Annotated in this window: 55 protein-coding genes and 1 pseudogene (1 of these 56 running past the window's edge); 30 read left to right on the top strand and 26 right to left on the bottom strand. The window is 43.9% G+C overall.

The features are described 5' to 3' along the window. The 5 genes from C3420_RS08090 to C3420_RS08060 all read left to right on the top strand — a co-directional run. On the top strand, positions 1-445 hold the final stretch of the coding sequence (locus C3420_RS08090) for a DMT family transporter (RefSeq protein WP_103800294.1). It extends 467 nt beyond the left edge of the window; only the last 445 of its 912 coding nucleotides appear in the window; the start codon falls outside the window, past its left edge; its stop codon occupies positions 443-445. A gap of 530 nt (positions 446-975) precedes the next feature. Next, positions 976-1914 carry a cation diffusion facilitator family transporter gene (locus C3420_RS08075; RefSeq protein ID WP_103800292.1) on the top strand — a complete coding sequence of 313 codons (939 nt, stop codon included), beginning with the start codon at positions 976-978 and terminating at the stop codon, positions 1912-1914. Between the two features lie 503 nt (positions 1915-2417). Beyond that, positions 2418-4616 (top strand): catalase/peroxidase HPI, encoded by a 2199-nt coding sequence (gene katG, locus C3420_RS08070; protein WP_004813351.1) that lies wholly within the window; start codon positions 2418-2420, stop codon positions 4614-4616. Positions 4617-4811: 195 nt separating this feature from the next. Next, complete coding sequence (locus tag C3420_RS08065; protein WP_103800291.1) at positions 4812-6473, top strand: acyl-CoA dehydrogenase family protein; 1662 nt, start codon at positions 4812-4814, stop codon at positions 6471-6473. A 146-nt stretch (positions 6474-6619) separates the two neighbouring features. Next, on the top strand, positions 6620-6802 hold the full coding sequence (locus tag C3420_RS08060; RefSeq protein ID WP_103800290.1) for a hypothetical protein: 183 nt from the start codon (positions 6620-6622) through the stop codon (positions 6800-6802). Positions 6803-6812: 10 nt separating this feature from the next. Here C3420_RS08060 and ptsP read toward each other — a convergent pair whose 3' ends face one another. Together ptsP and C3420_RS08050 are read right to left on the bottom strand one after the other, a co-directional pair. Further along, a complete protein-coding gene (gene ptsP / locus C3420_RS08055) occupies positions 6813-9110 on the bottom strand; it encodes a phosphoenolpyruvate--protein phosphotransferase (protein WP_103800289.1) in 2298 nt (765 codons plus the stop codon). A gap of 87 nt (positions 9111-9197) precedes the next feature. Further along, positions 9198-9680, bottom strand: a complete 483-nt coding sequence (locus tag C3420_RS08050; protein ID WP_004813339.1) for an RNA pyrophosphohydrolase — start codon at positions 9678-9680, stop codon at positions 9198-9200. Between the two features lie 180 nt (positions 9681-9860). Here C3420_RS08050 and C3420_RS08045 point away from each other — a divergent pair, with 180 nt between their 5' ends. Continuing rightward, complete coding sequence (locus C3420_RS08045; RefSeq protein WP_103800288.1) at positions 9861-10511, top strand: HAD family hydrolase; 651 nt, start codon at positions 9861-9863, stop codon at positions 10509-10511. Between the two features lie 160 nt (positions 10512-10671). After that, positions 10672-10920, top strand: a complete 249-nt coding sequence (locus C3420_RS08040) for a DUF2789 family protein (RefSeq protein ID WP_004813337.1) — start codon at positions 10672-10674, stop codon at positions 10918-10920. Positions 10921-10980: 60 nt separating this feature from the next. Here the strand turns inward: C3420_RS08040 and ovoA are convergent, their stop codons facing one another. From ovoA to C3420_RS08025, 3 genes are all read right to left on the bottom strand, one after another. After that, the gene (gene ovoA / locus C3420_RS08035) at positions 10981-13176 is read right to left on the bottom strand and encodes a 5-histidylcysteine sulfoxide synthase (protein WP_103800287.1); all 2196 of its coding nucleotides are present in this window, start codon (positions 13174-13176) and stop codon (positions 10981-10983) included. A gap of 161 nt (positions 13177-13337) precedes the next feature. After that, positions 13338-14207: a LysR family transcriptional regulator gene (locus tag C3420_RS08030; RefSeq protein ID WP_103800286.1), complete on the bottom strand. Its 870-nt coding sequence runs from the start codon at positions 14205-14207 to the stop codon at positions 13338-13340. A 242-nt stretch (positions 14208-14449) separates the two neighbouring features. Then, a complete protein-coding gene (locus C3420_RS08025) occupies positions 14450-14689 on the bottom strand; it encodes a DUF2061 domain-containing protein (protein ID WP_004890352.1) in 240 nt (79 codons plus the stop codon). A 266-nt stretch (positions 14690-14955) separates the two neighbouring features. Here C3420_RS08025 and leuC point away from each other — a divergent pair, with 266 nt between their 5' ends. From leuC to leuB, 4 genes are all read left to right on the top strand, one after another. Continuing rightward, the gene (gene leuC, locus C3420_RS08020) at positions 14956-16389 is read left to right on the top strand and encodes a 3-isopropylmalate dehydratase large subunit (protein ID WP_103800285.1); all 1434 of its coding nucleotides are present in this window, start codon (positions 14956-14958) and stop codon (positions 16387-16389) included. A 21-nt stretch (positions 16390-16410) separates the two neighbouring features. Further along, positions 16411-17061: a 3-isopropylmalate dehydratase small subunit gene (leuD, locus tag C3420_RS08015; RefSeq protein ID WP_004813330.1), complete on the top strand. Its 651-nt coding sequence runs from the start codon at positions 16411-16413 to the stop codon at positions 17059-17061. Positions 17062-17147: 86 nt separating this feature from the next. Further along, positions 17148-17711: a hypothetical protein gene (locus C3420_RS08010; RefSeq protein ID WP_004813328.1), complete on the top strand. Its 564-nt coding sequence runs from the start codon at positions 17148-17150 to the stop codon at positions 17709-17711. A 40-nt stretch (positions 17712-17751) separates the two neighbouring features. Next, positions 17752-18831, top strand: coding sequence for a 3-isopropylmalate dehydrogenase (leuB, locus tag C3420_RS08005; RefSeq protein WP_103800284.1), 1080 nt, complete (start codon positions 17752-17754; stop codon positions 18829-18831). A gap of 64 nt (positions 18832-18895) precedes the next feature. On the opposite strand, the gene C3420_RS08000 is transcribed toward leuB, so the two are convergent. The 3 genes from C3420_RS08000 to infA form a co-directional block, all read right to left on the bottom strand. Beyond that, complete coding sequence (locus C3420_RS08000; RefSeq protein WP_004890341.1) at positions 18896-19306, bottom strand: hypothetical protein; 411 nt, start codon at positions 19304-19306, stop codon at positions 18896-18898. A 152-nt stretch (positions 19307-19458) separates the two neighbouring features. Further along, positions 19459-19839 carry a hypothetical protein gene (locus C3420_RS07995; protein WP_103800283.1) on the bottom strand — a complete coding sequence of 127 codons (381 nt, stop codon included), beginning with the start codon at positions 19837-19839 and terminating at the stop codon, positions 19459-19461. Between the two features lie 148 nt (positions 19840-19987). Beyond that, positions 19988-20209, bottom strand: a complete 222-nt coding sequence (gene infA, locus C3420_RS07990; RefSeq protein WP_001284370.1) for a translation initiation factor IF-1 — start codon at positions 20207-20209, stop codon at positions 19988-19990. Between the two features lie 231 nt (positions 20210-20440). Here infA and C3420_RS07985 point away from each other — a divergent pair, with 231 nt between their 5' ends. Further along, a complete protein-coding gene (locus tag C3420_RS07985) occupies positions 20441-21448 on the top strand; it encodes an AraC family transcriptional regulator (RefSeq protein ID WP_071320561.1) in 1008 nt (335 codons plus the stop codon). A gap of 87 nt (positions 21449-21535) precedes the next feature. Here C3420_RS07985 and truA read toward each other — a convergent pair whose 3' ends face one another. The 5 genes from truA to asd all read right to left on the bottom strand — a co-directional run bounded on the left by truA (position 21536) and on the right by asd (position 27689). Continuing rightward, the gene (gene truA / locus C3420_RS07980) at positions 21536-22333 is read right to left on the bottom strand and encodes a tRNA pseudouridine(38-40) synthase TruA (RefSeq protein WP_103800282.1); all 798 of its coding nucleotides are present in this window, start codon (positions 22331-22333) and stop codon (positions 21536-21538) included. A gap of 18 nt (positions 22334-22351) precedes the next feature. Next, the gene (locus C3420_RS07975) at positions 22352-23320 is read right to left on the bottom strand and encodes an asparaginase domain-containing protein (protein WP_171294456.1); all 969 of its coding nucleotides are present in this window, start codon (positions 23318-23320) and stop codon (positions 22352-22354) included. A gap of 45 nt (positions 23321-23365) precedes the next feature. Next, on the bottom strand, positions 23366-24775 hold the full coding sequence (locus C3420_RS07970; RefSeq protein ID WP_103800280.1) for a hypothetical protein: 1410 nt from the start codon (positions 24773-24775) through the stop codon (positions 23366-23368). Between the two features lie 73 nt (positions 24776-24848). Beyond that, positions 24849-26429: a hypothetical protein gene (locus C3420_RS07965; protein ID WP_103800279.1), complete on the bottom strand. Its 1581-nt coding sequence runs from the start codon at positions 26427-26429 to the stop codon at positions 24849-24851. Between the two features lie 141 nt (positions 26430-26570). Next, positions 26571-27689: an aspartate-semialdehyde dehydrogenase gene (gene asd, locus C3420_RS07960; protein ID WP_103800278.1), complete on the bottom strand. Its 1119-nt coding sequence runs from the start codon at positions 27687-27689 to the stop codon at positions 26571-26573. A 189-nt stretch (positions 27690-27878) separates the two neighbouring features. On the opposite strand from asd, the gene C3420_RS07955 reads away from it, so the two are divergent. Next, positions 27879-29006 (top strand): endonuclease/exonuclease/phosphatase family protein, encoded by a 1128-nt coding sequence (locus C3420_RS07955; RefSeq protein ID WP_103800277.1) that lies wholly within the window; start codon positions 27879-27881, stop codon positions 29004-29006. Positions 29007-29773: 767 nt separating this feature from the next. On the opposite strand, the gene C3420_RS07945 is transcribed toward C3420_RS07955, so the two are convergent. Together C3420_RS07945 and C3420_RS07940 are read right to left on the bottom strand one after the other, a co-directional pair. Next, the gene (locus C3420_RS07945; RefSeq protein WP_004813297.1) at positions 29774-30709 is read right to left on the bottom strand and encodes a hypothetical protein; all 936 of its coding nucleotides are present in this window, start codon (positions 30707-30709) and stop codon (positions 29774-29776) included. Positions 30710-30831: 122 nt separating this feature from the next. Beyond that, positions 30832-32742 (bottom strand): ATP-binding cassette domain-containing protein, encoded by a 1911-nt coding sequence (locus C3420_RS07940; RefSeq protein ID WP_005220838.1) that lies wholly within the window; start codon positions 32740-32742, stop codon positions 30832-30834. 35 nt (positions 32743-32777) lie between these two features. Between C3420_RS07940 and C3420_RS07935 the strand changes: the two genes are divergently transcribed. The 11 genes from C3420_RS07935 to C3420_RS07885 all read left to right on the top strand — a co-directional run bounded on the left by C3420_RS07935 (position 32778) and on the right by C3420_RS07885 (position 44230). After that, positions 32778-33023: a SlyX family protein gene (locus C3420_RS07935; RefSeq protein ID WP_004813295.1), complete on the top strand. Its 246-nt coding sequence runs from the start codon at positions 32778-32780 to the stop codon at positions 33021-33023. Between the two features lie 178 nt (positions 33024-33201). Next, entirely contained in the window at positions 33202-34200 is a 999-nt protein-coding gene (locus C3420_RS07930; protein WP_103800276.1) for a hypothetical protein, read from the top strand. 70 nt (positions 34201-34270) lie between these two features. Then, positions 34271-34720, top strand: a complete 450-nt coding sequence (locus tag C3420_RS07925; protein ID WP_004813293.1) for an ammonium transporter — start codon at positions 34271-34273, stop codon at positions 34718-34720. A gap of 32 nt (positions 34721-34752) precedes the next feature. Continuing rightward, positions 34753-37395 (top strand): type I DNA topoisomerase, encoded by a 2643-nt coding sequence (gene topA, locus C3420_RS07920; protein WP_103800275.1) that lies wholly within the window; start codon positions 34753-34755, stop codon positions 37393-37395. Between the two features lie 92 nt (positions 37396-37487). Further along, positions 37488-38291: an NYN domain-containing protein gene (locus tag C3420_RS07915; protein WP_103800274.1), complete on the top strand. Its 804-nt coding sequence runs from the start codon at positions 37488-37490 to the stop codon at positions 38289-38291. Between the two features lie 3 nt (positions 38292-38294). Further along, positions 38295-39053 carry a hypothetical protein gene (locus C3420_RS07910; protein ID WP_103800273.1) on the top strand — a complete coding sequence of 253 codons (759 nt, stop codon included), beginning with the start codon at positions 38295-38297 and terminating at the stop codon, positions 39051-39053. Positions 39054-39175: 122 nt separating this feature from the next. Beyond that, positions 39176-40318 (top strand): glycerate kinase, encoded by a 1143-nt coding sequence (locus C3420_RS07905; protein WP_103800272.1) that lies wholly within the window; start codon positions 39176-39178, stop codon positions 40316-40318. A gap of 290 nt (positions 40319-40608) precedes the next feature. Then, on the top strand, positions 40609-42597 hold the full coding sequence (locus C3420_RS07900; protein WP_103800271.1) for an ATP-dependent helicase: 1989 nt from the start codon (positions 40609-40611) through the stop codon (positions 42595-42597). 83 nt (positions 42598-42680) lie between these two features. Next, a complete protein-coding gene (locus C3420_RS07895; protein WP_103800270.1) occupies positions 42681-42932 on the top strand; it encodes an RNA recognition motif domain-containing protein in 252 nt (83 codons plus the stop codon). 412 nt (positions 42933-43344) lie between these two features. Next, positions 43345-43848 (top strand): DUF6586 family protein, encoded by a 504-nt coding sequence (locus C3420_RS07890; RefSeq protein WP_004813280.1) that lies wholly within the window; start codon positions 43345-43347, stop codon positions 43846-43848. Between the two features lie 103 nt (positions 43849-43951). Then, a complete protein-coding gene (locus C3420_RS07885; RefSeq protein ID WP_103800898.1) occupies positions 43952-44230 on the top strand; it encodes a hypothetical protein in 279 nt (92 codons plus the stop codon). 56 nt (positions 44231-44286) lie between these two features. Here C3420_RS07885 and C3420_RS07880 read toward each other — a convergent pair whose 3' ends face one another. The 5 genes from C3420_RS07880 to C3420_RS07860 form a co-directional block, all read right to left on the bottom strand. Then, positions 44287-44889: a DUF1294 domain-containing protein gene (locus C3420_RS07880; RefSeq protein ID WP_004890290.1), complete on the bottom strand. Its 603-nt coding sequence runs from the start codon at positions 44887-44889 to the stop codon at positions 44287-44289. A gap of 155 nt (positions 44890-45044) precedes the next feature. Beyond that, positions 45045-46760, bottom strand: a complete 1716-nt coding sequence (locus tag C3420_RS07875; protein ID WP_004890287.1) for a cation:proton antiporter — start codon at positions 46758-46760, stop codon at positions 45045-45047. 153 nt (positions 46761-46913) lie between these two features. Next, the gene (rpmG, locus tag C3420_RS07870; RefSeq protein ID WP_001205031.1) at positions 46914-47069 is read right to left on the bottom strand and encodes a 50S ribosomal protein L33; all 156 of its coding nucleotides are present in this window, start codon (positions 47067-47069) and stop codon (positions 46914-46916) included. A 16-nt stretch (positions 47070-47085) separates the two neighbouring features. Next, positions 47086-47322: a 50S ribosomal protein L28 gene (gene rpmB, locus C3420_RS07865; protein WP_004813275.1), complete on the bottom strand. Its 237-nt coding sequence runs from the start codon at positions 47320-47322 to the stop codon at positions 47086-47088. A 165-nt stretch (positions 47323-47487) separates the two neighbouring features. Then, positions 47488-48936, bottom strand: coding sequence for a coniferyl aldehyde dehydrogenase (locus C3420_RS07860; protein WP_004813274.1), 1449 nt, complete (start codon positions 48934-48936; stop codon positions 47488-47490). A 136-nt stretch (positions 48937-49072) separates the two neighbouring features. Between C3420_RS07860 and C3420_RS07855 the strand changes: the two genes are divergently transcribed. The 5 genes from C3420_RS07855 to C3420_RS07835 all read left to right on the top strand — a co-directional run bounded on the left by C3420_RS07855 (position 49073) and on the right by C3420_RS07835 (position 52751). Continuing rightward, on the top strand, positions 49073-49792 hold the full coding sequence (locus tag C3420_RS07855) for a TetR/AcrR family transcriptional regulator (RefSeq protein WP_103800897.1): 720 nt from the start codon (positions 49073-49075) through the stop codon (positions 49790-49792). A 60-nt stretch (positions 49793-49852) separates the two neighbouring features. Next, positions 49853-50719 carry a formyltetrahydrofolate deformylase gene (gene purU / locus C3420_RS07850; protein WP_004813265.1) on the top strand — a complete coding sequence of 289 codons (867 nt, stop codon included), beginning with the start codon at positions 49853-49855 and terminating at the stop codon, positions 50717-50719. Between the two features lie 208 nt (positions 50720-50927). After that, a complete protein-coding gene (locus C3420_RS07845) occupies positions 50928-51701 on the top strand; it encodes an energy transducer TonB (protein ID WP_103800896.1) in 774 nt (257 codons plus the stop codon). 25 nt (positions 51702-51726) lie between these two features. Next, positions 51727-52347 carry a MotA/TolQ/ExbB proton channel family protein gene (locus C3420_RS07840; protein WP_004813259.1) on the top strand — a complete coding sequence of 207 codons (621 nt, stop codon included), beginning with the start codon at positions 51727-51729 and terminating at the stop codon, positions 52345-52347. Beyond that, positions 52347-52751 carry an ExbD/TolR family protein gene (locus C3420_RS07835; RefSeq protein ID WP_103800895.1) on the top strand — a complete coding sequence of 135 codons (405 nt, stop codon included), beginning with the start codon at positions 52347-52349 and terminating at the stop codon, positions 52749-52751. Before C3420_RS07840 ends, C3420_RS07835 begins: the two co-directional genes overlap by 1 nt. Before the next feature lie 59 nt (positions 52752-52810). Here C3420_RS07835 and msrA read toward each other — a convergent pair whose 3' ends face one another. From msrA to C3420_RS07805, 6 genes are all read right to left on the bottom strand, one after another. Next, entirely contained in the window at positions 52811-53329 is a 519-nt protein-coding gene (gene msrA / locus C3420_RS07830; RefSeq protein WP_103800894.1) for a peptide-methionine (S)-S-oxide reductase MsrA, read from the bottom strand. Between the two features lie 93 nt (positions 53330-53422). Then, the gene (locus C3420_RS07825; protein ID WP_103800893.1) at positions 53423-53884 is read right to left on the bottom strand and encodes an META domain-containing protein; all 462 of its coding nucleotides are present in this window, start codon (positions 53882-53884) and stop codon (positions 53423-53425) included. A gap of 100 nt (positions 53885-53984) precedes the next feature. Continuing rightward, entirely contained in the window at positions 53985-55031 is a 1047-nt protein-coding gene (locus C3420_RS07820) for a DUF4105 domain-containing protein (RefSeq protein ID WP_103800892.1), read from the bottom strand. A 28-nt stretch (positions 55032-55059) separates the two neighbouring features. Further along, positions 55060-55572 carry a trimethoprim-resistant dihydrofolate reductase DfrA44 gene (gene dfrA44, locus C3420_RS07815; RefSeq protein WP_103800891.1) on the bottom strand — a complete coding sequence of 171 codons (513 nt, stop codon included), beginning with the start codon at positions 55570-55572 and terminating at the stop codon, positions 55060-55062. Between the two features lie 96 nt (positions 55573-55668). Further along, complete coding sequence (gene thyA, locus C3420_RS07810) at positions 55669-56511, bottom strand: thymidylate synthase (protein ID WP_005220875.1); 843 nt, start codon at positions 56509-56511, stop codon at positions 55669-55671. A 172-nt stretch (positions 56512-56683) separates the two neighbouring features. Beyond that, entirely contained in the window at positions 56684-57175 is a 492-nt protein-coding gene (locus C3420_RS07805) for a lipocalin family protein (protein ID WP_103800890.1), read from the bottom strand. Positions 57176-57562: 387 nt separating this feature from the next. Between C3420_RS07805 and C3420_RS07800 the strand changes: the two are divergent. Continuing rightward, a pseudogene (locus C3420_RS07800) lies at positions 57563-57671 on the top strand (IS5/IS1182 family transposase); the annotation flags it as partial.

Genomic DNA, 57671 nt, shown 5'->3' with positions numbered 1-57671 from the left:
CGTGGTACTGATGGTGATTAGTATGATCTCTTATATCAGCTCCATTTTTTGGGTCAAACAAATTAATGCACCACTGAAACCAATGTCACAAGCCACGGGTTCTCTGATTGTTTCAGCGCTAGGTTCCTTGGCATTGATTCCCTTTATTTGGCAACATTTTCCGACTCAAATACCAAGTACCAATGCCATCATTGGGTTTGTCTTTACTATGATTTTGTCGTCCATTGTGGCAATGCTGTGCTACTTCTGGCTCATTCGTCGTTTGGCAGCGTCGACAGTGTCTTTAAGCAATGTGATGACACCTGTGATTGCGTTGGTCTTGGGAGCAACTTTAAATAATGAACACATTAGCCCAAATGCCTTTATTGGCATTGTGATCGTGATGTTTGGAATTGTGATGTATTTCTGGAAGGAATGGCGCGAGCAGTATTTTTCTAAATCCTAAACTGTATTATTCAAATTAAAAAAATATTTAGAAAGGAAGCCAGGGCTTCCTTTCTGGTTTTTGATGCAGAACCGGGTAGGGATGTCTTTTCTATCCCTTTCAGAACGGCAGATGAGCTCAAATCCAGGCTTTAAGTCAAAGATAGTCGCATCAGATACAATAAACAGTATTTCCCGCATTGTTCAGTAATGTGCATCAAACCCAAAATTTGCTGCTGATGTTCCACATGGAACAGTTGCACCTGCTGCACATCCTCATAGTCAATAATCTAATGAAAGATACTCAGGACCTATACATCATTCAGCAAATGAGGCGAATACATACTGATTATGTTCACAATTCCAGTCAAAAGTGTGCTGATATGCTGATTAGTACAGGTGATAAACATTGTAAGGATGAAGATTCTTGGAAAAAATGAGAACAACAAAACGATAAACAATTTATGCCGGCAGTTTATTAAGATGCAAATAGATAAAATGAAAAATCAAATAGATCCATCTGTTTGACAATAAAAACCAGGACAAATTTGCATGTCATCTGAATCTAATAAAATTGTGGTATATGCTGCGCTGTTTGGCAATCTGGCAATCGCACTGGTTAAATTTGTCGCGGCCTATATTACCAACAGTTCTGCCATGTTGAGTGAAGCTATTCATTCGGTTGTGGATACCCTGAATGAAATTCTGCTGCTGCACGGCATGAAAAAATCTCAAAAACGCCCCGATGCATTGCATCCCTTTGGCTATGGTCGTGAGCTATATTTCTGGGCCTTTATTGTCGCTTTAATGGTCTTTGCTTTGGGTGCCATTGTATCAATCTATCAGGGTATCCAGCACATCATCCATCCTGAAGAAATGCGGGACCCGATGATCAACTATATTGTGCTCGGTATTGCGATTTTATGTGAAGGAACTTCTTGGTTCGTGGCTTTAAAAGCCTTTCGCAAACACAAAGGCAAAATGGGATATTTTGAAGCTTTTAGACGCAGTAAAGACCCAACAACTTTTACCGTGTTATTTGAGGACACGGCTGCATTGATCGGACTTTTTATTGCGCTGGTGGGTATTTTCCTCGCACATCAGCTAAATATCCCTGAGCTGGATGGGGTGGCCTCAATTCTGATTGGTGTGGTACTGGCTGTATCGGCCTGGCTGTTGGCGCGTGAAACAAAAGGGCTGTTACTTGGTGAAACTGCCGATCCAAAACTGCGGAAAAATGTGCTGCTGATTGCGCAGGAGGATATCGCAGTATTTAGTGCCAACGGGGTACTAACCGAACAGATCGGTGCACATCAGGTGATTGCCTCTTTAAGCCTGGAGTTTATGGATAATCTGAATTCGGATGAAATTGAAGCCTGCGTCAACCGGATCGAAGCGCAGATCAAACAGATCCATCCGGAAATTATTACCCTGTTTGTGAAACCACAAACTCAGGCCGTCTGGCTGGAACGTACCCAAGGACGTGTATAAGAAGCTATTTTTTAATTGATGTGGATAGAAAATATCTTCAAATAACAGCCTTTTAAACTGCATATTCAGATCACTGTTTTAAATAGGCGTAGCGGCATCTATTTTTATGCCACTGATATCAGTAAAGACACCAGCAAACAGAAATATAAACTCAGTTTTGAGCTAAAAATCTCAGGATTCAAATCAATCTTTGTAATGATTGCTAGACTCATGTTGTCGCTAGAGCGCCTTCCTTACATCTATCCTCTATAACTTTAGTAGAATAACAAAAGCAATCTTGAGGATGGTTTAATTTTCATCAATTCACCAGTTCTCTGCAATTTCTCCTAGAAAATTGCAAAAATAAATAATGAATGACTTTACAAGCTTTTAGATAGAAGAAACCGATTTTTTGTATTCGTAAAACTTACTTTAACTTGTCACGGAAAACAGTTATGTTGAAGTAAATAAGATGTTTAAACAGTTCAGATCAAACAGACTTTATAAAGTTTTGGAGCTACAAAATGACACAAGATTTGCAAGCATCAGGCTGCCCATTTCATCAAAAACACGAAGGTACAGCGGCAAGCAATGCCAGCTCACACAATACGGACTGGTGGCCAAATGCGCTTAACCTCGACATTCTTTCTCAACACGATAGAAAAACCAATCCTTTTGATCCCGACTTTGATTATAAAGCAGCATTTAATTCCCTTGACCTTGAAGCAGTAAAACAAGATCTGCGTGAACTGATCACGACCAGCCAGGCATGGTGGCCAGCAGATTATGGCAGCTATATTGGTATGTTTGTTCGTACTGCCTGGCACTTGGCAGGTTCTTACCGTAAGCAGGATGGACGTGGTGGTGCCAATACGGGGAACCAGCGTTTTGCACCGTTGAACAGCTGGCCCGATAATGTCAATACCGATAAAGGCCGTCGTCTGTTATGGCCGATCAAGAAAAAATACGGTAACAAGCTCTCTTGGGGTGACCTGATTATCCTCGCAGGGACAGTGGCCTATGAAGTTGCAGGTTTGAAAACTTTCGGTTTTGCTGGTGGTCGTGAAGATATCTGGCATCCTGAAAAAGATGTGTACTGGGGTGATGAACGCCAATGGCTGGCACCGACCGAAAGCCGTTATGAAAATAACCAAGATCGTTCAACGCTAGAAAATCCTCTTGCTGCGGTGCAAATGGGTCTGATCTATGTCAATCCTGAAGGAGTGGATGGTGTACAGGATCCTTTACGTACGGCACAGGATATGCGAGTCACTTTCGACCGTATGGGCATGAATGACGAAGAAACAGTTGCCTTGACCGCAGGTGGTCATACCGTAGGTAAGTCACACGGTAATGGTAAAGCAGATTTGCTTGGACCAGATGTTGAAAGCGCAGATATCGAATTTCAGGGCTTGGGCTGGCATAACCCGGAAGGGACTGGTAACGCGGCGAATACCATGGTCAGTGGTCTGGAAGGTGCCTGGACCACCAACCCAACCAAATGGGACAATGAATTCTTCTATCTGTTGCTCAACTATGATTGGGAAAAAACTGTCAGCCCGGCAGGCGGGAAACAGTGGGAGCCGATTAACATCAAGGAAGAAGACAAACCATTTGATGCGCATGATACCAGTGTACGCCGTAATCCGATGATGACTGACGCTGACATGGCACTGAAAATTGATCCGGAATACCGTAAAATTTCAGAGCGTTTCTATCGTGATCCGGCCTACTTCTCTGAAGTGTTTGCACGCGCATGGTTTAAACTGACCCACCGTGATATGGGGCCAAAATCCCGTTATCTTGGCCCAGACGTACCGGCTGAAGATCTGATCTGGCAGGACCCAATTCCAAAAGTGGACTACACCTTGTCTGAGGCTGAAATTGAAGAACTCAAAGCAAAATTACTAATCAGTGGTTTAACCCCAACCGAACTGATCAATACGGCTTGGGATAGCGCACGTACTTACCGTGGTTCGGACTATCGTGGTGGTGCCAATGGAGCACGTATCCGTCTAGAGCCACAACGTCAATGGGAAGGGAATGAACCGGAACGTTTGAATAAAGTATTGAACAAACTTGAAGAGATTCAGGCAGGTCTTGAGAAGAAAGTCAGTATTGCCGATCTGATTGTATTGGGCGGTAGCGCAGCAATTGAACAGGCAGCCAAAGCAGCAGGTGTAAATATCAAGGTGCCATTTACACCGGGCCGTGGCGATGCATCTCAGGAACAGACAGATGCCTATTCATTTGAAGACCTGTTACCGAAATACGATGGTTTCCGTAACTGGCTAAAAGATGAATATGTGGTTCAGGCTGAAGAGCTGCTAGTCGATCGTGCACAACTGTTAGGGCTGACTGCACCTGAGATGACTGCGCTGGTTGGGGGTATGCGTGTACTCGGAACCAACTATGGTGGTGCGCCAGAAGGTGTCCTCACCAACAATGTTGGTGTCTTAAGCAATGACTTCTTTGTGAACCTGACGGATATGAACTATCAATGGAAAGCAACTGGCCGTAACCAGTATGACATTGTTGAACGTGCGACAGGTGTGAAGAAATGGACTGCAACACGTGTAGACCTGGTCTTTGGTTCGAATTCGATTCTTCGTGCTTATGCAGAAGTATATGCTCAGGATGACAATAAAGAAAAATTCGTGCGTGACTTTGTCAAGGCATGGGTCAAAGTCATGAATGCAGACCGTTTTGATGTGAAACGATAATTTTTCGATCTTGAAATAGGAAACCGGTCGTAGGGCCGGTTTTTTATTACCTGAATTTTTATTGGTCAATCAGCTCATAGAACGACCAGTCATGAAAAATAGATGGTCTTACTGAAAACTTAATAGGTATTCGCCACTTTTTCTCTATACTGGACTGAAAACCACACAACAAAAATGAAGATTAAGGAAGAGAAGATGAACACATGGACAACCCATCAGATCAGCAATCAGTTTGATGAAAAACAGGACTATAACCTGTTTGCAACTGACGCCACTTTGCAGGAAATTTTGCAGAGCTATGGTAGTCAGGATCAGACAATTTTAAATGAAATGGGGCAGGTGGTGGGTTCATCAGAATATTATCAATATGCCGATCTGGCAAACCGGCATACGCCTATTCTGCATGCTTTTGATGCCCGGGGTCGCCGTCGTGATTATATTGAATTTCATCCTGCATGGCATCAATGGATGCGCATTAATCGTCAGTTTGATAGTCATGCACATCCTTTTAATCAGGCTGAATCAAAATCTAAATGGGTCGACTGGGCAGCACGGTTTTACCTGAGTGGACAGGTAGAATGTGGCAGTCTGTGCCCGACTTCGATGACCCTCGGCAGTATTCCCTTGATCCAGCGTGAACCGGAACTTTGGGCCAAAATCGGCGATAAATTATTATCTACTGAATACGATGAACGTGATCTGCCGATTGCCCAAAAAAAATCAATCTGGCTGGGTATGGGGATGACTGAAAAGCAGGGCGGTTCCGACGTTCGGGCGAATGAAACCTTTGCCGTGCCCATTGGTGAATCAGGTCGAGGGCAGGCTTATCTGCTGACCGGCCATAAATGGTTTTTTTCGGCACCGATGTGTGATGCTCATCTGGTGGTGGCGAAAACTGAACAGGATGGTCTGGCCTGTTTCTTTGTTCCACGTTGGCGTGAAGATGGAACCAAGAATAATATTCATGTACAGCGACTCAAAGACAAAGTTGGGAATCGTAGCAATTCCAGCTCGGAAGTCGAGTTTCAGGAAGCTTGGGGCATCATGATCGGTGAAGCAGGACGGGGTATCCCCACCATTATTGAAATGGCGAACTACACCCGTCTGACCTGCTCGGTTGGCAGTACTGCGATGTTACGTCAGGCGCTGGTGCAATGTCTGGCCTATACCCGACAGCGTAAGGCTTTTGGCAAGCATCTGGCAGCACAGCCCTTAATGCAGGCGGTGCTGGTTGATCTGGCACTGGAAACAGAAGCAGCGATGCAGTTGAGTTTCTATCTGGCTTCCTGTTATGAAAATGATGATGCCTTGTCACTGGCCTGGAAGCGAATTATGACCCCGGCTTCCAAGTTCTGGATCTGCAAACGTGCCGTAGAACTGACCGGTGAAACCATGGAAGTCTTTGGTGGTAATGGCTATGTCGATCATGGCATCATGGCACGAATTTTCAAAGAAGCGCCAGTGAATACCATTTGGGAAGGCTCAGGCAATGTCATGTGTCTGGATGTACTGCGTGCCATTGGTCGTGAACCGGAATCGATTGAAATACTGTTTCAGGATTTGGCTGCTACTGCAATGCAGGATGAAATACTGAAACAGGAACTTCAGACGCTGTTTAAACTGTTTCAGCAGCCTGCAGATGAACTGCAATTTATGGGGCGTAGTCTGGTCAGCCGCTTGACTATTTTAGCCCAAGCCGTATTACTGCAACGTCATGCACCTGAATTTATTTTTAATGCATTTATTCAGACCCGATACAGCAAGTTTCATGGACGAGTAGTAGGTATGATGAGTGCCAAACAAGTAGATGTAGAGAGGATTTTGGAACGGGCTTTAGCTCAAGACTCATCTTCATAAAATATTAAAAAGGAGGAGAGAATAGCTTCTTGTTAAAGGTTATTCTCAAATCCTAAAAATATTGAAAACCACTTGAAATATACTGAATAGAGCGCAATATATGCACAGTGTCAATTCAGATGCTATGTCAAAAAACAGGTGAAAAGATGGCAAAGAAAAAGCAGCTACCAGAAGCAGTAATACATAACTTTGTGGCCAAACATATGCATGAGGTCAACAAAAGCCAAGTGTTTACAGACCGCAAAAAAGATGCAAAACGTGGCTATAGCAAGCACAAAAAAGGGAGATACTCAAATGACTATCTCCCTTTTTTATGGCAGTTTTGCTAAATTCAGCAGCTTAAGCTCCCACGATTCGGGTCGCGCCTTTCACCATATCTCCCAGACCATGCGTACGGAAATAATGTTCCATCCAGCTTTTTACGACCAGCGGATTATCCAGTTTTAGCACATGTTCCAATAAGTCCTGAGCATCCGACATAGGGACATGACAAATCGTCTTACGCACCCGCAGAATATTACTTGAACTCATTGACAGGGTATTAAAACCCATGGCCATCAGCAGCACAGCCGAAATCGGATCACCTGCCATTTCCCCGCATATACTGATCGGTTTTTCATTACGATGACAATCCTGTACTAAACGGGTCAGGGCACGTAAAACGGCAGGGTGCAAATGCGAATAAACGTTGGCGACACGCGGGTTATTACGATCCACTGCCAGTAAATATTGGGTCAAGTCATTAGAGCCGACCGAGAAGAAGTCGACAAATTCAGAAAATTCATCAATCTGATACAGGACACTCGGCACTTCTAGCATGATACCAATTTTAGGCTTGGTGATCTTGACCTGTTCTTCTTCCTGGACTGCAACCCAGTCACGCTCCAGCAAATATAGTGCTTCTTCTACTTCGCTGACACTGGTGATCATTGGCAGCAGGATATGTAGATTATTCAGTCCAATACTGGCTTTTAACATCGCACGAATTTGCGAAGAGAAAATTTCTGGATGATCGAGGGTAAAACGAATCCCGCGCCAGCCCAATGCCGAATTTTCTTCTTCAATCGAGAAATATGGCAGGTCTTTATCTGCCCCAATATCGAGGGTACGCATCACCACCGGTTTATTGGCGAAATGAGTAAGTTGCTGGCGGTAAATGGCACGCTGTTCTTCTTCACCCGGGAAGCGGTCGCGCAGCATAAACGGAATTTCAGAACGGTATAAACCGACACCTTTGGCACCGCGCTGTACACCACGCACCACATCAATCATCAAGCCTGTATTCACGAACAAGCGTACAGCCACACCATCTGGGGTAATCGCATCCTTGGTTTCATACTGACGCAGATCTTTGGCGAGCTGTTCTTCTTCTTTCTGAATTTCTTTATAACGGGTACGCAGACGACGTGGCGGATTGATAAATACCCGACCCTGATGCGCATCAACAATCATTTCGACATCATCAAGGGTATTGATAGGTAATTCGGTTACGCCCACTACGGTCGGAATCCCGAGTGCACGCGCGACAATCACCATATGTGAATTCATTGCACCTTCAGTGGTGACAATAGCTGCAATTTTATCAACGGGTAATTCTACCAGCGCTGCGGTCGAAATTTCCTCGCCAATCAGGATGCTTTCATCGGTCAGTTCACGATGGCTTTCATCAGCTTCCTGTAATTTAGCCAGAATCCGGCGGCCTAAATCTTTCAGGTCAGCCACACGTTCACGTAAATAGTCATCTTCCATCTGGGCAAACTGCGCCACATGGTTTTCAATGACAATTCGTACCGCTCCTTGCGCCCAGTGACCTTCACGGATCAGTTCCTTGATTTCAGCTGGCAGGGCATTTTCGTCCAGCATACGCAGGAACACACTGAACAGTGCACGTTCCTCAGCCATGAGAGCATCCTGCATCTTGTCATCGAGAGACTGGATTTCCTCACGTACGGAATTTAGCGCGTTGTCGAGCAGGGCAAGCTCTTCGCTGATGTCATCCGCTTCACGATCCGGAACTGCTCCCAGATCTGCTGGCGGATAGAGGATCACGGCACGACCTAGAGCAATACCACCTGAGCCTGATACACCCTGGAAGGTTTTATAAGCAGGCAGATTGCTGGGCTTGCGGAACACATCAATATTGCCGACTGCATGGGCATGGGCAATTACACCAGAGAGCTGAGCACAGAGCGTCACTAAGAAGGATTCAGCAGCTTCTGAGAAATCCTGAGGTTCTTTATTCTGAACCACAAGAACGCCCATGACCTTACGACGGTACATGACCGGAACGCCAAGGAAAGAGTTATAAATTTCTTCCCCGGTTTCAGGTAGATAAAGGAAGCGTTCATGTTTCGGAGCATTGTCGAGGTTGACGATTTCCTCGCGCTGTCCGACCAGCCCCACCAGACCTTCACCAGTTTGCAGCGACACATGGCCCACCGCTTCAGGTTTTAGACCCTTAGATGCCATCAGTAGATAGCGCTGGTTGCGCTCATCCAGCAGATAAATGGAGCAGACATCGACCTGCATCGCCTGGGCTACCTGATTAACCATAATGTCGAGCGATTCGTGCAAACTGGCTGACGCATTGATCTCTTGAACAATACGTCTCAGGGTATCCAGTTGCATATTCGACATTCGCGCTGCTCCTTCGTAATTTAGGGTCCGGTATCTTCTTTATTTATAACAATAACTGCCTAAAAAATCTGCATATTTATGCAATTCTTAAGGTTTTTCCTTGGGAAGTTGCTGACACAGTTCTACCATGGCCTTGCGGTATACGTCACGTTTAAAATTCACGACCTGACCGAGCGGGTACCAGTAACTGACCCACTGCCATTGATCAAATTCGGGCGGGTCAGACAGATCAAGTTGAATGTTCTGTACTGACGCCGTCAATTTGAGTAAAAACCACTTTTGTTTCTGGCCGATACACACCGGATCTGAATCCGTACGAATGTACCGGTGTGGCAAACGATAACGCAGCCAGCCTTTGGTTTGCGCTATAATTTGGACATGTTCGGGCAGTAAGCCAACTTCTTCTCTCAGCTCACGATAGAGTGCCTGCTCAGGGGTTTCTCCATATTGGATACCTCCTTGTGGAAATTGCCATGCATTGTGTCCAATGCGCTTCGCCCATAAAACCTGTCCAGCATCGTTTGCCAAAATGATCCCGACATTCGGTCGGAAACCTTCAGAGTCGATCATTTGGCACCTAATATTGTGTAATTTATGCCTTTGCCCTCGGGGATTTTTATTTCTGTATCCAGCACGAAAAAAGCAAAGTTTAAAAATGTTAAAATTGCTATGATCTTAACGAATTTCTATCGACTAGCGGAGATAGATTTACAATTTTTTTCTTAAATTTCAGTTTTTACGAGTATTTTCATGAAATTGGCGCTATTTGATCTCGATCACACCTTGTTAAATACAGATTCGGATCATTCTTGGGGAGAGTTCTTGGTCAACGAGGGCCTGGTTGACCCTGTTCATCACCGTGCCATGAATGACAAGTTCTATGAAGATTATAAAAAAGGTCAGCTGGACCCCTATGCCTATAATGAATTTGTCTTTGAATTTTTAACCAAACATGACAATGATTATCTGACTGAACTACATCAACTCTTCATGCAAAAAGTCATTCGTCCGCAAATGCGTCCAGAAGGTTTTAAGGCAATTGAACGTCACCGTGAAGCAGGACATGAATTGGTCGGTATTACTGCAACTTCTGACTTTATTACTGCGCCAATTTTTCGTGAATTTGGCATTACCGAAATTATCGCGACGAATGCTGAAATTGTTGATAGTAAATATACCGGTAAAGTGATCAATACTGCCTGTTACCAGAAAGGCAAACTGATTCGCCTGGAACAGTGGCTGGAAGGCCGTGATGTGACCGAGTCCTGGGCCTATTCGGATTCAATCAATGATCGCTTCTTGCTGGAACATGCTGATCATGCCATTGCAGTCAATCCGGATGATCGTTTAGAAGCACTAGCGAAAGAGCAGGGCTGGGAAATTCAGGACTGGTCGATTTAATCCTCTGAAGCGAGCAAATCTGTGAAGCACAACTCAGGTTGTGCTTTTTTATGTGCACAGATTCAAGGTGAAAAATAAACTATTGTCACACTAGCTCACTGCAGCTCATGCTAAGCTTAACTTGCATAATGAGAATAAGGGAAACTCAGAGGTAGTTGAAATGAATAAAGTACGACCACGCATGACGCACCTATTTGAACAGTTGGGCCTGGATGCCAGTGAGGAAGGAATTGCAACCTTCATTAACGATCATCAGCTGCATAAGGATTTTAATCTGCTGGATGCACCCTACTGGTCTGAGGCACAGCGCCAGTTTCTCGCTGAAAAGATTGCGTCTGATGGTGAATGGGCCATCGTGGTAGACCAACTGAATGAATCCCTGCATGAGGATGCGACCATCGAAATCTGAATGTATCTTAAAACCAAAAGCCAGTCCGATGACTGGCTTTTTTTATTTGATTTCGGCATCTTAACGTATGCGTTTCCATAAAGTGACCTGTGACAGGGTATGCTGATATTTACGCGCTGTTTCACGGATCACAAAAGGAACATCTATAGGTTCAGCCAGCATTTCAAAATGTGGACTCAATAATTCCTGTATTCCATCTAAGGTCGTAAAATTTTCTCCAGCCTGCTTAAAACCGCCTAACCATTCACTACGCGCGGTATGTTCATCCAGCCAGGTATAAGGTGAAGCCAGCATCAGAATACCGCCAATATTCAGTCGCTGATGAATCTCGTGTAAAAAGGCTTTAGGGTGGTGCAACCGATCAATCAGATTGGCTGCCAGAATGAAATCGTATTCCTTAAATTGCGGTTTTAGATTGCAGGCATCCGCCTGATAAAACTCGACCTTGTGAGCAACCTGATCAAGTCCAGTCTCTTGCAGTGAACAGGATTTATATTCGACCAGTTCACCTTCAATCGGAATGGTATAACCTAAAGTTGCACCTTGCGCTAAGGCTATACCTTGCTGAATAAAACGTGCCGAGAAATCTAGACCTGTTACCTGTTCAAAATGCTGCGCCAGTTCAAAGCTGGCGCGTCCTGTGGCACAGCCAAGATCAAGTGCCTTTTTTCTGGCAGTTTCTACAAAATAAGGCTGGGCGAGGATAATGAGAGACCTGGCAAAATTCGGAACGCCCAAATACTCCTGACCATACTGAAATTCTAGATACTGCGAAATCAGTTCATCTGTTTGATAATGTGAGTGATAAGGTGAAACTGGCTCATCTGACCCAGTCACATAGCGAAAACCAGCATGCTGGAAAAAGTGTCGTCTAAAGGCATAACGGGAACTATGCAGAGCTTCATTACCGCCTGAAATCCAGGAGCCGCCTTTAATCAGGTTATGCCGATCATCGAAAGTTGGGGTACTAAAGTCATCATAAATTGGATGGACCTGAAAACCTTCAAAGGGATAGATTGCAGTTTCAGTCCATTGCCAGACATTGCCTTGTACATCATAAAACTCGCCTTGCTGGAACTGGTGTATCGGACAAGGATTAGGTGCATGTTGCAAGGCGATATTGGCTTCTAAAGGCAGCGGTCGTTTAGGATCCAGGCCGACATGGTCATACAGCCGATACCATTCATCTTCGTTCGGCAAACGGATCGATTCACTCATCTGTGCTGATTTCCAGTTACAGAAGGCTTTGGCTTCGTGATAATTCACCTCAACGGGCCAATCCCACGGCATCGGAATTTCTTCCAGCATGATACGCAAATACCAACCATCCTCTTTTTTGATCCAGAAGCTTGGATGTTGCGCTTCAATAAATTCCAGCCAGGCTTTACCTTCTTCACTCCAGTATTCTGACTGCTGATAACCATCAGCTTCGACAAAGTTGAAAAATTCCTGATTGGACACCAGAAATTGTGATGCCTGAAACGCGTTGATTTCCGCTTCATGCAGACCGTATTCATTGTCCCAGCCATAATATGGGTCATTGAAATTTTTATTCAGTCGAACCGTTCCCGCAGGAACAGGAAGAAGCTGGTTTTCTGGTGCAGGGCCAGTCAGGATTCGGGCATGCCATAGTGGATGATTCTGCACATATTGCAGTTGATGTTGTCGAATCAATACCGACGAAGTTTCCAGGTGGATCCGTTCATGCTCAATACCCATCAGAATTGACCACCATGGATTCTGCCAGTTGAGGGGGAGTTCTAGAGGTGCATTTTCTATGATCTTCAGTACCAGGGCTCGTACCCGGTGCCGATACGCTTTTACTTCACTGACTTCCGGCCAGTCATAATTCTGATCATCCAGATCGTCCCAGCTCATCTCATCTACACCAATGGCAAAGATGCTTTCCATATGTGGATTCAGCTGTTCAGGAATCAGTTTGCTGAGCAGCAGTTTATTGACAAAAAAAGTAGCGGTATGACCGAAATAGAAAATCAGCGGATGACGCAGGCTAATCGGTTTGATATAAAATGCTTCTTCATTGCGCAGACAGTCAAACAGGGATTCGTAGGTGTCAAAGGTATTCAGGAAATATTCACGAATCATATAGCGCGCTGTGGAAATGTCTTCAAAGTTTAAATTAGGTGTTGGAAGCAGGCGAATTTTGCCCTGTTGCCAAGGGCTGTCGTCTGCTAAATATGTAGGTGACTTACTATTTGGCTGGTTAGGTTTAAATAAGGTTGAATCGGGCTGCATCCATCAGACTCCATTAAGAATTTTAAGATATTCCACTGGTAAGTCCGCGCAGGGAATGTCTTAAACTTAATGCAAAGCAGGATGCAGTTGTTGCTCATTTAGGTAACAAAATGCTGCGAATTGAATCCAATCGCAGCCTCTTATTTTAAAAATGAAGCAACTTAGAGTTTAGGCTGTTGCATTAACTCAACCAGGGCCTGTGCGGCTTTGGACTGGGTACGTCCCGGATGCCAGACCATGCCGAGCTGGCGGTTCATTTCCAGAGAAATATCCAGTTGTTGCAAGTCATGATTTACAAGAGTTTGTGGTAGTACTGACCAGCCCAGACCAATGGAAACCAGCATGCGGATCGATTCGAGTGGATTATTACTCATGGTGATCTTTGGTTTGACGCCACGCTTTTCAAACTCTGCCATGGTAATTTGCGTGGTATAGGTTTGTGCAGACGGTAACAGGCTCGGGTAATGCACCAGATCGTCCAGTGACAGATGCTTCTGCTGGGCCAATGGATGGAATGGAGCAACTACAAACACCAATGGATCGTTCCAGATAGTCACATAGTTCAGCCGTTCATCGCCATGTGGAGGTAAAGTCAGAAAAGCCAGTTCCAAGTCACCGGCAATCACCTGTTCATGTGCCTGTTCAGAATCAACAAAGTGCACATCTAGGGTCACATCCGGATATTGCAGTACATACTGACGCAAATGTGCTGGAAGGTGATGCAGACCAATATGATGACTGGTACCAATTTTCAGTTTGCCCTGAATCTGGCCTTGTTCATGACTGAGAGTATGATGAATATCGCCCAGTTCATTCAGCCAGTTTTTCACTTTCGGTAACAGCGAATGCGCGGCATGGGTTGCTTGTACACCACGACCAGCTGATTCAAATAGCTTGACTCCAAAATACTCTTCCAGACTATGAATCCGTTTGGTCACGGCGGGTTGAGTAATAAAAAGCTGATCTGCCGCCAGAGAAATTGATCCGGTTTCCATGACTTTTACAAAGGCTTCAAAGGCTGCGAGATTCATCTTAATCACCTATAAAGATTTTTTATGCGTATCTCTATTGTTGTAATATTTTAAGAATAAATCAAAGGAAAAGTTGTATCTATTGCTGTAAAATCCGACATTCATTGATCGCTAATACAATAGATAGCTGGAAATAGCGGCTCGAACCCAAAAAAATATTTTATAAAAATCGGATATGCATCAATAAAAAAAGCCACCGAGGGTAAGCGGTGGCAAAACGAGGAATAAGGACAGAAAAGAATTTAGGCTGTGATTTCCTCATTATTGCTCTGTTCAGATTTTGCCTCCCAGGCTTTTTCGTGGAAGAAGAAAGCAACAGCCTGAACAGTCGGTTCTAATAAACTTAATGCAATTGCCATGGCTAAACTACCAGTCACAAAATAACCGACTAACATGGCTACCGTGATGTGCATGACGTAATAGCTCAAGGTTTTCTTGAACATACGCTGATTATCTACAACAAATTTTTGAACGTGTGCCATGTCGATATTCCTCAAAAAATAAATTCAATGTTTTCTGTATGAATAAATAATAATAATTCTCATTTAATTTGTAAAAACGTATATTTTGCAAAAAATGATCGGAAAATTAGATTAAATAAAAATCAATATTGGTCTGTTTAGAATCCAATTTTAAAGATTCCAAAAAGTTTATTAACTAATAAAAATGATAAATTAGATTTATGTGACCGCAGCGATATAATCAAAATTAGAGATAGAATTTACCCAGTCCAGTGGAGTACATCGACATGGCAGGCGAGACCCAAACAGCAAAAACATTATACGATAAGTTATGGGATGACCATTTAGTAAAACAGCGTGACGATGGTTCAGCTTTACTTTATATCGACCGTCATTTATTGCATGAAGTAACTTCTCCGCAGGCATTCGAAGGCTTACAACTGGCGGGTCGTAAACCATGGCGTTTAAGCGCGAACGTGGCAACGCCAGACCATAACGTACCGACTTCTACCAAAGAACGTTCAGAAGGTATTTCTGGGATTGAAGATGAAACTTCACGTATCCAGGTACAAACCTTAGATGACAACTGTAAAACTTTTAATGTGGTGCAGTTTGACATTAATGATGTTCGCCAAGGTATTGCGCATGTTGTGGGTCCAGAACAGGGCTTGACCTTGCCTGGGATGACGGTTGTGTGCGGTGACTCACACACTGCAACGCATGGTGCCTTCGGCTGTTTGGCACATGGTATCGGAACTTCTGAAGTTGAACATGTATTGGCAACCCAATGCCTGGTTCAAAAGAAAATGAAAAACATGTTGGTGCGCGTTGACGGAAAATTGGGTCAAGGCGTAACTCCAAAAGATGTGGTTTTAGCCATCATTGGCAAAATCGGGACTGCGGGCGGTACAGGCCATGCCATCGAATTTGGCGGTCAAGTATTCCACGACATGTCGATCGAAGGTCGTATGACCGTATGTAATATGGCGATCGAAGGCGGTGCCCGTGTTGGTATGGTCGCAGTCGATGATAAAACCATTGAATATGTGAAAAACCGTCCATATGCACCGAAAGGTGAGCAGTGGGATCAAGCCGTTGCTTACTGGAATACCTTGCATTCTGATGAAGGTGCGCACTTTGATACCGTTGTGGTATTACAAGGTGAAGAGATTGAACCACAAGTATCTTGGGGGACTTCTCCTGAAATGGTGATTCCAGTCTCTCAGGCAGTGCCTACTTTAGAACAGGCAAAAGATGACGTACAACGCAATGACTGGACACGTGCTTATCAATACATGGGTTTAACTGCTGGTCAGGCCTTGTCTGATATCCAGTTAGACCGTGTATTTATCGGCTCTTGTACCAATTCACGTATTGAAGATATTCGTGCTGCGGCTGAAGTGGCGAAAGGTAAAAAGGTTGCACCGAGCATTAAACAGGCGATGGTCGTTCCAGGTTCTGGTTTGGTCAAAGCACAAGCTGAAGCTGAAGGTTTAGATAAAATCCTGATTGAAGCAGGCTTTGAATGGCGTGAGCCGGGTTGTTCAATGTGCTTGGCCATGAACGCTGATAAGTTACAGCCGGGCGAGCACTGTGCATCTACCTCGAACCGTAACTTCGAAGGTCGTCAGGGCAATGGCGGTCGTACCCACTTGGTGAGCCCAGCAATGGCAGCAGCAGCAGCAATTGCCGGTCACTTTGTTGATGTACGTTCATTCTAATCGGCTAGTAGGAGCAAAGACATGAAAGCTTATACCGTTGAACAAGGTATCGTTGCACCATTAGACCGTGCCAATGTAGATACCGACTTAATTATTCCAAAACAGTTTTTAAAATCGATCAAACGTACCGGTTTTGGTGAAAATTTATTTGATGAATTGCGTTACCTGGATGAAGGTTATTTAGGTCAGGATAATTCAAAACGTCCCTTAAACCCTGATTTTGAGTTAAACAAACCCCGTTACCAAGGTGCATCAATTTTAATTTCACGTGCAAACTTTGGTTGTGGTTCAAGTCGCGAGCATGCGCCATGGGCATTGAATGAATACGGTTTCCGTACCGTGATTGCACCAAGCTATGCGGATATTTTCTTCAATAACAGTTTTAAAAACGGCATGTTGCCAGTAATCCTGTCTGAAGAAATTGTTGATCAGTTATTTAGAGAATGCGCTGCGACTGAAGGTTATCAATTAACGATTGATCTTGCAGCGCAAGAAGTGCGTACCCCGGCAGGTGAAAGCTTCAAGTTTGAAGTTGATCCATTCCGCAAGCATTGTCTTTTAAACGGTTTGGATGACATCGGTTTAACTTTGCAGGATGCTGATGCGATTCGAGCTTATGAAGAAAAAACCAAACGATCTCGCCCTTGGGTATTTGCAGAAATTAGTGGCTAAATCTAGTTAAATTGTCATAGCGGGAAAGTCTAACCCTTGCTAATATCGTGAAATCATGGAAATTTCGTTTGGGTTAGACATTCAGCATGGCCAGCTATTGGAAACAGTTATTTGCATTGGGTACGGTTTCGATGTTAATGACAGCATGTCAGACCATCGATACGATACAGTTGAAGAAATTGTCAGATTCGGCTGTAAATAGTTCAGATGCCCTGATTTATTGTTCAGGTACCCACGATTGTAATTTTGAACGTATGGATGATATCAAGATCATCAATGCTGAAAAGCGACATGTGGAGAGTGAAGCGCTCAAGCTCAAGCTTGTGCGTTTACAAGCAAAAAGCCTGAAAGAGCCTAATCCGGTTTACCTGTCGGTACCCGCGGGGCAGCATGAACTGGTGGTACGCTTTTATCCGATTAGTCCGGATAAGGCCGAAGTTCTACATGTATTCCAGAACTTTCAGGCCAAGCATAAGTACACCTTTAAGATGTATCGCCAGCGCTCGACTCGAAACACCAGCTTATTGCAGGCCTCTGCACCTGATCCACTGTGTGTAGATCTGTTGCAGAACACCAAAATAATTCGACGCTTCTGCAAGCCATACAATGTTGAAACTGGCATTGCCGAGTTTGTAGAACAGAAAATTTAACCCAGTCAGTGAAATGCTGACTTTATAAATGGAATATCTCATGTCTAAACAAATTTTGATTTTAGCTGGTGACGGCATCGGTCCTGAAATTGTGAAAGCAGCAGAGCAAGTGCTGACTCGCGTAAATGAAAAATTTAATTTAGATCTAAGCTGGGAACATGGCCTGTTGGGTGGTGCTGCGATTGATGCACATGGTGCACCTTATCCAGATGTGACGTCTGAGCAGGCGAAAAAAGCTGATGCAATTCTGCTTGGCGCTGTGGGTGGTCCTAAATGGGATAAGATTGAACGCTCAATTCGTCCTGAACGTGGTCTGTTAAAATTGCGTAGTGAACTGAACCTGTTCGCGAACCTGCGTCCGGCGATTCTCTATCCGCAACTTGCTGATGCATCTAGCCTGAAACCTGAAATTGTAGCTGGTCTAGATATCCTGATCGTACGTGAATTGACAGGTGGTATCTACTTCGGTCAACCACGTGGTATCCGTGAACTGGAAAATGGTGAAAAACAAGGTTTTAACACTGATGTGTATTCAGAGTCTGAAATCAAGCGTATTGCCAAAGTTGCATTTGAACTTGCCAGTCTGCGTGGCGGTAAAGTATGTTCAGTCGATAAAGCAAACGTGCTTGAAGTGACTGAGCTTTGGAAACAAACCGTTACTGCATTGAAAGAAGAGCAATATCCAGACATCAACCTGTCGCATATGTATGTCGACAATGCTGCAATGCAGTTGGTACGTGCGCCTAAACAGTTTGACGTAATTGTCACTTCTAACCTGTTCGGTGACATTCTGTCTGACGAAGCGGCAATGTTAACGGGTTCAATTGGTATGTTGCCATCTGCTTCTCTAGATGAGAATGGCAAAGGCATGTATGAACCATGTCATGGTTCTGCACCAGACATCGCAGGTCAAAACCTAGCAAATCCATTGGCAACCATTCTGTCTGTTGCAATGATGCTGCGTTACACCTTCCGTGAAGAAGCGGCTGCAAAAGCAATTGAAGATGCAGTAGGTCATGTATTGGATCAAGGTTTACGTACTGCGGATATTATGTCCGAAAGCATGAGCAAAGTCGGTACAGTGGAAATGGGCCAGGCAGTAGTTGCTGCATTGAACTAAATTTCACTCCAGAACTGATCAATAAAAAACGCAGCTCAGGCTGCGTTTTTTTGTGTCTGCTGAATTAACAGGTTCGGCCGGTATATTTCACTGCTTGTGCAATATTGTCCTTGAGTTCAAAAACAATTTTACATTGCAGGTTTACGTCATAGCCACGCGATGGACTATGTGTCACCGGAATGGGTACGGTTCCAGTGCCGGCAACCGGATGCTGAGCGACAGAGAGTGGAAGTGCAACGGGACGCTGCACGATATAGACCAGTTGCCCGGCTGAAAGTACAGGTTCATTTACCTGCTGGTAGCCGAGTTTGCTTAAATCCAGATTGGCATAAATGGTTTGGCTAGACTGTCCAATATACTGCTGTAAATAAGCGTCACGTTCGGCTTGAGACAGGGTAGGCGTATGCGTACATGCAGACAACAGCAGAAGCATGCCTGGTAACACGAGTTTCATTTGGCGAAATGCAGATAACATATTTTCTGACTCCTACAAAAGCCATTGCGGTTATTGTAGCGAGGAGAAAACGAGCTTATTGTTGTAATTTGACACACGGTAGAGAGAAGTATCCTGATAAATTGGACCTCTCATTAAATCTCATACAGGTTTTAAACTTCACTGGACACAGTTTAGCAAGCTTTACCGGTATAACGAATGTCCTGAACAATTTCATCTTTCAAGTCAAACCAGATTTGGCATTTCATCTTAATGTTATAACCTCCATTCGAAGGCATTGGAATTGGTGCACCAGGGGAGATACTTTGACTAATATTAGGTGTACCCATCGGAATATTCACATCCCGGAAAATAGTATAACTGAGAAAGTCTGCTGTTTGAATGGGGTGCTGAGAGATTTTAAATCCCATTGCACGAAGATCAAGTTGGCTGCGAACCTGTGCGGCAGTTTGACCGATATAGGGCTGTAGAGAATGATGCAGATGCTGATTGCTGCCTGTAGCACATGCAACAAGAGACAAGCTGGAAAGCAGAGTCAAATATTTCATATTCATTATTTTTATAAATATTGTTTTAATTAAATTGAATAGTCTTGTAATTCTCAGGCTATGTCAAATTGTTTTATTTATTGGTAAATAATGAATAATTAAAGTCACAAAAAAAGCCACCCTGATCAGTGGCTTTTTTTACTGACGCTAAATCTTAGCGTGCACGATAAGTGATGCGACCCTTAGTTAAGTCGTAAGGAGTCATCTCCACTTTTACACTGTCGCCAGTCAAAATACGGATGTAGTGTTTACGCATTTTACCAGAGATATGAGCAATCACTTCGTGACCGTTTTCTAAACGTACACGGAACATAGTATTAGGAAGCGTCTCGGTGACAACGCCTTCGAACTCGATGAGTTCCTCTTTATTGGCCATAGCCTACCTAAAAGAATAAATTAGAAAGGCGCAAATTATAGTCAATTTTTTCGTATAACACAAGGCATAGCAGGCTTTAGACTGATCATCTGAAAGCAAAATAAGCGAAGCATCAGTACAAATATTTTAACTAAAAAACTGCTTGTTGATGTTGTCAGTTTGGTCAATCACAGTTAATCTAAAAAATATCTTTTTAGGTATAAATGAAGCACATACAAGGAAGGTTTTTGAGTGGGTCAGCTAACAGATGCATCGGTTGTACTGCGATTAGGCTACCAGGCGATACGTCGTGCGGGTTTGCCAACCGAAGAATTGCTTACTAAAGCAGGAGTTGCCTTAAACCAGGTTGAAGCCAATGACCGTACCCCGTTGAGTGCACAGTATGCATTCTGGGTCGCGGCAGAAGAGGTCAGCAAAGACCCTGATATCGGCTTACATTTGGGTGAACACCTGCCACTTTACCGTGGTCAGGTCATTGAGCATTTGTTTATTTCATCAGAAAACTTTGGTGAAGGGCTAAAACGTGCCTTGGCTTACCAGCGCCTCATCAGTGATGCCTTCCATGCGCAACTGGTCGTGGAAGATGACCGCTGTTATTTGACCAATGGTGAGCAGCTTTTTGCCGAAAACATCGTCAATCGCCATTTCACTGAATGTGCCATGTCTGGTGTACTGCGTTTCTTTAAATTTATTACCGAGGGACGTTTTGAACCGATTTATATCGACTTCAATTTTTCTAAAGGTGCAACTGATGATGAATACTTCCGTGTCTATGAATGTCCAGTAAGTCTGGGACAGAAAGAAACACGTCTTTATTTTGATCCAAGTATTCTTGAATATCCGCTTTGGCAGGCAGAACCAGAATTACTCCAGCTGCATGAGCAGTTAGCAATTGAAAAGCTGCAAGAGCTGGCACGTTATGATCTGGTGGGTGAAGTTCGCCGTGCCATTGGCTCAACCTTGGAAAGTGGGGAAACCACGCTAGAAACAGTCGCTGCCCAGCTGAATATTACCCCTCGCCGTTTGCGTACCCAGCTGAGTGAAGCCAATACCAGTTTTCAGCAGATCCTTTCGGATTATCGTTGTCGTCTGGCTAAACGCTTACTGGCAGGAACCAGTGAAAGTGTAGAGCGGATTGTTTATCTGACCGGTTTCTCCGAGCCAAGTACCTTCTATCGTGCTTTTAAGCGTTGGACCAATGAAACGCCAGTGGAATATAGAAAGCGCAAACAGCGTTAAATCCCTCCTAACCTCCCTTTAAAAAGGAAGGAATTTTCTCTCCTTCTAGAAGGGGGTAGGGGAGGTAAATGAATAAAAAGGATTCAATTATTCTGGTATGTTTAACCAATGTGGTCCTAAAGGCACTTTTGGTAAATTAAATTGTTCAGGATAATGCGCCTGAATAAAGTAGAGTCCATCTGGTGGTGCAGTCACACCTGCTGCTTTGCGGTCTTGTGCAGCAAAGATGGCATCAATCTGATCGATGTCATACATGCCCTGACCAATTTCCAGCAAACAGCCCATGATGTTGCGCACCATATGATGCAGGAAGCCATCAGCCTGAATATCCAGGACCAGATAGTGACCATGACGAATTAGGCGACAGTGATGCACATGGCGTACAGGTTGATTGGATTGACAGGCAGAGGCACGGAAACTTTCGAAATTATGTGTGCCTTCAAACTTTGTCGCAGCCTTAATCATCTTGTCGACATCTAAATCGTAATGGATATGGGTGACCTGTTTATGCAATAGCGCAGAACGCACAGGGTGATTGTAGACTACATAACGATAACGACGGGCTTGGGCTTTAAAACGGGCATGGAAATCCATGTCCATTTCCTGAATCCACTGAATTGCAATATCTTTAGGCAGCTGACTATTACAGCCGCGTAACCAGCCATATTCGGAGCGATCAGCAGAGGTATCGAAGTGAGCAACCATATTGGTGGCATGCACGCCGGCATCAGTTCGACCTGCACCATGCAGGATAATAGTTTCATTGGCGACTTTAGACAGAACCTTTTCAATCGTTTCCTGCACGCTTGCTACGCCGGGCTGTTGGGTTTGCCAACCTCTGTAGTGTGCTCCACTAAATTCAATACCGACTGCAAAACGCTGCATATTCACCTCAAGATTCAACTAATCAGACCAATGGTGATGCCATTGCTCCACGCTGTCGTATTGTAAATACATTTTCAGGGCTTTTGCATATAGATCGGCATGGCCATAGGCATCATTGAGTAAAATCCGGCAGTCCTGTACCCATTCTGCAATAGCATAGCGTTGGTCTGTGCTCCCGAAAGGTACCTGTGTAGTCAAAACTACAGCACAGCCAGCATTATAGAAATCATCAAAGAGCTGAATGAGATCAGGATTAACTGCGAGATTTCCTGTGCCAAAGCCCTGCAGAATCAGGAAGTCTGGAGGTGAAGCCAATAATTGCTTAAGGTTATGAAGCTGCTGATCTAGCCCAATTGGCTGCATCATGATACTCAGGCAATTAAATTGCTGTGCCTTAATCAAATCTTGTGCAGTAATGCTATGTGTATATAGTTGCGGTGGAATTTTTACTTCTGCATCTATGCCAGCAAAGGCCTTGAGTTCAGTAGTATGTTGCTTTAACGCTGTTCTGCCATGAACCAGTTCCTGGTTAAATGCCAGATAAACGCCCATCTCGACCTGCTGTACAGAATCTAGAGCAAAGCATAGGTTATCCAAAGCATCACTGAATTCGCGTGGCTGTTTGCCAGCTGCATTTAATAATGGGTACTGGCTACCGGTTAAAACAACATAGGCAGATTGCCCTAAAAGATGCGCCAGCACGGCACAGGCATAGCTCATGGTATCTGTACCATGAATGATAACAAAGCGCTGATAATCCTGAGCCTGCAGTTGCTGAATAAACTGAATCAAGGCTAGCCAGTCAGGAGCAGTACATGCACTGCTGTCCTTAATTACAGGGGCGCAGAAGCACTCTACCAAATGCGTGTCTTCATGCAATAATTCTTTTAGTTTTATAAAAAAAGATTCGGCAGGCATAGGAGCGAGTGGATCACCAACGCATCCAAACGTACCTCCCATATAAATCAATGCAATATTTTTCATCATAAAAAAAGCAGCCATAGTGACTGCTTTAGTGTAGAACGAATTTACTTAAGAAGCGATTCGATTCAGTAATTGATCAACATGGGTGCGTTGTTGTGGACTGTAGTCCGCTTCCTTTTCTGTCAGGATTTCACGTGCGGCATCATAGGCACCCAATTGGATATACTGCTCTGCCAATTCCAGATTTAATACTACCTCATCCGTTTCCGTTAATTCAGGGAATGATTGAACCAGTGGATCATTTTGATGAACGGTTGAAGTAACGGGCGCAGATGGAATATCAAAACTGATTGCAGCACTGGCTGGTTTTTCAGGAACGGCATCCAGTTTAAAGTCCAATTCTGAGACAGTAGGGACTGCTGGACTTATAGGTTCATGTGTAGTTAAACCTGATAAATCAAATTCTGGTACTGCGATTTCTGGCTGAGTTTCTGTGGTTGACGTTGTATCTGCCGAGAAAGAAAAATCAAGAGGTTGAACTGATTCTGCAGTAGGTACTGGTGTCACTTCTGGTTTTTCTAAGCTGCCTAAGTCAAGCTTAAAATCCATAACCGGTGCGGCAGTTTCAGGCTCGGCAGCAGGTGCAATTTCAGTTTCAGCTTTTGTTGAGCTATCTAAGTCAAAGCTAAAGTTTAATGCAGATGGGGCAGTATCTGATGTTGTCTTGGGTGTAGGCTCGGATGCAGGAGCGTCAGAGAAGTTAAACTCTAAACCTGTAGCTCCTGGCAGATCCTGGGCTGCATCACTTGCCGGTTTAGTCAGAGTGGGCTCAAAATTAAATTCCAGCGGCTGGATATCATTCTGTGATGGCGCCGGCTCAAATACAGTTTTTTGAAGCTTATTTTCTTGTTGCAGTTCATCAAAAGCGAGGTCATTAACTACTGGGCTGTGGGTTGGGGATAGCTTTTCAAAGGCAGCAGTGTTGTCTATAGATGCTGTCTCAGTTACTGATGAGCCAGCGCTTAACTGCGCAGAAGGGAAACCCAGTGTATCCTTGGTCGGCATAGCTGAATTTTCAAACTCTGCCTTTTTCGCTTCTGCCTGCGTAAGAATGTCATCCAGGCTGAGTGAACGGACATGCGTGATTAATTGGGAAATGGCAAATTCATCTTTCTGCTGAATATGGATATCAAGGAGCAACAGATACAGTTCATGCTGGCGGTTGTCTTTTTTGAGTGCCTGATTGATTTGCGCTTCAGCGGCAAAGAAATTTCCTTCATTGATCAGGCGCTCAATTTTCTTGCGCAGATCTGCTGAAAGAGCAATAGCTTCCTGAGGGTTCGCTGCAACTTCTTCAACCACCCGGGTTTTTGCTGGAATAGTCCGTGCTGAACTGGTGGTTTTTCTCGCTTTTGCTGTAGTTGCCTTTGGTTTATCTGACCCTTGAGCATCCTGACGTTTTTTGACTACGATCAGAACGATGATCAATAAAATTAATGGAATCACATAAATCAGCATGATAAGTACCCCTTAGAGATAGAGGGCTCCATATATCCACTCATCCCTGTAAATCAATGTATGTAATGATTAGTTAATTGGCTTTTTTATCTGCCTGTTGTGCTTTCAACTGCTGTTGCAGTCGGGCAAGACGGGCATTTAATAATTGAATTCTCTGATCCTTCTGATTAAGCGCCAATTCTAATTCAGTTACGTTTCTCTGTAATTTAACGGTTTTTTCTCGAACTGTCATAACTTTTAATGACAACTCTTTCGATGTTTGACGGTCTAATGTGTTTTGATTTGCAGAAAGTTGCTTAGTTTCTTGTTGGTTCTCAGCAACCAGGCTCATTTCAGCTTGATTTAAACGATATTTGGTACTGCCTTTAGCCTTATTCTGAACTTGTGCAAGCTCAGATGTCTTGACGGTAATTGGCTGTTTTTGTGCGGGCGCAATATTCAAATTCAGTGCCGCACCACGCTTCAGGCGATTCGCATCTCCGCCAATAAAGGCCTGTTCATTATTTTTTTTAATTTGCTGCATGACTTCACCGACACCGCGGTTTTGTTCCTGAGCAATACGTGCAGCAATTTTCCAGAGAGATTCATTGGATTGAACCACATAACTTGCTTTTGCAGTAGATGTCGGGCTCGCTTGAGGGGAGTGTTGCACTGGAGCCGAAGCTGCTTGAGGCGGTTTTTTAGGAGTGACTTGCTTCTGTTTTGCGACTTGTTCTTCGGCATATTTTTTAACTAATGGGTCGCTGGAATTGGATTGTGGCGCAGCAGCAGGATAGGTTGCCACTGGCTTTTGATTTTGTACTTTTTGAGCTGGTATATCTTGATTCTGCTGTGCAACAGGCGCTGCTGAAGCAGCTTGTGCTATCTGAGTTTTTGCTTGAGCTGTGGTAGTGACTGGATTTTTTTGCAGACTATTTGAGGCTAGAGGCTTTTGTTGAATAGCTGGCATTGCCGGTTCAGCGATTGGTGGTGTCAAAGTACTTGTGACTGGACGCGTATTCACAGCTGTAATAGCTTCCTCAACCTTGGCTGGAGCCTGAACAGCGGGAGTCGTTATCGATGTTGTCTGAGGGATAGAGTTTGGTGATAATGGTGGTGGAGCAAGACGCTGTACAGCCAATAGTTTTTCCAGAGCCTTGGTATTCGCTGCTGCAGTCTTGTATTGCGTACTGACAGGTAAATTTAAACCAATTTCATTTTCATTCACCACCACGACTGGGGTTAATGTTCGTTCATTCGCGCTGATTGAAGCTTTTAGCAGATCTGTCTTGGGTTTGAGTGTGGTCTTGATATGTTGTAAGCGTGCTGCATTGCCTTCTTTAACCTTAACTACAAAATTCAGATCATTTTGAGTGATTGGGCGTGAAGAGGTAATAGTAATCACACCTGTTCCATTGCTACTACGACGGGTAAAAAAATTAAGATGCCCGGGAGGTTGATGTGTAGTGCCCAGCGTCATTAAATCTTCTGGCGTAGCTAAACTCACTTCAATCGGTATATTGATATCTGACTGACGGAAATTCATTTCCGCATAGAGTAATTCCCCGGGTGCCGATTGAACCTGAACTGGCTCAACCGTGATTGCAAAAACAGGCTGTGCCATCATCATGGTTAAAGTAGCAATTTTAAATTTTTTATATACAGTCATCTTCATTCTAGGCTCAGCATCGGTCATATTATGGGCAGTATGACTCGATGATTGGGATGTCTATGTTTGTTCAACTATTTTCTTGATAGTGACACAAAAAAGCCGATCAATAAAGATCGGCTTTTAGATTGATTATAACGTGCTTAATTAAGCATTTTTATAATCGATCAGAATGCGTAGCATACGGCGTAAAGGCTCAGCAGCACCCCAAAGTAACTGGTCACCTACAGTGAATGCACCCAGGTATTCTTTACCCATGTTCATTTTACGCAGACGGCCGACTGGAACAGTTAATGTACCGGTTACTGCAACAGGCGTCAGATCAGTCATTGATGCTTCACGTGTATTTGGTACCACTTTTGCCCATTGGCTAGACTGACGGATCATATCTTCGATTTCATTCAAAGGTACGTCACGTTTTAGCTTCAAGGTAATTGCCTGAGAGTGACAGCGCATCGCACCGATACGTACACAGTGACCATCGATTGGAACGATCTGCTGGTTGCCTAGGATCTTGTTGGTTTCAACCTGACCTTTCCATTCTTCTTTCGACTGGCCGCTTTCCAGCTGCTTGTCGATATATGGAATCAGAGAACCAGCTAGCGGTACACCAAAGTTTGCAGACGGGAAGCCTTCACCACGTTGTAATTCAGCAATTTTAGAATCGATGTCCAAAATTGGAGAGCGAGGATCATCAAGTAGGTCTTTAGTATTGTTATACAGGTAACCCATGCCTGTGATCAGCTCACGCATGTTTTGTGCACCTGCACCAGATGCCGCCTGATAGGTCATCGAAGTTGCCCATTCCACCAGGTTATTCTGGAAGAGAGAACCTAAACCCATCAGCATCAGGGAAACCGTACAGTTACCGCCAACGAAAGTTTTAGTACCTTTCACTAGGCCATCTTTGATCACGTTCAGGTTAACCGGGTCAAGTACGATGATTGCTTCATCATCCATACGCAGGGTAGACGCAGCGTCAATCCAGTAACCATTCCAGCCTGCAGCTTTCAGCTGAGGGAAAACCGCAGTGGTATAATCGCCACCTTGGCAGGTAATAATGACATCCATTTGCTTCAGACGATCAATGTCTGTCGCATCCATAAGTGCTGGGGCAGTTTTACCACCAAATGCCGGTGCTTCACCACCTGCATTACTGGTAGAGAAATAGAATGGCTCAAAATGAGCAAAATCATTCTCTTCAACCATACGTTGCATTAGGACGGAACCAACCATCCCGCGCCAACCGACCAGACCTACTTTCATGTCACTTTGCCTCGGTGCGTTAAAAAATTAAAGGGGGTTCGAGTGTACCAAAAAGGGACTCAACTGCAATAGCTACACAATAGAAACATCAATAATATTGAGCGAAATATCTTGTTTATGTTACATACAAAATTGATAACGCAGATTTTCTTCTAGAAAAAATAACAACATAGTAAAAAGAGTCACTTTATGATTTTGTTTATTCAGATATTGTCAGTGCTGGTCATCTGGCTCAGTTTCTGGTCCCTGATTCCTCGTGATGAATGGTGGATCCGTGGCGCCGATTTCCCGCGACTACAAATTCTGATTATTGGCTTCATTGCACTAGGACTTTATATATTCTGGGAGCATTCCTGGACCTTGATAGACCAAATTATTTTTGTAGGACTAGTCGCGGCACAAGCCTACCAGTTGAAGATGGTCTTGCCTTATACCTTTATCTGGAAGAAACAGGTGAAGAAGGTCAAACGGCAGCAACTGGATCCAAGCAAACAAATTTCTTTACTGGTTTCTAACGTGTTAATGACCAATGAAAAATATCATCTATTACTCGAACAGATTCAAAATTTAACTCCAGATCTGGTACTGACGCTGGAAACCAATTCCGAATGGCAGAAACAACTCTCAGTGATTGAAGCGGACTATCCTTACCGTGTACCTGTGCCCTTGGATAACCTGTATGGGATGCATCTCTACAGTAAATTAAAACTCAGCGACACCGAAGTGAAATTTATTTTGAGTAATGAAATTCCTTCGATTCATACCACAGTCACTTTACGTTCTGGCCATCCGGTTCAGTTATATTGCCTACATCCAAAACCGCCAAGTCCGACTGAAGCCAAGGACTCGAAACTGCGTGATGCTGAATTGCTGATTGTTGGCGATCAAATCAAGGATCTCGATGAAAGCTGTATTGTGATGGGGGATCTGAATGATGTCGCCTGGTCACGTACTACACGTTTGTTTCAGCGTATTAGTGGCTTGCTCGACCCGCGTGTCGGGCGCCGTTATGTCAATACCTTTCATGCCAATTATCCGATGTTCCGCTGGTCACTTGACCATGTCTTCCACAGTACCGACTTTGCTTTAGTCCATATGGAGCGTTTGCCACATGTGGGCTCGGATCATTTTCCGGTGTTTGTGGTACTACAAACCGGGCGAGTCTTTGATCATGTACAAGAAGAACTGGAACAGACTGAAGAAGATGAGCAACAGGCTCAGGAAGCTATACAAGAAGGTATTGAAAAAGCTGAGAAAGAAGAAAAAATAGTCACGGATGAAATTGCTCAAACCTACAAAAATGGCTCAAAAGTGTGATGGATTTATCGGAAAAGTGTACGAAATGGCTTACACAAATTGGGGTCTTAAACGATATTTATTCCTCGATGATTCCAATATTCTGCTTATATCAGCACAGGGAGTCGAGAAGGGAATTTCTCATAAGGAAGACGAAGCTGAATGAAGACATCATGGATATGATGATGAAATGGAAATCACAAAAAACCAAGAATTAAAATGTTGAAAGCACAACCTCATTAACCCGGGTTTTTACAGGATGTAGAGCCCGGGTTAAACTATTTTAGAGCTTTAATTTTCTTTTTTATTTAATTGATTATTAAAACAATTTATAGAGTTGAAATAATTTCTGAAAAACGTGCATGCAGTTTATTATTTCTGACAGTGACTCAGCCCAGGAATTTGAAGTACTTAAACCCTATTGTGCCAATCAATAGTCAGCAGCTAAAAAAACCGCAAATGCTTTTAGAAGCCTTGAACCATTCCCATAGTCTTGTGACTGCCGGTATGAATGGTTGACCGGTTGGACTCGGTAATACCATTTCTGATGGCTAACTGGTGATGTATTTTCCCATTTACTGGTTCATTCAGAATTACAAGGGTAGGGCATTGGTCGCCGAATTATGCAGGCCATGCTAGAAGCATTATTCAGGATTTCATCAAAAAATTTTAGCTGCTGACCAGCATGCTACCGGCTTTTATCAAGCTTTAGTCGTGGCGGACAGACTGAAGCCATGTGGATTTGTCAGGGAACAAATCATTAATCCATGATTAAAGAGCTTGAGAACTCAATAAATCGAATCATAACCCTGTGGGCGGGTCTTAAAACGGCGATGAAACCACATATATTGCGTTGGGGCGATCCGTAACTGGCGTTCAATAATCTGGTTCACGCGAGTGGCATCATCCAGTTCATCTGCGCTTGGCAGGTTTTCAACGGGTGGCTCAATCAGGACATGATATTTTGGATTTTTGATATCGCCGTGACGGTAGAAATACAGTGGGATCGCAGCGGCTTTGGTCATTTTTAATAAACGACGGTGTGCGGTCACGGTTGCAGCAGGAACGCCAAAAAATGGTGCCATTACGCCTTGTTTTAAACCGAAATCCTGATCCGGGCTGTACCAGATCGCATGTCCATTTTTCAGATTACGCACCAGACCACGCATATCATCATGGTCAATCTGGTTGGCATAAATTGTGGCGCGGCAGCGATAAATCAGCATATCCAGCAAGGGGTTATTCTGCGGACGATAGACGACATCCGGTTCAAAATATTGGGCACACAGGTAGCCGCCAGCATCCAGCAGGGTAGAGTGCGTACCGAGTAATAATGCACCTTTTCCTTCAGCTTGTGCTTGCTGGATATATTCCAGACCTTCAATAGTTACACGGCCTTTAAACCACTTTGGCGTGTACCAGGCATTTAAGGTTTCAAACACACCGAGCATCTGGTCAATAAAGACCTGACGGGAATTTTCCTGCACTTCTTGCGCAGACCATTCTGGAAAACACACTTCCAGATTGCGCACTGTAGTTTCACGGCGAGATTTGAGATATTTAAAACTTAAGCTACCCAGTAAAGAAGCCAGACGGTACTGAATCGCCCAAGGTAAAATCGCCAGAATCATCAGGAATACAATGCCAATCCATATGCCCCAATACTGGGGAGACAGGAAGGCCCACTGAAATTCACCGGGTTGGTAATCTGGCTTTTTACTCATAATCTGCTATTTAAACCTCAAGATATCTGCAGTGTAGCAGAAGAGCTTTTTGAAACAAAAAAGTGAAAATAAAAAAAGCATCTGTACGAATACAGATGCTTGGCATTGGAGAAATAGAAAACTTAACCTTTGGTCATATTTTCCAGTTCATCCCAGCGTTCCATTTTTTCCAGCAAAATCTCGTCAATTTCACCTAGACGTTCAGATGCCTTGGTCGCTGCTGCTGCATCTTTCACAAACCATGAGCCATCTGCCAGTTTGTCAGAAAGTTCAGCCTGTTCACTTTCCAGTGCTTCGATTTCTGCAGGCAATTGTTCAAGTTCACGTTGATCTTTGTAGCTGAGTTTCACCTTTTTCGGTGCAGGAGCAGCGGCAGCCGCTGCGGCTTCAGCTTTGGCTGCGGCTTTTTTAACGGCAGATTTTTGATCGACCGCTGTCTGGTTTGGTCGCTGTTCTAAATAATCCTGATAACCACCGATGTATTCATCAATATTGCCTTTACCATCAAATACCCAGGTTGAGGTCACGACATTGTCCATAAAGGCACGGTCATGCGAGATCAGCAGTAATGTGCCTTTATAGCCACTTAACATTTCTTCTAATAGTTCAAGGGTCACCATATCCAGATCATTGGTTGGTTCGTCCATCACAATCAGGTTTGATGGTTTAAGCAAAAGCTTTGCCAGCAAAATACGGTTACGTTCACCACCAGACAGCGCTTTTACCGGTGTACGGGCACGTTCAGGCGAGAACAGGAAATCTTGTAAATAGCTATAGATATGACGACGGCTGCCATTGATGTCAACATGGTCAGAACCTTCAGCGACGTTATCTTTTACCGATTTTTCCAGATCCAGTACGTTACGTAACTGGTCAAAATAAGCCACTTCAAGCTGTGTACCAGTTTTCACCGTGCCGCCATGCTCAAGCTGGCCTAAAATCGCTTTAATCAGGGTGGTTTTACCAACACCGTTATCACCGACTAAACCAATACGGTCGCCACGCATTACCAGTGCCGAGAAGTCATTAATGATTGGTGCATTGTCACCAAATTTCACGCTGAGATGTTCAATCTCAAATACGACTTTACCAGAACGGCTCGCATCCTGAGTTGCCATGCTCACTTTACCTTGTTGTGAGCGGCGTGCTTTTGATTCTTCGCGTAATGCTTTAAGCGCACGGACACGACCTTCGTTACGGGTACGACGCGCTTTAATTCCCTGGCGAATCCATACTTCCTCTTCAGCAAGACGCTTGTCAAACAGCGCATTCTGCTTTTCTTCGGCTTCCATCTGCTGTGCTTTAAGCTCGAGATAACGTGAATAGTTACCTTCGTAGCTACGCAATGTACCACGATCCAGTTCAACAATACGGGTTGCAATGCTGTCTACAAATGAACGGTCATGCGAAATAAACAGAAGCGTTAAATTATTTTGATCGAGCAGGAATTTCTCTAACCATTCAATACTTTCCACGTCCAGATGGTTGGTCGGTTCATCAAGTAACAGAACGTCTGGTTGAGTGAGCAGGGCACGAGCCAGCAGTACACGACGCTTACGACCACCGGATAAATCGGCAAGGTCTGCATCCGGATCTAGGCCCATTTTACTCAGGATAGAGTTCACCTTGGTTTCTAAAGCCCAGCCATCCAGCTGATCCATCTTGTGCTGCAATGAACCCATGCGGTCACAAGCTTCCATATCACCCAGTACGCAGGCTTCGCTGGCTTCATGATAAGCACGTAGAACTTCTGATGCTTCACCTGCGCCATCCGCCACGATATCGGCGACTTTGCCTGAATCCATCGGCACGTCTTGGGCCAACATGGAAATTGTGATGCCATTTTGTAAGGAAACTTCACCACTGTCAGGTAACAGGCTTCCTTCAATCAGTTTAAGTAAGGTAGACTTACCTTCACCATTACGGCCAATCAAACACACTCGTTCACCGCGTTCTAAATTAAAGTTAGCGCCGTCGAGCAGTGCAGGTCCGCCAAACGCGAGTTGGACGTCCCTTAGGGTAATATATGCCATAATGGTTTCCTGAAATCCTATGATGAGGACTTAAAATGACTAAACAACAAAATCTAAATGAACAGGCGTCATTTTCCGCACCCATTGAAGATTTGCAAGTCCGAATTGCATTTTTGGACGATTTAGTTGAACAGTTGAATCAGCAGGTGACCAGGCAGAATCTGGAAATCATCAATCTTCAGAAGCAAATGACGCTGTTATATCAACGTGTTGAGTCGGCAGATTTGTCCGAAGGCATTGCAGAATTCGACCCGATTATTGATCGACCACCGCATTATTAATTATGTAATTGGTCATGTAGAAAACCCTCGATTGTGAGGGTTTTCGCTTTAATGGGTTTATGCTTTGTTTCAGCAGGGTAATCCTAGTCAGTAAAACTAGCCATGCTGAAAATAATTTGACCTTTTTCACGCTTGCCCCTCTAATAGCGCTTCCAGGTTTTGTTCAGATTGGTGTTCCATGTCACAGAAAGTTGTTTTACTCGATCTTGAAAATAATTTCCCGACCGCCACTCTATTACGTGAAATCACCAAGCATTATCCAATCTTGTACCTGTTTAGCTGTGCCGGCAAGTTTGAATTTGAACTAGAAGATCTGACCGAACTAGCGGGATGGATCGCCAGTGGGCAAGTGGTCATTCTGGACATTCCTGAAGCTGAACACCGTGAATATGAATATGCCGTCATTGTCGGGCAGCTGATGGCGCTGCTGGAACCGGATACCCATGTAGAACTGATTTCAGCCATGGACAGCAGTGAAATGCTGATGCAAATGCTGATTGCATCTGACATTAGCTGTAGCCTGATTCAGGTACAGGCAGAACCGGAACAGGATAAAAAAATCTCTCCTAAATTCAAGATCCCAAGTCTCGACACCATTCAGCAGAAACCCGCTTTACAACTGGTGAAAAAATATTGTGATGCACTGGCGAAAATGCCAGGCAAGCCAACCACATTGGAAAGCCTGAAAAATTCTGTGGCAAATATTTTGCAAGTACTGCCAGGTAAAGCGCAGCATGTAGTCGGAATGCTGATTAACCTCAAGATTGTAAAACGCTATGAAGATCAGATTGCCTTCCGTAAAAAGGTATTAAAGCAATGGTCACAACTGGATCTGTCTGCTGCACCAACTACATCGCTTGATCTGAGTCAGGCCATTGCTGAATTGACCCCGGAAGAGCCAGAAAAAGTCATTGAAGAACAATCTGCCATTCAGTCTGCACAACAGGGATTGTTCAAAAACTTTGACCGCATTGATCCGGTACAGATGGAAGTGGCACGCAAGCTGCGTGAACTGCAAGGTGACAAGCCTAAAGATATTTATGAATTGCGAGATTTACTGGAACAGTTATTTCCAAAATCCGATGTGCGTTTATTGCTGAAGGAACTGCTGGAGAAAGGCTATATTTACTGGAATGGTCATGAAGTTCTCTACAGCCATGAGATGTTCCTGAATTAATTTTGTCGCGCAAACTTGCGTTTTATATTGAGCTTATGCAACTCTAATAATAGAACATAAAGGTTGAGCTATGGAAAATACAGGAATCTGGGTTGCTGTCGTCATCATTGTATTTGTACTGGGATCTATTTTTGGTCTGCGTGTCAGCCCACGAGAAAGAGCTTTGGGCATGATGCGTGAGAAAGCCCGCAAGATGGGATTACACCCACGTCTGGTTGTGGCTCCTGACTGGACCAAAGTGCCGATGGCCACTGAAAAGCGTGCCAGTATGGTGGCTTATTATAGTGTGCTGATACCAGACGCACGTTTGCCACTGATGCGTGCCCGTGTGGTCGATCAAAAGCTTGAGCTGGTACAAGGCGATGACAAATTTAAAGATTTTCCCATTGCATTAAAAGGCATTTATGCTATTGATATGCAGGCAAACTGTGTTGGACTGTATTGGGATGAAGAAGCTGATCTAAAAGCGGCCCAGCTCGATGACATCAAGGCACTATTACATTCCTTGGCTGAACTTTAATTTTTTAGAATATACAGGATTAACGGTTAATTATGGCGAACGCTCCTCGGTCCACATCAAAAAGCAGCACAGCGAAGTCTTCCGACGCTGGAAATAAGCGTGCCTTAGTGATTGTGGAGTCGCCTGCAAAAGCGAAAACAATCAACAAATACCTCGGTTCGAACTACATTGTGAAATCATCTGTCGGTCACGTGCGTGATTTGCCGACAGGCGGCTCTGCCAAAAGTACAGAGAAAAAACCAGCAACGCGAACCAAGCTGACTGAAGCAGAAAAGGCGGAAAAATCACAGCAGGCGTTGATTAACCGTATGGGCGTAGACCCGGAACACGATTGGAAAGCCAAATACGAAGTCCTGCCTGGCAAAGAACATGTGGTTGCTGAACTGAAAAAACTGGCCTCGCAAGTCGATGAAGTCTATCTGGCAACGGATTTGGACCGTGAAGGGGAAGCGATTGCCTGGCATTTAAAAGAAGTGATCGGCGGTGATGATTCACGTTACCAGCGTGTGGTCTTCAACGAAATTACCAAAAATGCCATTCAGGAAGCATTCAAGCATCCAACCCGTCTGGATACCAACAAAGTCAATGCTCAACAGGCACGCCGTTTCTTGGACCGTGTTGTAGGCTTTATGATCTCGCCACTACTGTGGGAAAAAATTGCCCGTGGTTTGTCGGCAGGTCGTGTGCAATCCGTTGCAGTAAAACTGGTGGTTGAGCGTGAACGTGAAATCCGTGCCTTTATTCCTGAAGAATACTGGCAAGTATTTGCTGATACCAAAGCGAAAAAAGATGACATTCGCCTGGAAGCAGTGAAGCAAAATGGTAAGACCTTAAAGCTGCACAATAAAGCTGAAACTGATGCTTTGTTGAACCTGATCAAAGATGCCGAATACAAGGTAATGAGCCGTGAGGATAAACCAACCAAGGTCAATCCAAGCGCGCCGTATATCACTTCAACGCTACAGCAGGCAGCCAGTACACGTTTAGGCTTCTCGGTGAAGAAAACCATGATGCTGGCCCAGCGTCTGTATGAAGCGGGCTTTATTACCTATATGCGTACTGACTCTACGTTCTTGAGCGATGATGCAGTCAATATGGTACGTGGTCACATCGAATCTGAATTTGGTGAAAAATATTTACCAGCCAAGCCAAACCGTTATGGTAATAAAGCCGGTGCGCAGGAAGCCCACGAAGCAATTCGTCCTTCAACTGTTGGCTTAAAAGGTGATAGCCTAGTCGGTGTGGAACGAGATGCACAGCGTTTGTATGACCTGATCTGGCGTCAGTTTGTTGCCTGTCAGATGACACCTGCTGAATATTTATCTTCTACCATTTTAGTCGATGCCAATGGTGTGGAGCTGAAAGCTAAAGGCCGTACGCTGGTATTTGATGGTTTCACCAAAGTTCGTGGTGCCAACAAGGCAGATGACGATATTTTATTGCCAGCTGTCAAAGTGGGTGAAGTCCTGAAGCTAGAGAAACTTGATCCTTCTCAACATTTCACTAAACCACCTGCACGCTTCACTGAAGCATCCTTGGTAAAAGAGCTTGAAAAACGTGGTATCGGCCGTCCTTCGACCTATGCCGCGATTATCTCGACCATTCAAGACCGTGGTTATGTGAAACTGGATAACCGTCGCCTGTTTGCTGAAAAAATGGGTGAGATCGTTACTGATCGTCTGGATGAAAGTTTCAACAACCTGATGAACTATGCTTTTACAGCAGATCTTGAAGGTCAGCTGGATAAGGTGGCAGATGGTGAACGGAACTGGAAAGATCTTTTAGACAGCTTCTACGGTGACTTTAAGAAGCGTTTGACCAATGCACAGGGTGAAAGCGGTATGCGCCGTAATCAGCCGGTAGAAGTCAATGCCGTACACTGTAAAGAATGTGAACGTCCAATGCAGATCCGTACCGGAACGACAGGTGTATTCTTGGGGTGTTCAGGTTATAATCTGCCGCCTAAAGAGCGTTGTAAAGGCACACTGAACCTGACCCCGGTTGAGTCTTTGGCTGCACTGTCTGACGATGATGCCGCTGAAACTGCTGACCTGATGTCGAAAAAACGTTGTCCGATCTGCTCGACTGCCATGGACAGCTACGTCATTGATGGCGGTCGTAAACTGCATATCTGCGGTAACAACCCGGACTGTGCCGGTTTTGAACTGGAAGAAGGTGAGTTCAAGATCAAGGGCTATGATGGTCCAACCATTCCATGTGACAAATGTGATGGAGAAATGCAATTAAAGACTGGCCGTTTTGGTCCTTATTTTGCCTGCACCAGCTGTGAAAATACCCGTAAGGTTTTGAAAAATGGTCAGCCTGCGCCACCGCGTGTTGATCCAATCAAGATGGAACACTTGCGCTCAACCAAGCATGATGATTTCTTTGTCTTGCGTGATGGTGCCGCAGGTCTGTTCCTGGCAGCGAGCAAATTCCCTAAAGTACGTGAAACCCGTGCACCGAAGGTGGCGGAACTACGTACCGTTGCAGAGCAGCTGGATCCAAAGTATCAGTTTATCTTGCAGGCACCAGATGTAGATCCTGAAGGTAATCCAACTCTAGTGAAATTCAGCCGTAAGAACCAGTCGCAATATATTGGTTCAGAGACACCTGAAGGTAAGCAAACCAAATGGTCTTTGGTTTACCAGGATGGAAAATGGGTTGAAGCCTAAAAGCTAAAAGTAAAAAATGCCGACATCAGTCGGCATTTTTTATGGCAGAATAAATTTTAGAAATTTGATTAATAATAAAATTTGGGGAAGGTGTGGATATTCAAACAAAAAAATTCGCAGTGCTCATTGATGCGGATAATTCATCGATTAATGCAATTGCATCAGTTTTAGAAGAAGTTGCTAAATACGGTATTGCCAGTGTTAAACGTGTTTATGGAGATTGGAGCAGTGAAACCTTAAAAAATTGGCGCGATGTTTTACTTCCACATGCAATTACACCTGTACAGCAATTTGCCTATACCAAAGGTAAAGACGCAACAGACATGATCCTGATTATTGATGCTATGGACTTACTTTATGCAGGAGCATTAGATGGGTTCTGTATTGTATCCAGCGATAGTGATTTCACGCCCTTAGCTTCACGTATTCGTGAAAATGGTCTCACCGTCTATGGTTTTGGCAAAAAAGCTACTCCTGAAGCATTTAAGAAAGCTTGTGACAAGTTTATTTATATTGAAAACTTACTTGTAGATAGTGAAATTAAAAATAATGAGGATAGTGAAGAAACAGACTTAATCGATAAAAAAGTTTCGGATATTAGCAAGACAAGTGGACAAAAAATCATATCTGCCCAAAAGGAAATTCAGTTACCTGAAGGGATGGACCGAGCCACGCTTAATTTAATTTATAAAGCTGTAAAAGATAATGCGGATGAAAATGGTTGGGCCAATTTAAGTATGGTTGGGCAATACATAAGTGCGGTAAAACCTGATTTTGACTCCCGTAATTATGGTCGTGCCAAACTTTCTGGATTAATCAAGACTTTAAATCTTTTTGAAACTAAGATTGAAATGAGCCAGATGTTTCTTAGAAAAATAAAAAAACAGAGTGCTTAAAGCATGTGGAAAAAAATCCGAATCCTGATTCTGCTACTGATTTTATTTGTGGTCGCAGTCAATGCTTATCGTGACCAAAACCAGGACTGGTCCAAGCCTATTTTTGTCTTGTTGCATCCAATTAATGCTGATGGTTCAGCAGCTACCCAACAATATATTCAGCAACTCTCGGCTCAGGATTTAAATGGAGCACAAGAATATCTGGAAAAGGCTGCGCAGCAGTATCGCGGTCAACCAACCTACTTCTATTTTAATCTTGGACGTGAACTGAAAGAATTACCGCCTAAAGTTCCTGAGCAGGCCTCAGTTATAGATACCATTGTCTGGAGCCTGAAATTCCGTTTCTATGCCTGGCAACAGGAGCAAATTTCAGATCCTTCGGCCAATGTGATCTTATATTTAAACTACTATGATCCGGCACAGCATAAAGTGTTAAAGCATTCAACGGCTTTGCAAAAAGGCCGGATTGGATCAGTGAACCTGTTCGCTTCCAGGAAACAGACTGAACAAAACAAGATTGTCCTTGTACATGAGCTATTACATGCCTTTGGAGCCAGCGATAAATATGATCTGGCGACCGGTCAGCCGATGTATCCTGTGGGATATGCATTTCCTAATCAGCAACCTTTGTTTCCGCAAGCCAAAGCAGAACTGATGGCAGGGAATATTCCCATTTCTCAAACAACCAGCAAAATGCCAGAATCTTTAAGTCAGACTCTAATTAATGAGATCACTGCGATTGAATTGGGTTGGAAACACTGATGTGGATAATGCTGAATTTACCCAGAACTTTAGTCGTGCTTGTAAATAAATTTGATACTGGCTTATGAGCTTATAGATAGACTGAAACTGCTAACCATAAAATATTAATAATTGAGAAGAATATGCATACTTTTGTCCTGGCACCCGATTCCTTTAAGGAAAGTATGTCAGCCGAGCAAGCGTGCCAAGCTATGCAACGCGGTGTTTTGCAGGTCTTTCCTGATGCATGCTGTATCGCTGTGCCTATGGCAGATGGTGGTGAGGGAACAGTAGATGCCTTGCTGCGCTCCTTGGATGGTCAATGTATTAGCTGCACTGTGACTGGGCCTTTAGTGACTCAGCAAGTGTCTACTTATTTTGCCATAGTCGATTATGGTCGAACTGCCGTCCTTGAAATGGCCAAAGCCAATGGCATACATTTGCTCGCAGCAGAACAACGTAACCCCATGCTGACCTCAACCTATGGTACAGGAGAGATGATCAAACAAGCATTAGATCGCGGTATTGAAAAAATCATTATTGGACTTGGTGGTAGTGTCACCAATGACGGCGGTGCCGGGATGGCACAGGCATTGGGTGTCCAGTTTTTCAATAGTACAGGTGAAGCGATTCAGGTCTGCGGCGGTAATCTAGATCAGATTAATCAAATAGATATTTCCCAGTTAGATGCTCGTTTGAAAAACACCGAAATTCTAATCGCTTCTGATGTCAATAATCCACTGTGTGGACCGAATGGCGCTTCGGCAATCTTTGGGCCGCAGAAGGGAGCAACTCCGGAAATGGTGCAGCAACTGGATCGTAATCTCAACCATTATGCTAATCTGGTCGAAGCAAGTTTAGGTATTTCTATAAAGAATGTAGCAGGCTTGGGTGCAGCGGGTGGTTTGGGTTTTGGCCTTATGGCATTTGCGGATGCCAAGTTGCAATCCGGTGTGGAATTGATTATTGAGCAAAGCCGATTAGCCGAAAAAATTGCTCAAGCGGATTATGTACTGACTGGTGAAGGCAAGATTGACAGCCAAACGGCCTTAGGCAAAACACCGTTTGGCGTTGCTCAGGTCGCACAGCAGTTCAATAAACCGGTGTTAGCTTTTGCTGGTCTGGTGGGTGAAGGAATTGAGTCTTTATTTGATGCCGGCTTTAGTCAGATTGTGGGAATTAATCCACCAGATTGTAGCTTGGAAGAAGCATTAAAAAATGGGGAAGTGAATCTGGAAAAAGCAGTGTCCAAAACTATTAAAAATATTTTGGAACCGAGGACTTAGTTTTCTCTTGCAAGATAGTCATTGCTGCAAAAGCTTTACATAATGGTAGATAATAATGCGTAAGCAGATCTTACTTTTCCTGGATGAGAGGCACTGCTTCGCAAGGTAACAAAAATCCTTTACTGGATTGAGGGGATATCCCTATACCCCAATCCAGCAGACGGCATCCATGCCGTCGACCCTATAGCAAATCTAGAGATAAAATTGGGTGCTGTTTTAGCGCGGATGAAAAGCCATAATTATAAGAGTGATCTGTTAAACTACACGCATCCACAGAATGATGAGTGATCATGAGTTTAGCCACCCTAATAGATGAACTGAACCCCCAACAAAAACAAGCTGCGACGACTGAAGCAAAGCACAGTTTGGTCTTGGCTGGGGCGGGCTGTGGCAAAACTAAAACCATCGTCGCACGTGCAGCTTATCTGATCGATCAGGGCGTACCCGCCAATCAGATTCAGATTTTGACTTTTACCCGTCGTGCAGCCAGTGAAATTGTCGCGCGTGTGGAATTGGCTTTGGGGGATGAGGCCAAAGGTCTGCGGGCATCGACTTTCCATACCTTCTGTATGTATCTGCTTCGCCGTATTCCCAAAGCATTTGGACTGGAGCAGTTTTCGATTATTGATCGTGATGATCAGTTGATGATGTTCCGCCTGATTCGCGGACGTGATGACAAGAAAAACCCGAATTACCTACCCAAGCCACAAGAGTTGTGTGACCTGTATTCCTTTGCACGAAATACTCGGCAGAAACTGAGTCTGGCACTGGAAAAACAAATGCCGGAATATCTGGCGCTGAAAGACCAGATTGCTGACATCATGAAAGAATACGAAACACGTAAAAAGGCACGTAGTTTCCTGGACTATGACGATATTCTGGCGGTGGTCGCGAGTGCATTGGTACAATCAGAAGGACTGGTGGATTATGTCGCTTCAATTTGCCGTCATATGCTGGTCGATGAGATGCAGGACACCAATCCATTGCAATGGGCTTTGCTAGAACCACTCAAAGATCATATCAGTCTGTTCTGTGTTGGAGATGATGCACAGTCAATTTATGGCTTCCGTGGTGCGGACTTTGAAAATATTCACCATTTCAAACAGCGTGTGCCTGATGCACAGATTTTTAAACTGGAAAAAAATTACCGCTCGACTCAGGAAATTCTAGACCTGTCCAACTGGCTGCTGGATCAATCCGAAATTAAATATGACAAGCGGCTGGATGCACATCGGGGTGAAGGCATTAAGCCAAAAATGCATATCTTCCCGAACGAGTTTGATGAAGCCAGATGGATCGCCATCGATATCAAAGAGCGTCATTACTTACAAGGCAGTAAATGGTCTGATCATATGGTGCTGGTACGTTCCAGTTTTGCGGCACGCCATATTGAAGCGGCCTGTATTGCTGCCAATGTACCGTATCGCTTTATCGGTGGGATGAAGCTGTTAGAAACCGCACATGTTAAAGACTTGTTGAGTTTACTGCGTGTGGTTGCCAATCCGCTGGATGATATTGCCTGGATGCGTTTCCTGACGCTGTGGAATGGCGTAGGTGATGTCGGTGCCAGCAAACTGTCACAGCAACTCTTGGCAGAGCCTGAGATGGACATCATTGCAGACAAGCTGGAAAAATTTGGCAAGATTCCGCTGGAATCCATTCTGATCATGAAGCAGATGGCTGTGTTAAAAACAGAAGTTGAAGCCTGTGTCAGTCTGGCCATTCAAGCCATCGAAAACCAGCTCGCTGAAAACTACAAAAAAGACTGGAATCGCCGTCAGGGTGATTTTGAACTGGTCAAGCAGCTGGCTTCCAAACATGCCCAGCTGAGCGAGTTTCTGGAAGAATATGTGCTCGATCCAGTATCGATTTCTGAAATTGAACGCCAGTCAGATCCTGATGTGGTGACTTTAATCACCATCCATTCTGCCAAGGGTACAGAGCAGAAGGTCTGTTATGTGGCGAATGTGACACCGGGACAGTACCCTCATGCGCGCGCGCAAGGTGATTTTGATGATGTTGAAGAAGAACGTCGCGTGCTGTATGTAGCGTTGACCCGTGCGCAGAATGAGTTGATTTTGACAAAACAGAATCTGAATCACTGGGCACGCGAAACAGTGGATGAGCAGGGCCGTAAAGTTGAAAGTTATTTTATGAATGACCTAACTCGCCATCTGTGTACTACGGAAACCCATTACAAGACCCGTCAACAAACCGTGAAAAGTGCCTTAATCGAGCGCCAGTCGATTAATTTAGATTTTGGCATTGATCTCGATTAAACTAGACAGATGTTGTTGTATGCAAAAAGTAGAGTAGGCGAGTGCTTTTTGATGTTTTTTGCCTATCTTCTTAAGGTTATCAAATGAAAATTTTAGTTCGTAACTTGGAACGTACTGTGACAGAGGCTGAGTTACTGGAATTGTTCAAGCAATATGGCACAGTAGATACTTGTGCACTGGTGCTGGATGCTGAAACTGGTAAGTCTAAAGGCTTTGCCTTTGTAGAAATGCCGCATGGCCGTGAAGCAGTTAAAGCGATCAAAGGTCTGAATACCTTGCGCTTACATGGTACAGGCATTCGTGTGAAACAGGCTGAAGAAAAGCCACAGGCGTAAATAGAAAAAGGAGCAGATAATGCTCCTTTTTTATGGAAATAACTTTTCTGAATGACCAAATAGTTAGAGCTTCTGATTGAATAACTCAATCCAAATTTTATTGTCTATTCAATAAAATAGAGTTCTGTCATAAATCATTTTTTTAATCATTATAAAGCGAAGCAGTGCATCTCATTCCAGAGAGATAAGGGACTTTAAATATCTATTTAAGTATGAATAGAATGATCATTTTTTGATTTATGAAAGAGATTTAATGACTCTTCAAAAATTAAAATAAATTGCATTAGTAATTCAGCCCGGTTGTTCATATTTCCTGAAAAAATCAATAAATAAAATAAATTCCATTGTAAAAATAATGATCTGGTTTTAAGTTATAAAAGCCAAAATTTGTTTTAACACTTAGGAAAAATCCATGACTCGTGTTGCTCGCTATCATGCGGACCGTACCAATCAGAAACTTTATTTCGCCCGCCTTGCCTGTCAGCAGGCAGAGCAAACCGATCATGTCCAGCAGGCTCAGGCACATCGTGAATCAGCAGTTTTTCATTTGCATGGTGCAGTCCTGGCTTTTTTGCAGGAACTGGTGCGTTACTACCGTTTAAATGATCTGAGTCCGACCTTGAAATCGATTGAAGAGCAGATGGCTGCGAAAGGGCAGATCTCTCCAGAAGTCACCGTAATGCAGCAACTTTCTAAAGACGGCTTTATCGCTGAGCTGAAGCGTGCTTATCGTTTGTGTCAGTACACACCCGAGCCGAGTGTGCCGGAGCCTGAAGATGAAACATCTTCTAAACTGATTATTAAAGTCACTCAAACACCTCAAGCCTGGTTACCAGATACAGCAATCCTGCGTGAATGGCATCGAGACCTGACACAATTGATTGATGGTTTTCGCAATGAGATGGTGGAATTTTAATCCGACCAATGGCCCTTGAAATTGAAATTATTAACCATATATCCAATAAACAGCGATGCAAAGTGATTCTGCGCTTTGCCACCATGTTGAACATGGAGGACATATGTCTATAGAACAATTGAAAGAACTATTTGGTAGTCAAGAAGCGATTTTAGAACTCGTTCAACTGGAAAGTGGTGAGTTAGCATTACGCAATGCAGGCTCAGAAAAACAGCCATTGGTCATTATTCAGTTTAATGATGAAGTAAAAGCACTTCTCGGTGATCAGACCCCGGTGGTTGCTCAGCATATGATTCAGGCGGCTTTATTTGGCCTGCTCGAAAAGCAGGCAAATGAGATGCAGGCTGAAATTATGGATGAAAAACCAAAATATTTAAGTTGACTGCTCTCCCATTCTAAATAAAAAAGCGCACTTTAACGTGCGCTTTTTTATTGGATTTATTTCATTATTAAATATATACCAAAAAAAATAATATGGATCACTGTGGTTAACCAAAACTTTTTTCGGAACTCTTGTTTTTGTGATTTATGTCTTAAACTGAGCTGAGCAACTAAAGCACCTATCCAACCACCAAATAAACTCAGATTATGCAGAGTTTGCTCTGGTGTACGACGTTTATTGTTTTGGGCTGATTGTTTATCTTGCCAATAAGCGAAGAACGTGATGAGGTTAATCACTGCATAATAAACTAAGACCCAAACCGAGATTTGTCCTGTCAAAAATAGAACTAATAAGGTAAGAATAAATGGGTAAGCTGCAATTTTAGACAATAAGCTTTTGCCACCTTCTTGTTGTTGATGGCGTTGGTCTCTTAATCGTTGACGTTCATAATCATGTAAAAACTGAATATTGGTTGCTTGTAAGTTTTTCTTAGTCCCTTGTACAACATTATAAATCAGTTCATCACCATCTACAGGGCGTCTGGTCTTATAACTAAAATTTTTAATATGAACAAAAACACGTTCTGAAGTTTCATGGGTAGTCGCGAATCCAAAGCCTTGGTCATCTTTCCATGTGGTTAATTTACCTTTATAACGCATACTATTCCCCCACAAGAATCCTGTTTAAAAGACTTTAAAATCAAATATAAAAGTCTATAAGTTATTTAAATTAGGAGTTTATTATAAAGTCGATCAATTTTTTTGTCATAAAAAAGGCAGATACTCATGATCTGCCCAATTTAAAAAATTAAAATTTAATGTGCCGAACCATGTTGATGAGCCATCTGAATCTGATGCAGGATATGACGACTCATGTTCTTCGCCATTTCTTCTTTAGCATAGTAGACCGCACCCACATTATCGCGGCGGATGACTTCAGCTTCTTCCTTACTTTCGGCACAGACCAGTACCTGAATTTCAGGATTTAAAGTTTTGGCAATATCCACGATTTTATGAATATCCAAAATATCCATAGGGGAAATGACCAATAGACGTGCATGCTGAATATGCGCCTGAATCAAGACGCCTGGTTCAGTCGCCACACCCGATACCGCTGCAATGCCTTTGGCACGCAATTTTTCAACAATCTCCCGGTTTTCTTCAGCAATCACAACTTTAATATTTTGTTCCATCAAGGAAGTCGTGATGCGACGTCCCACTTCACCATGGCCGACAATCACTACCTGATCGCGCAGGTAGTCCTGGGATACTTCATCAGGCAGCATGGCCAGTGGATCGCCACTGCGCTCCAGTAAACGCGCCAGGTTGGAACGTTCGCGAATCCATTTCTGTACTGGTTCAATGGCAGCGAAAATAAAAGAGTTCAGGGTAATTGAAATCAAGGCACCCGCCAAAATCAGGTTTTGTCCTTCCAGTGACAGTAGATTTAGCGATACTCCAAGTGCGGCAAGAATGAACGAGAATTCACCAATTTGTGCCAGTGACGCACCCACTGTCAGCGCTGTGTTGATTGGATAACGGAAGAACAGTACCAGTGCCATCGCAGCAATGGTTTTACCAATCATAATAATGGCAACAACCGCCAGCACATGCAGGGGTTGCTCAATCATAATCCGAGGATCAAACAGCATACCGACAGAAACGAAGAATAGAATCGAGAAAATTTCACGTAGCGGAAGGGTTTCTTCTTCTGCACGATGGCTGAAGTCAGATTCTTTCACGACCATACCCGCAAAGAATGCACCTAGTGCCATAGAGACACCAAAGACTTTGTAGGCACCAAAGGCAATCGATACAGCAGCGGCCACAACAGTTAGCGTAAACAGTTCACGTGAGCCTAGACGCGCGACAACCTGCATGATCATTGGTATTAGACGTTTACCAACAATCAGCATAAAGGCAATAAAGCCTGCGACCTTGAGTAGGGTAATGCCCAAGGTGAGCCAGATATTCCCATCACTGCTACCTTCCAGTGCCTGACCACCGAGTAAAACTGCGGTTGCAGGAAGTAACACCAGTGCCAATACCATGACCAGATCTTCAACCAACAGCCAGCCTACAGCAATCTTACCGTTAATGGATTCAAGCAGACCACGGTCTCCAAGTGCTTTTAGGAGCACGACAGTACTGGCACAGGAGAGACTTAAACCAAAAACAAGCGCAGAACCAAAACTCCAGCCCCAGAGCATAGAGACACCAACGCCAAGCAGGGTAGCCACTGCAATTTGCAGGATCGCACCAGGTAGGGCAATACGCCTTACCTGCATCAGGTCATTTAAGGAAAAGTGCATCCCGACACCAAACATCAGGAACATGACGCCTAATTCGGCAAGCTGATTGGCCAGCTGGATGTCACCAACTACCCCAGGGGTATTGGGGCTAATCAGGATCCCGGCAATCAGATATCCGATCAAGGGAGGTAGACGTAAGCGCGCAGCGATATAGCCGAATGCCAGCGCCAGTCCAAAGCCTACAGCCAGTAATATGATGAGATCTACGTCATGTGGCACTAAACACTCCTTCAAGATGAATTTTAAAATTTCAGTTTTTTATGGGAAATAAGCACAAAAAGTGCCAAAACAAAAAGAAAGTTTATCAAGCTGAATAAAAAAAATGCAAAAAAAAACGACCCTAAAAGGTCGCTTTTTTTCAAAAAACTAAAATTATTTAATTTTAGCTTCTTTGAAGATCACGTGTTGACGGATTTTTGGATCAAATTTTTTGATTTCCATTTTTTCCGGCATAGTACGTTTGTTCTTAGTAGTGGTATAGAAATAACCTGTACCAGCTGAAGAAACTAAGCGAATCTTATCACGCATTGTCCTGACTCCTTACTTAGATCTTTTGACCTTGAGCACGAAGGTCAGCAACAACCTTTTCAATGCCCAATTTATCGATAATACGCATACCTTTAGTAGTAAGACGAAGACGTACGAAACGTTTTTCGCTTTCTAACCAGAAGCGGTGTTGGTGCAGGTTCGGCTCGAACCGGCGCTTAGTTTTGTTGTTGGCGTGTGAGACGTTGTTACCAACGACTGGACGCTTGCCGGTAACTTGGCAAACCTTAGACATGGTGTAACTCCATTGATTTAGCCAACAGCAAATCTGTATGGCCAGTCAAAAATAAACGGATTGAATTCATTCAAGGGGCGTTTTATACCAAAAATGCGCTTAAAAGACAAGCGATTTTGTCTAAAACCGGGCATGAGTTGGTGCAACAGCTCATGCCTTGATCATTTATCGAAGAAGAGTCTTCGAAATCAGTTTATGAATCGGCTTATTAAACGGCGGGAGAATGTATTTCAAGCTATACAGCTTAGGATTGGACATTACAGACCGTTCATGCGACAAACTGAAGAAGCCTTCTGGCCCATGGTATTTACCCATCCCCGAAGCGCCAACGCCGCCAAATGGCAGGTCATCCTGTGCAACATGAGTGAGTACCGTGTTCTGGCCGAAGTGCCCTGAATGGGTACGCTGTGCGACATAATCGGCACGCGCCTGATCAAAGTCGAAATAGTATAATGCAAGTGGACGCGGACGGCTATTAATAAAGTCGATTACATCGTCAATTTGATCATATTCCATGATTGGCAGCAGTGGACCAAAGATTTCATTTTTCATGATATCCATATCTGGCGTCACATTGGTCAGAATGGTCGGTGCTATTTTACGCAGATCTGCCGGTGTTTCATTACGCGGGTTGATTTCAATAATCTGGGCGCCATGTGCACGTGCATCTTCCAAATAGCCTTGCAGACGATTGTACTGCTTGTCATTCACAATCGAAGTGTAGTCCTGATTATGGGTGATATCCGGATACATGGTTTCCACATAGCTACGGAAATGATCGATAAATTCAGCGGTTTTACCACGTGGCAGGAACATGTAGTCAGGGGCCACACAGGTTTGACCAGCATTCCAGAGTTTACCTACTGCAATACGCTCTGCCACATCTTCAATATCAATAGATGGATGAACCAGTACTGGAGATTTGCCCCCCAGTTCCAGAATCACCGGCACCAGATTTTCTGCAGCTGCTGCCATCACGGTTTTACCCACCGCGGTTGAGCCCGTGAAAATCATTTTATCGAAAGCCAAGCGGCAAAAGGCATCAGATACTGCACCGCCACCAGTAATGACTGCGACCAGTTCTTTTGGAAAGGCTTCCGCCAAGGCTGTTTCAAGTACCGCTCCAAAATGAGCAGAGGCACTCGAAATTTTAATCATGGCATGGTTGCCTGCAGCCAGTGCACAGACCAGTGGTCCAATCGAGAGGAGTAAAGGATAGTTCCAAGGCGCAATAATGCCGACCACGCCCAATGGCTGGTACTGCACCCAGGCTTTGGCTGGCTGGTGAATAATACTGACGTGACGCTTGGATGGTTTCATCCAGCCAGTCAGATTCTTGCTGTAATATTTGATGTGTTCTAGGCAGGTCAACAGTTCCCCGATTTTGGTTTCCCCAATCGAACGGTTGCCATAATCCTGATTAATTGCATCGGCAAATTGATCTTGATACTTAACTAAGATACGCTTAAGTCGAGCTAAACGATCGATACGTTCCTTTGCAGTCGGCAGCGGGTAACGTAAGTAGGCATGTTTTTGTTGTGCCAGAATGTCATTAAGGCACTGGCTGTCAAAAAAATGTGGTGTCATTAATGTCGTTTTTGTGTGACTGTTCATGCAGCACTACCACTTTTAAGAAAATCGATTATTTATTTTTAGAGTAAATACTCTAATTAGTCAAGTTACTTTGTGTACTCGACCGTCAGTGCGCTGCTGGTGCGTGCGGGTATATGAACTGAATGGTTATTTTAGGATGTCCCAAACCAAAACGTTGAAAACGAAAGAACGTATTTTGCAGCTCAGTTTGCAGTTATTTAATGAGCGTGGTGAGCGTTCTGTTACGACGAATCATATTGCTGCTGAACTCGGTATGAGCCCGGGTAGCCTGTACTATCATTTCCGTAACAAGAATGAAATCATCAAGGAACTGATGGAGCAGTACCAGAAGGAAACCCTGGAAATGCTGGCATTACCGGATGACCGTCCGCTGGATGCTAATGACAAGATTCATTATTTTCAAGTACTCAGCAGCCAGTTATGGGCCTATCGTTTCCTGCATCGTGATGTGTATCACCTGGTGGAAAATAATGAAGACTTCCGTAAGCTGTATCCGCGCTTTGCGGGTGAAGTCATGCAGCAGGGACAAAAAATCTATAAGGCTTTCGTTACTGCCGGCCTGATGGAAATGACTGATTCGGAAATTGAAGCCTTAATTATCAACCTGTGGATCGTGCTGACCAACTGGACCAACTTCCTGTATATGTCTGGTCATATTACCGACTCGAACCATCTGGAAGAAAAATGGGTATGGCAGGCATTGCGTCAAATGGTGTTCCTGGAAGGTGCCTATCTGCGTGGTGAAAGCCGTCATACCTATGAAAGCCTGTTGAACTCTTTTGGTTCTTCCGAGCTTTTTGCCAGTCTGTCATCTGCTAAAGATCGGGAAACTGAACAAACTATTCAGAATAATTAAGAAACGCGCTAGAATACTCGGCTTATTTTTTAATTTATCTGATTAGTGACGTTTACCAACATGAATATGACGACTGCTAACACCGCACGTTTATTGATTACTTGTGAAGACAAGCCGGGCATCGTGCAGGCTGTTTCAAGCTTCTTGTATCATCAGGGCGCCAATATTACTGCGCTTGATCAATACGCGACAGAAGCTCAGGGCGGACGTTACTTCATGCGTGTTGAGTTTGAACTCGATAACCTGCAAAGCCGTAAAGAAAGCCTGTTACAGACTTTTGCTGTCAATGTTGCGGAACGCTATAACATGCATTGGCGTCTGGCGCTGGTAAGTGATGTGAAAAAAGTCGGCATTCTGGTGTCTAAAGTTGATCACGCTTTACTTGAGCTGTTATGGCGTCATGCACGTGGCGGTCTGCCATGTGAAATCACCAAAGTAGTATCGAATCATGAAACGCTGCGTGAATCGGTTGAAAATTTTGGTATTCCATTTGAAGTAGTGCCAGTGACTAAAGACAACAAACGTGAAGCTTATGCAAAAATTGATGAGCTGATGCAAGGCAATGATTTGTTAGTACTGGCGCGCTATATGCAGATTCTGGATGAAGAATTTGTACAAAAATGGGAAATGAAAGTGATCAACATTCACCATTCATTCCTGCCAGCGTTTGTGGGTGCGAATCCGTACAAGCAGGCTTATGAAAAAGGTGTGAAACTGATTGGTGCGACTGCCCACTATGTAACGGCTGATCTGGACCAAGGTCCAATCATTGAGCAGGACGTAGAGCGTGTAAACCATGACTTTACTGTAGAGCAGCTGCGTGAACTGGGGCAGGACGTAGAGCGTAATGTACTGGCGCGTGCCGTAAGATGGCATCTGGAAGACCGTATTATTGTGGATGGTAACAAGACAGTGGTATTCCAATAAGTCTTGCATCATCATTCAAAAAGGCATACTTTAAGTATGTCTTTTTTTATTTGAGTTGTTTCTCTCATTTGTCGAAAAAAAATGAAGAAAGTTGGGGATTGTTATTGCAAATGAAAACCCTTCTCATTTATTATTGGCGTACTTTAATTGTGCTAACCGATGAGCTTGATTATTTGTTTCATATCATCTCTTCAAGGTAAAAGATTTAATGAGCCAAGTTGCTTCTCCTATGATGCCTACTCCACCCAACCAGATGAAAAAGAAAGTCGCAGCTGTTATGGCAGCTGTACTGGTGGGACATGTTGGCCTATTGTGGGCTGTCAGCCAGATGGAAGCACCTGACCTCAAGCCTGTAGACAAGGAGCCGATGAAGGTTCGCTTTGTAAAACTACAGGAAGCACCAAAACCATTACCTCCGAAGCCAAAGCCTGAGCCGAAGAAAGAGCCGCCGAAGCCGAAAGAGGTCAAGATTGTTGAAAAACCGTTGCCACCACCGCCGAAGAAGGTTGAAAAAATCCAGGAAGTGAAGAAGGCTGAAACACCTAAGGTTGTGGCACCAGTAGTTGAAGCAAAACCAACGCCAAGTCCGGTTGTACCAACGGTTGTGAAAGAAACCAAAGTCGCTCCGACACCTCCACCAGCACCTGTGGCACCGCCTACGCCTGTTGCGCCACCGGCACCACCTGCGCCTCCTTCTCCTAAGAGTGTTTCTTTGGGTGGTGGTGTGACCTGGTTGCGTACGCCAAAAGTATCGATGTCAGCAGGTGAATTGAAAAGTTCCTGTTCCATGGTGGTGGATATCTCAGCAAATGAACAAGGCAAGGTAGTGGCTGCGACAGCACGTAATTCAAGCTGCAGTCCTTCGATTAACCGTAAGGTCGAGTCTGCTGTACGTCGTGCACAATTAACCAAATATGTTGAAAATGGCGTTGCTTATCCAACACGTGTTGAGCAGCCCTTTGACTTCCAGATTACCAGATAACGGCTAACCCATTAGGAGTTCGAATATGAACTTTTCAGTTTATTGGCAACATGCTGATGCAGTCAGTAAAACACTTTATTTTGTGTTACTGGCAATGTCGATTGCGACATGGACGATCTTTGTACTGCGTTTACTCGGTACGCGCCAACTCAAGCAAGTGGCTTATGCACAGTTATCTGATGCCCTAGATAAACTGAAATCAAAAATGGCGCCTTTGGGCTTTGAACAACGCAAAGCCGTAGCTGAACAAGCATTGCTACGCCAGATTGCAGCTGAAAAAGCCAATGCGGAAAAAGGTGTTTCAGTTCTGGGTACCATCGCATCGATTTCACCTTTCATTGGTTTATTCGGTACAGTATGGGGTATCTTCCATGCATTGGTAGCAGTGGGTAAGAGTGGTCAGGCAGGTCTGGCTCAGGTGGCAACACCAGTAGGTGAAGCACTGATCATGACGGGTCTGGGTCTGGCAGTGGCGATTCCAGCTGTATTGGCTTATAACATTGCGGTACGTTTTAACCGTGGTTTATCGCATGAACTGCAAGACCATGCTCATAGCTTATTGATTGATACGATGCTGCAACAGGAATCTGCAAAGAAAGCTGAAAGCAAAGTTGCACAAGACAGTTTAGTGGGAGGTCAAGTTTAATGGCTTTTCAACTGGGTGAAGACAACGATGTAGGCATGAATGAGATGAACCTCATTCCCCTGATCGACATTATGTTGGTATTGATGATCATCTTCCTGGTGACAGCGACCGTTGCAAACCCATCAATTCCATTAACCTTGCCACAAACAACTGCGGAAATTATTGATCTTCCGCCAGAGAACATTACCATCAGCATTAACTCTCAGGGTGAGGTGGCATGGAATGGTGATGTGCTTAGCTTGGAACAGCTGGAAACCCGTTTCAATGAAGCAGGTCAGGCAGAGCGTCAGCCAACGATTGTATTAAAGGCGGATAAAGAATCACGTTACGACACCGTTGCTCAAGTGATGTCACGCGCGAGTGGAGCCGGACTCACCGATATTGCTTTTGCAACCGATAACTGATTTTTCCAAGATCAAAAAAAGCGACCTGAGATGGTCGCTTTTTTTATGATAATATTGCTTTACTTCAACAGTTCTACAAACTTGGCACGTAGCTTGTTGAGCTTTGGAGGAATGGCAAAGTTGCAATAACCCTGACTTGGGTTTTTAGCAAAAAAGTTCTGATGATAATCTTCAGCTGGATAGAAGGTCGGAGCAGGACTGAGTTCAGTGACTACATTTAGCCCTTCAGCCTTCAGTGCATCAATAGTTTCTTGTGACTGCCGTTGCTGTTCTTCGTTCAGATAGTAAATAACAGAACGATACTGTGTACCGACATCATTGCCTTGGCGATTGAGCGTTGTTGGATCATGAGTGGCAAAGAATACATCCAGCAATTGCTTAAAGCTGATCTGACTTTCATCGAAATCAATCAGAATCACTTCTGCATGGTTGGTATCACCATTACAGATCTCTTCATAGGTTGGATGAGTGGTATGTCCACCGGCATAGCCACTAACAACTTTGCTGATACCACGAATTTGCAGGAATACCGCTTCGGTACACCAAAAGCATCCACCACCAAATAGCGCCTGTTGCATAATCTTGTCCTTAATTCCGAGTTTCTGTCTCTATTCTACGCTGTAAATATCAAATAGAAAAAAGCCTGTAAAAACAGGCTTTTTATTTAAGCTTTAGCGTGGTTGTACCGGACTTGTCAGCTGGATGACTGGGTTGCCATAGCTATCGAGCAGCTTCAGTGTTTTACCAAAAACCTGATAGTGGGTCACTTTAGCCAGGGCTTCATTAAATTTCTGATCCAGATTGTCATTGTTCAAACAAGCCATTTTCGTACCCGCCATCTGGCTAAGATTCAAAGTGTCTTTGCCTGCAGTATAGCTGCCCATAATACGGTTACAGCCATCGGCACCGCTAACACGCTGAGTGGCAGCATCAAATTGCAGGCTTGGAATATTACGTGTGGTAGGTGCAGTGGTGATTTCTGTACTGCCAATGTGAGTGACAATCCAGGTGCGGTTCTGAAGTTGCTGTAGATTTTCAACCGCTTGGGAAGAGGTCTGGTCTGGTGTGGTTTGACAGCCTGTTAGTGCCAGCGCTGAAACGAACATTGCAATTGTGGTCACTTTTTTTAACATTGGACTTACTCTTTTTCTTTGATACATCACTGTATATAAACAGAAAAAATAGAATGATACCAATACAATTTGTATCTTCGGGCTCCCGGGATGATAGGTTCTATTCTGCTTTTGGCGCAGGTAATCCTTGCCGCAGTAGGGCAGAATATTGTTCACTACTGACCTGAGCAAATTCTTTGACACGTGGGTTTACATGCGCTCGAGCATACCAGGTGCTTAAGTCCCAATCCTGATTTAGCGCTTGCAGGTCATACATATAATTCGGCAAATAACCCGACGCCAGCAGGCGATAATCTGTTGGTAATGGTTTCTGGGAAACAGCCTGAACCATATCAAACACCAGGGTAGTGCAATTACTGGTTAGAGTGTTATACCACTTCGGCTGTTGAGCCAGATCATCCACCTTGTGGAGATATTCTTTGAAAAGCGCCTTGGCTTGTGCCTGTGGCATATTAACCGGAAAAAAATATACCTGCTCACCGCGGGTGTTGCTACGGGTGTAGATAATATCCCGTTCATCAGCTGCCACCAGACTCAGCTCAAACTTGCGGAAGAAGCCGCCGATAGCAGAGAAATCTTCATTTTTTTCCTTACGGATTTCTATCGAAAAGGTCAGTGGCTTCTGGTCAGCAAAGTCAAAACTCACCAAGGTATGGGCAATATGCGGTCCCATCCAGTAAGAGGTGATGACATTGACCCCGGTGATCTGATTTAAATTGATGCTGCGACTTTCCCAGCGCTCAATATATTTCCCATTTGGCAGCCAGAGAAAATTACGCACATTATGTAAGGTGACTTGATCGCCTTGTTGTTCATAACTGAGAATACGGGCAACTTCAGGATTCCACTCCCGGTCCTGACGAGCGTCCAGACTGAAATACCAGAACAGGCTAAACAGAAAAGCCAGAATATAAAGAAGGGTATCTACACCACGTGAAATCAGATGACGGCTAAAATAAATGCCGAGAACTGCACAGGCTAAAACAATCCAAAGACCAATCAGCACAGAGCTGCCAATCATGCCTAAGGGTTGCTGTACCCAAATCGCAAGGCACAGCCATAGACTTGATGTGATGACAAACAGGGTAAATACTGCATTCAGTAACCAGAATAGCCAGTGAGGTGCAGGATTTCCCTGTGTATGCATAATTGAATCTTTAATTAAAAATTATTCTTCATTTTCTATAAGTTGCAAACTCAAAAGCAATCCCGGTTTTGTCGTCGATATGTTGTTCGGAAAAAACTTTTTTGAATTCAACGGGAATTTCCGGGTAGAAGGCATGACCTTGTACATCCAGTTCGACATGGGTCAGTTCCAGACGGTCAGCAATACTCATTGTCTGTTTGAAGATTTCACCACCCCCAATAATATAAATAGACTCCGGTTTTTCTGACGCTTTTACATCTGCAACAGCTTGGTTCAAGGCATCCTCAATTGTGTGTGCGACTTTAGTACCTTCAAAAGACCAGGCTGTATCACGGGTAATGACCCAGTTGACACGTTTAGGCAAGGCACGTCCCATGGATTCAAGGGTCTTACGTCCCATTACAATTACACCGCCCTGGGTGATTTCCTTAAAATGTTTGAGATCTGCTGAGATATGCCAAGGCAGGTCATTGTCCTTACCAATACAGCGCTGCTGATCCATTGCAACGACATGAACGACTTCTAAATCCTGAAATGCCATACCCACACTCAAAAACAAATAAAAATTGTTCCTATTAAAATGCAAAATCCCACTTTAAGCAAAGTGGGATTTCGATTTTCTTGGGTTTGAGAAAAATTAAACCGCGACAGGCGCTTTAATTCCCGGATGGGATTCATAACCGACAATTTCAATATCTTCAAATTTGAAATCGAACAGATCTTTAATTTCAGGATTCAGTTTTAACTGACATAGACCTAAAGGCTCACGACTCAACTGAAGTTTGGCCTGTTCAAAGTGGTTGGCATACAGGTGCGTATCACCACCCGTCCAGACAAAATCACCGACCTCAAGCTCACAGACTTGTGCGATCATATGGGTGAGCAGGGCGTAGCTGGCAATATTGAACGGGACACCTAAAAACACGTCAGCGCTACGCTGATACAGCTGGCAAGATAATTTGCCATTATGTACAAAGAATTGGAACAGGGTATGACAAGGTGGCAGTGCCACTTGACCTGCTTCGTTCGGGTTCCAGCCAGACACAATCAGGCGACGTGAGTTTGGATTAGTTTTGATCTCATTCACCAACCATTTGATTTGATCAAAACCATCATTTTTATAGCTGCCATCTTCATTTTTTGTGGCACCAAAGTTACGCCACTGATGACCGTATACAGGACCAAGCTCACCTTCTGGGCGGCCAAAACGTGCAGTCTGTTCCGCAGTTGACCATTCATCCCAAATACTAACTTTATTATCTTTCAAATATTGAACGTTGGTATCGCCTTTGAGGAACCACAATAGCTCAATCACAATAGAGCGGAAGTGGACTTTTTTGGTGGTCAGTAAAGGGAAACCCTTGGAAAGATCAAAGCGCATCTGATGACCAAATACCGAACGTGTACCAGTGCCGGTACGGTCGCCTTTATCGCCGCCGTTGTCGAGGATATGTTGTAAAAGGTCAAGGTATTGGCGCATAAGTCTCTCTTAAAATCCGTTGAAAAATTGCTTTTATTTGAACTAAGCAATTTAAAATTGCGCTCATCATAACATTTTTTTTCGCAGTTCCACATCGCCGGGAAGGTGACTGGAGGAGAGAGAAAATACAATAAAAAAGACATCCATAATGGATGCCTTTTTATCGCCTGCTTTAAGCTGTTGGCTTACCAGTATGTACTGTGTCAATCAGATTAGACAAGTCATAACCGAGCGATTGTGCATAAGCCAGATATTCCTGCTTAGTCGCTTCATCAATGGTTGGGGTGCGATGCAACAGCCACAGATATTTCATGCTTGGCTCACCGACCAAAGCCGTTTGATAACTAGCATCCAGCTTCAATACCCAGTAATCTCCCTTGGTAAATGGCACCCAGCGTAAACCTTCTGGCAGGAAACTGACCTCAAGTTTGGCATTGGCAGCATCTACAATCGTTGCCTCACCAATGGATTCATCCAGCTTGCCATCACCATCCAGACAACGATTCTGAACACGTACGCTACCACTTTCATTCAGGCTATAAACAGCTGAAATATCAGTGCTGTCTTCAGGTTGATGTTTCATTGGGAGACGGGCAATTTCATACCAAGTGCCTAAATATTTGGTGAGATCAAAATTTGAAACGGTAGGGATATCATGATTCATTATTTTCTCCGCTTTATTTCAGTTCATTTTTTTGCGCTCAATCAGTCTAAACATGGAGCTGCTAAAGAAAAGATGTAATCATGTAGTGAAATGTTGTGTTTATTTTCAATGAGATGGGAATGGGTAGAGCATATATAAGAAATGTTAAGTAGGTCGAAATCTAGTCATTTTTTATAATTTATGGCTTAAAAGTATGTCGATTAATTAATTTATTATTCAATAAAACTTAATAATAAAAATTTTTGTAACTTAATAGAGTTAAATAATTCTATGCGGAATAGTAGCTTACATTTAATCAGTTAAATATTGATAAATTTATTTACATTTTGAACGGGCTTTGTTGCACAAACCTATCTGTAAAGGCTTTTTTAGCGATATAATTTTCAAATGAAGAAGCCTACACACAAAATCTACCGCACAACCAATTGGCCCGCATATAACCGAGCACTCATGAGTCGCGGAAATATTGCCCTTTGGTTTGATCCTGCTACGCAAT

Source organism: Acinetobacter sp. ACNIH3, from assembly GCF_002918965.1.
Classification (GTDB): Bacteria; Pseudomonadota; Gammaproteobacteria; order Pseudomonadales; family Moraxellaceae; genus Acinetobacter; species Acinetobacter schindleri.
This window is presented reverse-complemented; position numbering and strand designations above follow the sequence as displayed.

Bases quoted from the DNA above. Each gene is read 5' to 3' on its own strand.
- katG (WP_004813351.1), top strand. From the start codon at position 2,418: ATGACACAAGATTTGCAAGCATCAGGCTGCCCATTTCATCAAAAACAC.
- C3420_RS07940 (WP_005220838.1), bottom strand. From the start codon at position 32,742: ATGGCATATATTACCCTAAGGGACGTCCAACTCGCGTTTGGCGGACCT.
- asd (WP_103800278.1), bottom strand. From the start codon at position 27,689: ATGAAAGTAGGTCTGGTCGGTTGGCGCGGGATGGTTGGTTCCGTCCTA.
- dfrA44 (WP_103800891.1), bottom strand. From the start codon at position 55,572: ATGGCATTTCAGGATTTAGAAGTCGTTCATGTCGTTGCAATGGATCAG.
- C3420_RS07995 (WP_103800283.1), bottom strand. From the start codon at position 19,839: ATGAATATGAAATATTTGACTCTGCTTTCCAGCTTGTCTCTTGTTGCA.
- C3420_RS07885 (WP_103800898.1), top strand. From the start codon at position 43,952: ATGTCTATAGAACAATTGAAAGAACTATTTGGTAGTCAAGAAGCGATT.
- topA (WP_103800275.1), top strand. From the start codon at position 34,753: ATGGCGAACGCTCCTCGGTCCACATCAAAAAGCAGCACAGCGAAGTCT.
- C3420_RS07970 (WP_103800280.1), bottom strand. From the start codon at position 24,775: ATGCTGATTTATGTGATTCCATTAATTTTATTGATCATCGTTCTGATC.
- C3420_RS07805 (WP_103800890.1), bottom strand. From the start codon at position 57,175: ATGAATCATGATATCCCTACCGTTTCAAATTTTGATCTCACCAAATAT.
- C3420_RS07910 (WP_103800273.1), top strand. From the start codon at position 38,295: ATGTGGAAAAAAATCCGAATCCTGATTCTGCTACTGATTTTATTTGTG.
- C3420_RS07955 (WP_103800277.1), top strand. From the start codon at position 27,879: ATGATTTTGTTTATTCAGATATTGTCAGTGCTGGTCATCTGGCTCAGT.
- C3420_RS07905 (WP_103800272.1), top strand. From the start codon at position 39,176: ATGCATACTTTTGTCCTGGCACCCGATTCCTTTAAGGAAAGTATGTCA.
- thyA (WP_005220875.1), bottom strand. From the start codon at position 56,511: ATGCGCCAATACCTTGACCTTTTACAACATATCCTCGACAACGGCGGC.
- C3420_RS08045 (WP_103800288.1), top strand. From the start codon at position 9,861: ATGAAATTGGCGCTATTTGATCTCGATCACACCTTGTTAAATACAGAT.
- C3420_RS07945 (WP_004813297.1), bottom strand. From the start codon at position 30,709: ATGAGTAAAAAGCCAGATTACCAACCCGGTGAATTTCAGTGGGCCTTC.
- C3420_RS08075 (WP_103800292.1), top strand. From the start codon at position 976: ATGTCATCTGAATCTAATAAAATTGTGGTATATGCTGCGCTGTTTGGC.
- C3420_RS07930 (WP_103800276.1), top strand. From the start codon at position 33,202: ATGTCACAGAAAGTTGTTTTACTCGATCTTGAAAATAATTTCCCGACC.
- C3420_RS07880 (WP_004890290.1), bottom strand. From the start codon at position 44,889: ATGCGTTATAAAGGTAAATTAACCACATGGAAAGATGACCAAGGCTTT.
- C3420_RS07895 (WP_103800270.1), top strand. From the start codon at position 42,681: ATGAAAATTTTAGTTCGTAACTTGGAACGTACTGTGACAGAGGCTGAG.
- purU (WP_004813265.1), top strand. From the start codon at position 49,853: ATGAATATGACGACTGCTAACACCGCACGTTTATTGATTACTTGTGAA.
- leuB (WP_103800284.1), top strand. From the start codon at position 17,752: ATGTCTAAACAAATTTTGATTTTAGCTGGTGACGGCATCGGTCCTGAA.
- infA (WP_001284370.1), bottom strand. From the start codon at position 20,209: ATGGCCAATAAAGAGGAACTCATCGAGTTCGAAGGCGTTGTCACCGAG.
- C3420_RS07860 (WP_004813274.1), bottom strand. From the start codon at position 48,936: ATGAACAGTCACACAAAAACGACATTAATGACACCACATTTTTTTGAC.
- ptsP (WP_103800289.1), bottom strand. From the start codon at position 9,110: ATGTCGAATATGCAACTGGATACCCTGAGACGTATTGTTCAAGAGATC.
- C3420_RS08040 (WP_004813337.1), top strand. From the start codon at position 10,672: ATGAATAAAGTACGACCACGCATGACGCACCTATTTGAACAGTTGGGC.
- C3420_RS07820 (WP_103800892.1), bottom strand. From the start codon at position 55,031: ATGCATACACAGGGAAATCCTGCACCTCACTGGCTATTCTGGTTACTG.
- truA (WP_103800282.1), bottom strand. From the start codon at position 22,333: ATGCAGCGTTTTGCAGTCGGTATTGAATTTAGTGGAGCACACTACAGA.
- C3420_RS08025 (WP_004890352.1), bottom strand. From the start codon at position 14,689: ATGGCACACGTTCAAAAATTTGTTGTAGATAATCAGCGTATGTTCAAG.
- C3420_RS07845 (WP_103800896.1), top strand. From the start codon at position 50,928: ATGAGCCAAGTTGCTTCTCCTATGATGCCTACTCCACCCAACCAGATG.
- C3420_RS07975 (WP_171294456.1), bottom strand. From the start codon at position 23,320: ATGATGAAAAATATTGCATTGATTTATATGGGAGGTACGTTTGGATGC.
- C3420_RS07900 (WP_103800271.1), top strand. From the start codon at position 40,609: ATGAGTTTAGCCACCCTAATAGATGAACTGAACCCCCAACAAAAACAA.
- C3420_RS07935 (WP_004813295.1), top strand. From the start codon at position 32,778: ATGACTAAACAACAAAATCTAAATGAACAGGCGTCATTTTCCGCACCC.
- C3420_RS08000 (WP_004890341.1), bottom strand. From the start codon at position 19,306: ATGTTATCTGCATTTCGCCAAATGAAACTCGTGTTACCAGGCATGCTT.
- msrA (WP_103800894.1), bottom strand. From the start codon at position 53,329: ATGCAACAGGCGCTATTTGGTGGTGGATGCTTTTGGTGTACCGAAGCG.
- C3420_RS07840 (WP_004813259.1), top strand. From the start codon at position 51,727: ATGAACTTTTCAGTTTATTGGCAACATGCTGATGCAGTCAGTAAAACA.
- rpmB (WP_004813275.1), bottom strand. From the start codon at position 47,322: ATGTCTAAGGTTTGCCAAGTTACCGGCAAGCGTCCAGTCGTTGGTAAC.
- C3420_RS08065 (WP_103800291.1), top strand. From the start codon at position 4,812: ATGAACACATGGACAACCCATCAGATCAGCAATCAGTTTGATGAAAAA.
- C3420_RS07825 (WP_103800893.1), bottom strand. From the start codon at position 53,884: ATGTTAAAAAAAGTGACCACAATTGCAATGTTCGTTTCAGCGCTGGCA.
- C3420_RS07965 (WP_103800279.1), bottom strand. From the start codon at position 26,429: ATGAAGATGACTGTATATAAAAAATTTAAAATTGCTACTTTAACCATG.
- C3420_RS07855 (WP_103800897.1), top strand. From the start codon at position 49,073: ATGTCCCAAACCAAAACGTTGAAAACGAAAGAACGTATTTTGCAGCTC.
- leuC (WP_103800285.1), top strand. From the start codon at position 14,956: ATGGCAGGCGAGACCCAAACAGCAAAAACATTATACGATAAGTTATGG.
- C3420_RS08010 (WP_004813328.1), top strand. From the start codon at position 17,148: ATGGCCAGCTATTGGAAACAGTTATTTGCATTGGGTACGGTTTCGATG.
- C3420_RS07890 (WP_004813280.1), top strand. From the start codon at position 43,345: ATGACTCGTGTTGCTCGCTATCATGCGGACCGTACCAATCAGAAACTT.
- rpmG (WP_001205031.1), bottom strand. From the start codon at position 47,069: ATGCGTGATAAGATTCGCTTAGTTTCTTCAGCTGGTACAGGTTATTTC.
- C3420_RS07835 (WP_103800895.1), top strand. From the start codon at position 52,347: ATGGCTTTTCAACTGGGTGAAGACAACGATGTAGGCATGAATGAGATG.
- leuD (WP_004813330.1), top strand. From the start codon at position 16,411: ATGAAAGCTTATACCGTTGAACAAGGTATCGTTGCACCATTAGACCGT.
- C3420_RS08030 (WP_103800286.1), bottom strand. From the start codon at position 14,207: ATGAATCTCGCAGCCTTTGAAGCCTTTGTAAAAGTCATGGAAACCGGA.
- C3420_RS08060 (WP_103800290.1), top strand. From the start codon at position 6,620: ATGGCAAAGAAAAAGCAGCTACCAGAAGCAGTAATACATAACTTTGTG.
- ovoA (WP_103800287.1), bottom strand. From the start codon at position 13,176: ATGCAGCCCGATTCAACCTTATTTAAACCTAACCAGCCAAATAGTAAG.
- C3420_RS08050 (WP_004813339.1), bottom strand. From the start codon at position 9,680: ATGATCGACTCTGAAGGTTTCCGACCGAATGTCGGGATCATTTTGGCA.
- C3420_RS07925 (WP_004813293.1), top strand. From the start codon at position 34,271: ATGGAAAATACAGGAATCTGGGTTGCTGTCGTCATCATTGTATTTGTA.